The 57349-nt window shown below is 70.6% G+C and carries 54 protein-coding genes (2 of these 54 running past the window's edge); 15 read left to right on the forward strand and 39 right to left on the reverse strand.

Features of this window, described 5'->3' with window-relative positions; translation table 11 throughout:
• The 8 genes in view from NAG42_RS08090 to ssd are tightly spaced (at most 58 nt apart) and all read right to left on the reverse strand, a layout consistent with a single transcriptional unit that may run on beyond the window.
• On the reverse strand, positions 1-88 hold the 5' portion of the coding sequence (locus tag NAG42_RS08090) for an Rv3654c family TadE-like protein (RefSeq protein ID WP_250029180.1). 266 nt of this gene lie to the left of the window's left edge; only the first 88 of its 354 coding nucleotides appear in the window; the start codon lies at positions 86-88; its stop codon lies beyond the left edge, outside the window.
• Positions 85-444, reverse strand: a complete 360-nt coding sequence (locus NAG42_RS08095; protein ID WP_250029181.1) for a TadE family type IV pilus minor pilin — start codon at positions 442-444, stop codon at positions 85-87. The genes NAG42_RS08090 and NAG42_RS08095 overlap by 4 nt, the downstream gene beginning before the upstream one ends.
• Positions 441-626 carry a DUF4244 domain-containing protein gene (locus NAG42_RS08100; protein WP_250029182.1) on the reverse strand — a complete coding sequence of 62 codons (186 nt, stop codon included), beginning with the start codon at positions 624-626 and terminating at the stop codon, positions 441-443. Before NAG42_RS08100 ends, NAG42_RS08095 begins: the two co-directional genes overlap by 4 nt.
• Positions 627-684: 58 nt before the next feature.
• Positions 685-1380, reverse strand: coding sequence for a type II secretion system F family protein (locus tag NAG42_RS08105; RefSeq protein WP_438872381.1), 696 nt, complete (start codon positions 1378-1380; stop codon positions 685-687).
• 26 nt (positions 1381-1406) lie between these two features.
• Positions 1407-1565 (reverse strand): hypothetical protein, encoded by a 159-nt coding sequence (locus tag NAG42_RS08110; protein ID WP_250029184.1) that lies wholly within the window; start codon positions 1563-1565, stop codon positions 1407-1409.
• Positions 1562-2269, reverse strand: a complete 708-nt coding sequence (locus tag NAG42_RS08115; protein WP_250029185.1) for a hypothetical protein — start codon at positions 2267-2269, stop codon at positions 1562-1564. The genes NAG42_RS08110 and NAG42_RS08115 overlap by 4 nt, the downstream gene beginning before the upstream one ends.
• Entirely contained in the window at positions 2266-3489 is a 1224-nt protein-coding gene (locus NAG42_RS08120) for a TadA family conjugal transfer-associated ATPase (protein ID WP_438872376.1), read from the reverse strand. The genes NAG42_RS08115 and NAG42_RS08120 overlap by 4 nt, the downstream gene beginning before the upstream one ends.
• Positions 3486-4559: a septum site-determining protein Ssd gene (ssd, locus tag NAG42_RS08125; RefSeq protein ID WP_250029186.1), complete on the reverse strand. Its 1074-nt coding sequence runs from the start codon at positions 4557-4559 to the stop codon at positions 3486-3488. The genes NAG42_RS08120 and ssd overlap by 4 nt, the downstream gene beginning before the upstream one ends.
• 215 nt (positions 4560-4774) lie before the next feature.
• Here ssd and NAG42_RS08130 point away from each other — a divergent pair, with 215 nt between their 5' ends.
• Positions 4775-5137, forward strand: coding sequence for an STAS domain-containing protein (locus tag NAG42_RS08130; RefSeq protein WP_250029187.1), 363 nt, complete (start codon positions 4775-4777; stop codon positions 5135-5137).
• Positions 5138-5486: 349 nt separating this feature from the next.
• Positions 5487-6284 carry an HAD family hydrolase gene (locus NAG42_RS08135; RefSeq protein ID WP_250029188.1) on the forward strand — a complete coding sequence of 266 codons (798 nt, stop codon included), beginning with the start codon at positions 5487-5489 and terminating at the stop codon, positions 6282-6284.
• A gap of 567 nt (positions 6285-6851) precedes the next feature.
• On the opposite strand, the gene NAG42_RS08140 is transcribed toward NAG42_RS08135, so the two are convergent.
• Together NAG42_RS08140 and NAG42_RS08145 are read right to left on the reverse strand one after the other, a co-directional pair.
• On the reverse strand, positions 6852-7328 hold the full coding sequence (locus tag NAG42_RS08140) for a PH domain-containing protein (RefSeq protein WP_250029189.1): 477 nt from the start codon (positions 7326-7328) through the stop codon (positions 6852-6854).
• 67 nt (positions 7329-7395) lie between these two features.
• Entirely contained in the window at positions 7396-8127 is a 732-nt protein-coding gene (locus tag NAG42_RS08145) for a Fic family protein (protein WP_250029190.1), read from the reverse strand.
• Between the two features lie 213 nt (positions 8128-8340).
• Here NAG42_RS08145 and acs point away from each other — a divergent pair, with 213 nt between their 5' ends.
• The 3 genes from acs (at position 8341) to NAG42_RS08160 (ending at position 11943) form a co-directional block, all read left to right on the forward strand.
• Positions 8341-10326, forward strand: coding sequence for an acetate--CoA ligase (acs, locus tag NAG42_RS08150; RefSeq protein ID WP_250029191.1), 1986 nt, complete (start codon positions 8341-8343; stop codon positions 10324-10326).
• A gap of 124 nt (positions 10327-10450) precedes the next feature.
• Positions 10451-10951, forward strand: a complete 501-nt coding sequence (locus NAG42_RS08155) for a hypothetical protein (RefSeq protein WP_250029192.1) — start codon at positions 10451-10453, stop codon at positions 10949-10951.
• A 68-nt stretch (positions 10952-11019) separates the two neighbouring features.
• Entirely contained in the window at positions 11020-11943 is a 924-nt protein-coding gene (locus tag NAG42_RS08160) for an alpha/beta fold hydrolase (RefSeq protein WP_250029193.1), read from the forward strand.
• A 4-nt stretch (positions 11944-11947) separates the two neighbouring features.
• Here the strand turns inward: NAG42_RS08160 and NAG42_RS08165 are convergent, their stop codons facing one another.
• The 4 genes from NAG42_RS08165 to NAG42_RS08180 form a co-directional block, all read right to left on the reverse strand.
• Positions 11948-12313 (reverse strand): UCP033725 family protein, encoded by a 366-nt coding sequence (locus tag NAG42_RS08165; RefSeq protein WP_250029194.1) that lies wholly within the window; start codon positions 12311-12313, stop codon positions 11948-11950.
• The gene (locus NAG42_RS08170; RefSeq protein WP_250029195.1) at positions 12310-15510 is read right to left on the reverse strand and encodes an SseB family protein; all 3201 of its coding nucleotides are present in this window, start codon (positions 15508-15510) and stop codon (positions 12310-12312) included. Before NAG42_RS08170 ends, NAG42_RS08165 begins: the two co-directional genes overlap by 4 nt.
• A 338-nt stretch (positions 15511-15848) precedes the next feature.
• Entirely contained in the window at positions 15849-16145 is a 297-nt protein-coding gene (locus NAG42_RS08175; protein WP_250029196.1) for a WXG100 family type VII secretion target, read from the reverse strand.
• 16 nt (positions 16146-16161) lie between these two features.
• Positions 16162-16524 carry a WXG100 family type VII secretion target gene (locus NAG42_RS08180; protein ID WP_284044956.1) on the reverse strand — a complete coding sequence of 121 codons (363 nt, stop codon included), beginning with the start codon at positions 16522-16524 and terminating at the stop codon, positions 16162-16164.
• A gap of 274 nt (positions 16525-16798) precedes the next feature.
• Here NAG42_RS08180 and eccE point away from each other — a divergent pair, with 274 nt between their 5' ends.
• The 4 genes from eccE (at position 16799) to rarD (ending at position 21205) form a co-directional block, all read left to right on the forward strand.
• Positions 16799-18652: a type VII secretion protein EccE gene (eccE, locus tag NAG42_RS08185; protein ID WP_250029198.1), complete on the forward strand. Its 1854-nt coding sequence runs from the start codon at positions 16799-16801 to the stop codon at positions 18650-18652.
• Between the two features lie 553 nt (positions 18653-19205).
• On the forward strand, positions 19206-19586 hold the full coding sequence (locus NAG42_RS08190) for a phage holin family protein (RefSeq protein ID WP_250029199.1): 381 nt from the start codon (positions 19206-19208) through the stop codon (positions 19584-19586).
• Between the two features lie 176 nt (positions 19587-19762).
• Positions 19763-20212, forward strand: a complete 450-nt coding sequence (locus NAG42_RS08195) for a GNAT family N-acetyltransferase (RefSeq protein WP_250029200.1) — start codon at positions 19763-19765, stop codon at positions 20210-20212.
• 51 nt (positions 20213-20263) lie between these two features.
• A complete protein-coding gene (gene rarD, locus NAG42_RS08200; protein ID WP_250029201.1) occupies positions 20264-21205 on the forward strand; it encodes an EamA family transporter RarD in 942 nt (313 codons plus the stop codon).
• Between the two features lie 15 nt (positions 21206-21220).
• Here the strand turns inward: rarD and NAG42_RS08205 are convergent, their stop codons facing one another.
• The gene (locus NAG42_RS08205; RefSeq protein ID WP_250029202.1) at positions 21221-21952 is read right to left on the reverse strand and encodes an anti-sigma factor family protein; all 732 of its coding nucleotides are present in this window, start codon (positions 21950-21952) and stop codon (positions 21221-21223) included.
• Between the two features lie 159 nt (positions 21953-22111).
• On the reverse strand, positions 22112-22909 hold the full coding sequence (locus NAG42_RS08210; RefSeq protein WP_250029203.1) for an IclR family transcriptional regulator: 798 nt from the start codon (positions 22907-22909) through the stop codon (positions 22112-22114).
• 152 nt (positions 22910-23061) lie between these two features.
• Here NAG42_RS08210 and NAG42_RS08215 point away from each other — a divergent pair, with 152 nt between their 5' ends.
• Together NAG42_RS08215 and NAG42_RS08220 are read left to right on the forward strand one after the other, a co-directional pair.
• Positions 23062-24246 carry an MFS transporter gene (locus NAG42_RS08215; protein WP_250029204.1) on the forward strand — a complete coding sequence of 395 codons (1185 nt, stop codon included), beginning with the start codon at positions 23062-23064 and terminating at the stop codon, positions 24244-24246.
• A 64-nt stretch (positions 24247-24310) separates the two neighbouring features.
• The gene (locus NAG42_RS08220) at positions 24311-25345 is read left to right on the forward strand and encodes a polyprenyl synthetase family protein (RefSeq protein ID WP_250029205.1); all 1035 of its coding nucleotides are present in this window, start codon (positions 24311-24313) and stop codon (positions 25343-25345) included.
• Positions 25346-25528: 183 nt separating this feature from the next.
• Here the strand turns inward: NAG42_RS08220 and nuoN are convergent, their stop codons facing one another.
• From nuoN to mqnC, 18 genes are all read right to left on the reverse strand, one after another.
• On the reverse strand, positions 25529-27061 hold the full coding sequence (nuoN, locus tag NAG42_RS08225; protein ID WP_250029206.1) for an NADH-quinone oxidoreductase subunit NuoN: 1533 nt from the start codon (positions 27059-27061) through the stop codon (positions 25529-25531).
• A gap of 2 nt (positions 27062-27063) precedes the next feature.
• A complete protein-coding gene (locus tag NAG42_RS08230; protein WP_250029207.1) occupies positions 27064-28605 on the reverse strand; it encodes an NADH-quinone oxidoreductase subunit M in 1542 nt (513 codons plus the stop codon).
• On the reverse strand, positions 28602-30527 hold the full coding sequence (gene nuoL / locus NAG42_RS08235) for an NADH-quinone oxidoreductase subunit L (RefSeq protein WP_250029208.1): 1926 nt from the start codon (positions 30525-30527) through the stop codon (positions 28602-28604). Before nuoL ends, NAG42_RS08230 begins: the two co-directional genes overlap by 4 nt.
• Positions 30528-30539: 12 nt before the next feature.
• Positions 30540-30839 carry an NADH-quinone oxidoreductase subunit NuoK gene (nuoK, locus tag NAG42_RS08240; protein ID WP_023357573.1) on the reverse strand — a complete coding sequence of 100 codons (300 nt, stop codon included), beginning with the start codon at positions 30837-30839 and terminating at the stop codon, positions 30540-30542.
• A complete protein-coding gene (locus tag NAG42_RS08245; RefSeq protein WP_250029209.1) occupies positions 30836-31579 on the reverse strand; it encodes an NADH-quinone oxidoreductase subunit J in 744 nt (247 codons plus the stop codon). The genes nuoK and NAG42_RS08245 overlap by 4 nt, the downstream gene beginning before the upstream one ends.
• A complete protein-coding gene (gene nuoI / locus NAG42_RS08250) occupies positions 31579-32226 on the reverse strand; it encodes an NADH-quinone oxidoreductase subunit NuoI (RefSeq protein ID WP_250029210.1) in 648 nt (215 codons plus the stop codon). The genes NAG42_RS08245 and nuoI overlap by 1 nt, the downstream gene beginning before the upstream one ends.
• A gap of 1 nt (position 32227) precedes the next feature.
• Positions 32228-33595, reverse strand: a complete 1368-nt coding sequence (nuoH, locus tag NAG42_RS08255; protein ID WP_250029211.1) for an NADH-quinone oxidoreductase subunit NuoH — start codon at positions 33593-33595, stop codon at positions 32228-32230.
• Positions 33592-36105, reverse strand: a complete 2514-nt coding sequence (locus NAG42_RS08260) for an NADH-quinone oxidoreductase subunit G (protein ID WP_250029212.1) — start codon at positions 36103-36105, stop codon at positions 33592-33594. Before NAG42_RS08260 ends, nuoH begins: the two co-directional genes overlap by 4 nt.
• Entirely contained in the window at positions 36105-37421 is a 1317-nt protein-coding gene (gene nuoF / locus NAG42_RS08265) for an NADH-quinone oxidoreductase subunit NuoF (protein WP_250029213.1), read from the reverse strand. The genes NAG42_RS08260 and nuoF overlap by 1 nt, the downstream gene beginning before the upstream one ends.
• Positions 37418-38587 (reverse strand): NADH-quinone oxidoreductase subunit NuoE, encoded by a 1170-nt coding sequence (gene nuoE / locus NAG42_RS08270; RefSeq protein WP_250029214.1) that lies wholly within the window; start codon positions 38585-38587, stop codon positions 37418-37420. Before nuoE ends, nuoF begins: the two co-directional genes overlap by 4 nt.
• Positions 38587-39912: an NADH-quinone oxidoreductase subunit D gene (locus NAG42_RS08275; RefSeq protein ID WP_250029215.1), complete on the reverse strand. Its 1326-nt coding sequence runs from the start codon at positions 39910-39912 to the stop codon at positions 38587-38589. Before NAG42_RS08275 ends, nuoE begins: the two co-directional genes overlap by 1 nt.
• Positions 39909-40637, reverse strand: coding sequence for an NADH-quinone oxidoreductase subunit C (locus tag NAG42_RS08280; protein WP_250029216.1), 729 nt, complete (start codon positions 40635-40637; stop codon positions 39909-39911). Before NAG42_RS08280 ends, NAG42_RS08275 begins: the two co-directional genes overlap by 4 nt.
• Entirely contained in the window at positions 40634-41305 is a 672-nt protein-coding gene (locus NAG42_RS08285; protein WP_250029217.1) for a NuoB/complex I 20 kDa subunit family protein, read from the reverse strand. Before NAG42_RS08285 ends, NAG42_RS08280 begins: the two co-directional genes overlap by 4 nt.
• Before the next feature lie 38 nt (positions 41306-41343).
• Entirely contained in the window at positions 41344-41709 is a 366-nt protein-coding gene (locus NAG42_RS08290) for an NADH-quinone oxidoreductase subunit A (protein ID WP_221379813.1), read from the reverse strand.
• Positions 41710-41779: 70 nt separating this feature from the next.
• Positions 41780-43075: a geranylgeranyl reductase family protein gene (locus NAG42_RS08295; protein WP_250029218.1), complete on the reverse strand. Its 1296-nt coding sequence runs from the start codon at positions 43073-43075 to the stop codon at positions 41780-41782.
• Positions 43076-43172: 97 nt separating this feature from the next.
• The gene (locus tag NAG42_RS08300) at positions 43173-43442 is read right to left on the reverse strand and encodes a death domain-containing protein (RefSeq protein ID WP_250029219.1); all 270 of its coding nucleotides are present in this window, start codon (positions 43440-43442) and stop codon (positions 43173-43175) included.
• Between the two features lie 109 nt (positions 43443-43551).
• Positions 43552-44247 (reverse strand): demethylmenaquinone methyltransferase, encoded by a 696-nt coding sequence (locus tag NAG42_RS08305; RefSeq protein WP_308201126.1) that lies wholly within the window; start codon positions 44245-44247, stop codon positions 43552-43554.
• 320 nt (positions 44248-44567) lie between these two features.
• Positions 44568-45809: a cyclic dehypoxanthinyl futalosine synthase gene (gene mqnC, locus NAG42_RS08310; protein WP_250029220.1), complete on the reverse strand. Its 1242-nt coding sequence runs from the start codon at positions 45807-45809 to the stop codon at positions 44568-44570.
• A 110-nt stretch (positions 45810-45919) separates the two neighbouring features.
• Between mqnC and NAG42_RS08315 the strand changes: the two genes are divergently transcribed.
• Both NAG42_RS08315 and NAG42_RS08320 read left to right on the forward strand, forming a co-directional pair.
• Entirely contained in the window at positions 45920-49006 is a 3087-nt protein-coding gene (locus NAG42_RS08315) for an SNF2-related protein (protein WP_250029221.1), read from the forward strand.
• A 1-nt stretch (position 49007) separates the two neighbouring features.
• A complete protein-coding gene (locus NAG42_RS08320; RefSeq protein WP_250029222.1) occupies positions 49008-49838 on the forward strand; it encodes an SWIM zinc finger family protein in 831 nt (276 codons plus the stop codon).
• A 36-nt stretch (positions 49839-49874) separates the two neighbouring features.
• On the opposite strand, the gene NAG42_RS08325 is transcribed toward NAG42_RS08320, so the two are convergent.
• Positions 49875-50492 (reverse strand): Type 1 glutamine amidotransferase-like domain-containing protein, encoded by a 618-nt coding sequence (locus NAG42_RS08325; RefSeq protein WP_250029223.1) that lies wholly within the window; start codon positions 50490-50492, stop codon positions 49875-49877.
• 61 nt (positions 50493-50553) lie between these two features.
• A complete protein-coding gene (locus tag NAG42_RS08330; RefSeq protein WP_438872377.1) occupies positions 50554-52143 on the reverse strand; it encodes a beta-1,3-glucanase family protein in 1590 nt (529 codons plus the stop codon).
• A 143-nt stretch (positions 52144-52286) separates the two neighbouring features.
• Between NAG42_RS08330 and NAG42_RS08335 the strand changes: the two genes are divergently transcribed.
• Positions 52287-53243 carry an aldo/keto reductase gene (locus NAG42_RS08335; protein WP_250029224.1) on the forward strand — a complete coding sequence of 319 codons (957 nt, stop codon included), beginning with the start codon at positions 52287-52289 and terminating at the stop codon, positions 53241-53243.
• A 4-nt stretch (positions 53244-53247) separates the two neighbouring features.
• On the forward strand, positions 53248-54138 hold the full coding sequence (locus tag NAG42_RS08340) for an AraC family transcriptional regulator (RefSeq protein ID WP_250029225.1): 891 nt from the start codon (positions 53248-53250) through the stop codon (positions 54136-54138).
• On the opposite strand, the gene NAG42_RS08345 is transcribed toward NAG42_RS08340, so the two are convergent.
• From NAG42_RS08345 to NAG42_RS08355, 3 genes are all read right to left on the reverse strand, one after another.
• A complete protein-coding gene (locus NAG42_RS08345) occupies positions 54127-54942 on the reverse strand; it encodes a class I SAM-dependent methyltransferase (RefSeq protein ID WP_250029226.1) in 816 nt (271 codons plus the stop codon). The two genes, NAG42_RS08340 and NAG42_RS08345, sit on opposite strands and share 12 nt — an antisense overlap.
• 91 nt (positions 54943-55033) lie before the next feature.
• Entirely contained in the window at positions 55034-56503 is a 1470-nt protein-coding gene (locus NAG42_RS08350) for an LPXTG cell wall anchor domain-containing protein (protein ID WP_250029227.1), read from the reverse strand.
• A gap of 64 nt (positions 56504-56567) precedes the next feature.
• On the reverse strand, positions 56568-57349 hold the 3' portion of the coding sequence (locus tag NAG42_RS08355; protein ID WP_250029228.1) for a menaquinone biosynthetic enzyme MqnA/MqnD family protein. The gene runs 70 nt beyond the window's last position; the window shows 782 of its 852 coding nt (coding positions 71-852); its start codon lies beyond the right edge, outside the window; the stop codon is at positions 56568-56570.

Below are 57349 nucleotides of genomic sequence, written 5' to 3' on the forward strand. Positions count from 1 at the left end.
CTCCCACGGCGGCCGCGGCCAGCCCGGCCACGGTCAGCAACAGGCCGAAGGCCAGCACGAGAATGGTGGCCGCGCCCCGATCCCTCACGGCAGGGGCTCGGGTTCCCGGGCTGCCGTCGCGGTGCCCTCGACGGTGATCGCCGGGAGGTTGGCGCCGAGCACCCGCAGGCGGGCGCGGACCCGGGCCGTCACGAGGTCGGCGTCGCCGCCGATGTGCACGTCGGCGCCGGGCTGGGCGACCCGGGCACCGGCCGCCGCGCCCGAGTCGCCGCGGGCCTCGGCCAGGGCGGCCTCGCGGGCGGCGTCCAGGCATTGGCCTTTGGCGGCCACCGCCGTGACCGCGGTCAGGCCGGCCGCCAGCAGCAGCATGAGCGCCGGCAGCCCGGCCGCGAGCTCGGCGGTGAACGCTCCCCGGTCGCGGCCGGGCCACCGGCGCGCTGTCACTTCAGGGCCCGGTCGATGACCGCGTCCAGCGCTCCGGCCACCCCGGTGCTGGTGACGACCTTGTAGAGCACTCCGGCGAACGCGACGGCGGCCAGTGTGCCGACCGCGTACTCGGCTGTGTTCATGCCGGCGTCGGCGGCCTCGGCCCGCAGCCGGGTGAAGTTCGCGATGAGTTTGCGCATGTGGTTCTCCTTCGGTTGGGGTGACGACCGGCCCGCGGCCGGTCCCTGGGTTGTGTGGTCAGAGGACGTCGCCGAGGACGGCGATCACCACCGGGACCAGCCCGGCCAGCAGGAAGGCGGGCAGGAAGCACAGGCCGAGCGGCAGCACGATGAGCACGCCGGCCCGCTGCGCCGCGGCCTCGATCGCGACCGCCCGGTCGGCCCGCAGGTCGTCGGCGAGGCGGCCGAGTGCGCCGGCCAGCGCGCCGCCGCTCGCGCTGGTGCGCACCGCCGCGGCGATCAGCCGGTCGGCTCCGGGGATCTCGGCGAGGTGGGCCCAGGCCTCGGCCGGGGCGGCGCCGAGCGTCAGCGACCGTGCGGTGCGGAGCAGTCGCGTGCCGAGTGGTCCGTCGAGCGCGTCGGCGACGGCGGCCGCCGCACCGTCGACCGGCGCGCCGGCTCGCAGCGCCGCCGCCAGCAGGTCAGCCCCGAGCGGCAGGTCGGCCGCGGCGGCCCGGCGCTCCTGCCGCACGTGGGTGGGCTCCCGACGCCGCAGGAACCGTTCGGCCCCGAGGCCACCGGCCACACCCAGTACGACGCCCCACCAGGTGCCGAAGAACCCGGCCACGGCCAGCCCGGCCCCGACGGCGAGCAGGATCCGGGTCCGTCGGGTGCCTCCCGGGCCGGACCGGGGCGAGACCAGTGCCGCCCGCAACCGAGCCACCCGACGGCGCGCCGCTCGTCCGCCCGCCGCCGGCGCGACGATCAGGGTCATCGCCGCCGCCACGATCAGCAGGGCGGTCACGCCGCAGCCACCCGTTCCGCCTCCACCGGCGGCCGGGGCCGGCGTGGGCAGTTGCGGTTGCCGGCCAGGAGCGCGGCGACACAGCACGACCGCAGCGGAACCCGGCCCGGCCGCCCGGGCCGCAGGAACTCGGCCAGCGCACAGTCCGCACTCATCGCGTCACCCCGCCGACCAGGCGATCGGACCAGAGCAGACCGGCCGCCTGGAGCACCACCGCGACCAGCCCGCAGGCCGCACCGAGCGGCGTCCGCAGCAGGACGTGGAACGGGTTGGCGCCCATCAGCACACCCAGCCCGAGCCCGGCCAGCGGCAGCGCTGCCAGCAACATCGCCGTGGCCTGGGCGCCCGCCGCCTGGGCGGCCGCCGTCGCGCCCGCCCGATCGGTCGCCCGGGCGTCGGCCTCGATCCGCTCGACGAGGTCGGCGGCCGGTGCGCCCGTCCGCTCGGCGAGATGCCACACCGAGGTGGTGAGCCGCCGCAGCCGGTCACCCGAGTCGCCCCGTGTCTGGACCGGCGGCAACCCGGCCCGCAGATCTGCCGCGAGCGCGGCCAGGGCATCGAGTGCCGCGGCCCGGTCGACCGCCGCGCGCTGCCGAGCCGACCGGCGCATCAACGCCCGCCCGGCGAGCACCGCGTAGGCGGCCAGGATCGCCGCCGCCACCGGTCCGCCGACGAGAAGCCCGACCACCGAGATGACCGCGACACCACCAGTCACCGCCCGGCGCGGTGCTTCCGTCGCGACGGCGGTGATCCGCCGGCCGAGCGCCGCCGGCGACACCCTCGGGACCCGCCGGAACGAGCCGCGGGGCAGAACGACCGCCAGTGCCCCAGCCACCAGCAGCAGCGGTCCCCAGGTCACGGCCGCACCACCGGCGGCTGAAGGACCGCGGGCGGGGTCACACCACGGGCGGCCAACATGCGCGCCAGTGCCGCCGCGCCCGGCCCAGCCCCTTGCCGGCGGCGCCAGGCCGGCACCACGGTGGCGAGCCGGGCCTCCCCGGTGGGCAACAGCACGCTGACCGACTCGAGGACGCGCCCCCGATCCGTACGCCGCATCTGAAGCACCACCTGCAGCGCCGCCACCACCTGGGCGTGCAACGCCGCCCGGGGCAGCCCGCCGAGCAGCCCGAGCGCCTCGAGCCGGGCCGGGACGTCGGCCGGAGCGTTCGCGTGCAGCGTCCCCGCCCCGCCGTCGTGCCCGGTGTTCAGCGCACCGAGCAGATCGACGATCTCGGCACCCCGGCACTCCCCCACCACCAGGCGGTCGGGTCGCATCCGTAAGGCTTGCCGCACCAGGTCCGTCAGGCCGATCGCACCCGCCCCTTCGACGTTCGCGGTGCGGGCCTGCAGGGCCACCACGTGCGGGTGCAACGGGCGCAGCTCGGCCGCGTCCTCGACCAGCACGATGCGCTCGGTCGGCGGCACCATCCCGAGCAGCGTGGCCAGCAACGTCGTCTTGCCGCTGCCGGTGCCGCCGGTGACCAGGTAGGCCAATCGGGCCGTGATGATCGCGGCCAGCACCGGGGCGACGGTGGGCGGGACGGTGCCGCGCTCGATCAGGTCGTCGAGGCGGAACGGCCGGTGCCGGAACGTTCGCAGCGACAGATACGGCCCGTCGGTCGCCACCGGCGGCAGCACAGCGTGCAGGCGGGTGCCGTCGGGCAGCCGGGCATCGGCGTAGGGCTGACCGTCGTCGAGCCGGCGCCCGCACGCGGCCGCGAGCCGCTGGGCCAGGCGGCGGACCTCTTCCAGATCGCCCAGCACGACCGGCGCCCGCTGCAGACCGGCGCCGCGATCGACCCAGACCGCGAGACCGTTGACCAGCACGTCGGTCACGTCCGGGTCGGCGAGCAGAGGGGCCAGCGGCCCGGCCCCGACCAGTTGGTCGTGCACCCGGTCGGCGAGTCGCAGCACCGCCGTGTCGCCCAGGACCGCGGCGTCCGGCTCGCCGCGGACGGCCCGCACGACGGCGGCCGGGGTGGCCTGCACACCGTCGACCACGAACCGGTGCCGGACCCGGTCGGCCACCACCGGGGCCGAGGCGGCGAGCCGGCTGCCGAGACCCGGATACGCCGTCACGCCGCCACCGCCGCGGTCGCATCCCGCTGAAGGTCGGCGATCATCCGCCGGCACAGCTCGGCCAGTGGCCCCTTGCCGTCGGCCGCCGGTGGCAGGCCGTGCTCGATCCGCTGCGGGATGGCCGCCTCGGGCCGCAGCGTGCCGATCAGCGGCAGCCCGAGCGCCGACGCGACGTCGCGTGCTCGCAGCCGCCCCGGCGCCGGTCCCCGGACCACGAGGGACAGCTCGCTGCGATGCGCCCGCACCATCGCGACGACCCGGGCCGCGGCCGCCGACGCCCGCACCTCGGCCGGCACGATCAGCACGGCCTGATCGGCGCACTCGAGCGCGAGCACGCCGGCGTCGTCGAGCCGGCGCGGCAGGTCCACCACGATCACGTCGCGAGCGCGGCGGCCGGCGTCGATGGTCGCCGCCATGGCCTCGGGTGGCAGCGACGGCGAGCCCTCGCGATCGAACGACAGCAGCACCAGGTCACCGTCGCGGGGCAGAGCCTGGAGCAGGCTCGGCGGGTCGACCCGCCCACCGGCGTCGGCCAGCGCGGCCCAGCGCAGGCCGTCGCGGCGCTCCCAGCCGAACATCATGTCGAGGCCGCCGCCGAGCGCGTCGCCGTCGATCAGCAGGGTGCGGCGGCTGTCGCGGGCCGCGGTCATCGCCAGCCCCGCGGCCAGGGTGCTCGCTCCGGCTCCCCCGCGCCCGCCGATCACGGCCAGCACCCGGCCCACCGGCTCGTCGAGCTGCTCGGCGAAGCGGTCGACCACCCACGACTCGGCGGTGGGCAGCTCGGCGATGTGCTCGACGCCGTGAGCGTTCGCGGCCCGCCACATCGGCTCGGCGATCTCGCCGTGGCCCACGACGGAGACCCGGGAGCGACGGGGCAGCCGGGCGCGCAGGCAGGCCTCCAACTGATCGGCGCCGATCATCACGAGAGGGGCGGCGCCGTAGCGGGCCCGAGCGGCGGCGGGGTCGGGCGCCACGTCGACCTTGGTGCCGCCGGCGGCGGCCAGGCGAAGCAGATCGTCGAGCAGGTCGGGGTCGGCGGTGACGACGAGGGGCAGACGAGCAGCGGGCATCGGCGGTCTCCAGCTCGGGGCGGAAGCGGGTGAGGCGCCCACCTTCGCCATTCGCGGAACCGGCGGCCAGCGGCGAGGATCCGATCTGTGGACAAGGGAAAGACCTGTGGATATCGCGCGCCTGTCCGATAGATCTGCTACGGGGCCAGGACTCGGGACGAGTGGAGGCGGCGCCGGTTGGGTATGTTGTGGCGACACGAACCAATGGGGTTGGCATGGAAAGTTCGATAACCCGTTCGCTCGACGCCGACGGCTCCGCTGTGGTGTCCGTCAACGGCGAGATCGACTTCTCGAATGCCGACGAGCTGGCCGGCTGTGTCCGCGATGCCGTCGCCGAGTGGGCCCCGCCGGTCGTGCGGGTCGACCTGCACGCCGCGACCTTCATCGACTCCACCGGCCTGGGCGCGCTGATCGAGGGTTATCGCGCCGCGACCGGGATCGAGTCCCATTTCGTGGTGGTCAACCCGACGCCGGCCTTCCGCCGTGTACTCGACGTGACCGGACTCTGCGATTTTTTTGGACTAGGTGAGGCCGTGGAGCCCGTCGCGGCGGAGCCGACGCAGGCCACGGGCGCCTAGTCACCGGCGGCGGAAAGGGAACGACCCCCGTCGGGGGAGACGGGGGCCGTCCGAGGATTCGGCTCCGGGGGGGTCGAGCCGAATCGACTCGGTGATCGCGGGGGGCGCAATCACCGAGGGTTCTTCATCACCGAGGGTTCCGGAAAAGTGGTGGAGCGCGACGGGTCACAACATGAATCCCGATCGCAACAGCACAAGCATGCCTCACTTAGGCAGCACAGTCGAGTACCGATTGTGGCTCGGTGCGATACTGCTACCTGTCTGACCGATTTCACTGGCTGTCACGCTGCGTCGATCCGGCGCGCCGGGGACGACAGCGATGAACCACTTGCGACTACACTTGCCGCCCGTGGGCCCGAGCGCCGCGTTTTTCGACCTGGACAAGACCGTCATCGCCAAATCCAGTGCGTTGGCGTTCGGACGGCCGTTCTACCGTGACGGCCTGATCAGTCGTCGGGACATGGTCCAATCCGCTTACGCACAGCTGATGTTCCGGCTCGGCGGCGGCTCGGACGAGCAGGCCATGGCCCGCACCCGCGACTACCTGGCCGCCCTGTGCAAGGGCTGGCGGGTGGAGCAGGTGCAGCAGATCGTCGCCGAGACCCTGGACGAGCTGATCAACCCGTACGTCTACGCCGAGGCCGCCACCCTGATCGCCGAGCACCAGGCCGCCGGGCGCGACGTCGTGCTGGTCTCCGCCTCGGGCGACGAGATGGTCCGGCCGATCGGCGCCCTGCTCGGCATCACCGACATCATCGCCACCCGGATGAGCATCGTCGACGGCCGCTACAGCGGCGAGGTCGAGTTCTATGCGGCCGGGCCCAGCAAGGTGGTCGGGGTCCGTGAGCTGGCCGCCGAGCGCGGCTACGACCTGGCCGACTGCTATGCCTACTCCGACTCCAGCAGCGACCTTCCCCTGCTCGAGTCGGTCGGTCATCCGAGCGCGGTCAACCCTGATCGGGCACTGCGCCGGGCCGCGGTCGAGAACTCGTGGCCGGTCCTCGAGTTCCGCCACCCCATCCCGCTGGGCCGCCGCCTGCGCGACCGTCCGGCCGTCCCGGTCGCGGCCGCTCTCAGCGTCGGCGTGGGGGCCGCCATCGGCCTGGTCATCTACGCTCGCCACCGCCGCACCCGCACGCCGGCCTGAGCTCGCCACACGGCGGGGCAGAGCCGATGCGTACGGCGAAGCGAAGCCCCCGCACACGGCCGGACAAAGCCGATGCGTACGGCGAACGAAGCCCCCGCACACCGCGGAGCAAAGCCGATGCGTACGGCAAAGCGAGCCCCGGCACACGGCGAGGCACGCCCATGCGTACGGCGGGGAAGGACCCATCCAGCACGGTGCGGCAGATTTGGCGCGCGCGAGCCGACAAGGCCAATGAGCAGCACGAATGGCTTTGGTCTGACTAATGCGGAAAGCGAGATTTGCGTAGCCGAAGCCCTGGCGATCAAGCCGCGACGGGCGTAGAAAGAACTGGCGAGGACCGAACCGAAGAGGTCGGGATTGCCCACCGATTCGGCCGCGATTCTCGTGCACGGCCACCGGGAACCCACGCGCGATCAGCCACGGCAGGCACGTTGCGGCGGGACCTCGACCCCCCAGGCTCCATTTGAGGAGCCGTGAGGTTGTGGACTGCCGACAACGACCCAGGTGCACGCTTGATAACCCGGTTCGGACGCGCAGCAGCCGGCGCCCCTTCGCGGGACGCCGGCTCTAAATTTCCCGGCCCGCGGCCAGATGGCGGGTGCGCAGCTCGTGATAGACGGCGCGAAACAGCTTGGGCCGGGAGTGGAAGTCGACGCCTTGGGCCCACAGTTCCGTGTTGACCGTCGTGCCGTCCTGGCGCTCGATCAGGACCGTCAGGCCGCTCGGGATCTGGAAGGGGCCGATCCGCTGGCTCGCCTCGTGCAGGTGCACGTGGGCGATGTCGCCCCAGGCCATCGTCCGCGAGCGCATCAGACCGTGGATGCGCAGGCCGTGGGCACCGACGTAGGCGCCCATCTGCAGGATGCGGTGGGTTCCAAGCACCCACACGGCGGCCAGGGCACACGCCAGCAGGCGCAGCCCGTGGTCGTTCAACTCGAAGGTCTCGATCGACGTCCAGCCCAGCAGGGCCAGGGCGACAGCTTCCCACCCGATGATCAGCCAGCGTCCGGCGCCGGGCGTGTAGGGGCGCTTCCAGGACTCCACTCCTGGAGTCTAGAAACCACTGATCACCGTGTGTGCTGTTCGCACATACACACAGTTCGACGGCGGATCATACGGATGCCAGTACGTTGTCGCCGATCTCGGTGATCTCGTCGGCCGCGACGGTCACCGCGGCGGCGTAGTGGCGCAGCCAGGACCGGACCCCGTCCGGCGTCCCGGTGGCGTAGGCGCCGGCCGATCCGACGTACTCCGGCTCGCGGGCCCGGTGCCCCACCTCGACGGCGACCAGGCCCCGCGGATCGAAGCCGCGGCTGATCATAGTCAGGCGGGCGGCGGCCCGGGCCACGACACCCGCCGGGCCGGCGAACGGGCGCAACGTGACGAGCTCGGCGTGCACGACCGCGGCGAGCAGGAGCGGAGGCGTACGGTCGTTGCCCGCGACCAGGCCGGCGAGCATGTCGACCCGCTCGGCGGCCCCGGTGAGCCGGCCCAGGTCGGCGGCCGGGACGACGCCCCGGGCGGCGAGGACGTGCAGCTTGGCCAGCACCTGCCGGGGCGCGCGAGGCCAGAGGTCGACGAGCCCGCCGAGCCCCTCGGCGACCCGCAGAGCACCCTGCAGCACCGGATCGGTGACGGTTCCCCCGCGGACGTCATCGAGGTCGTGCACGTTGCCCTCGAGCGCCGCACTGGCCACGGCCGACCGGAGACTCGCCTCGGCCGCGACCTGGCCACCGTGGCGTCGCAGGGCGCGATGCCGCAGGGCGGCGTCGACACGCTCCCGCGCTCCGGTCAGGGCGTCGGCGACATCGGCCAGGTCGAGAAGGGGGGCTAGCGGATCCACCGGAACACCGTAGCCGGAAAACGGGAGGAAACATGGGGTGCGCGAATGGGCTCACAAATGGCAAGATTCGCGCAGGACCAAGCACCTCATGGTCATCCGGCGCGGCCACGAGGCCATCTGGCGCGCTGTTATCCACAGGTGTCGCCGGTACCCACCGGCGCAACTAGTGTGCAACGAAGAAGCCCGGGTCAGCAGTGAAGAGGAGCCGCCCTCATGAGCGAGACATTGGCGAACCTGTCATCGGAGAGCCGGCAGTTTCCGCCGCCCGAAGCACTGGCCGCCGCCGCCAATGTAAAGGCCGACGCCTACGAGGAGGCCGCCTCCGACCGCCTGGCGTTCTGGGCGAAACAGGCAGATCGGCTCACCTGGGCCAAGAAGTGGGATCAGATCCTCGACTGGTCCAACCCGCCGTTCGCGAAGTGGTTCGTCGGCGGCGAGCTCAACATCGCCTACAACTGCGTGGACCGGCACGTCGAGGCCGGCAAGGGTGACAAGGTCGCCATCCACTGGGAGGGCGAGCCCGGCGACACCCGCACCATCACGTACGCCGAGCTGCTCAAGCTGGTCAGCCAGGCCGCCAACACGCTGACCGACCTCGGTGTCGGCGCCGGCGACCGGGTGGCCATCTATCTGCCGATGATCCCGGAGGCCGCGGTCGCGATGCTGGCCTGCGCCCGCATCGGCGCGACCCACAGCGTCGTCTTCGGTGGCTTCTCGGTCGACGCTCTCGCCACCCGCATCGAGGACGCCGATGCCAAGCTGGTCATCACCGCCGACGGCGGATACCGGCGCAGCAAGCCGTCGGCGCTCAAGCCCACCGTCGACGAGGCCGTCGCGAAATCGCCGAGCATCGAGAACGTGCTCGTCGTGCGCCGCACCGGCCAGGATGTCGCGTGGACCGACAAGGACAAGTGGTGGCACGAGACTGTCGAGCAGGCCAGCACGGAGCACGAGGCGCAGCCGTTCGACGCCGAGCACCCGCTGTTCATCCTCTACACCTCGGGCACCACGGGTAAGCCGAAGGGCATCCTGCACACCACCGGCGGCTACCTGACCCAGGTGTCCTACACGCACGACGCCGTCTTCGACCTCAAGGCCGACACCGACGTCTACTGGTGCACCGCCGACATCGGCTGGGTCACCGGGCACTCCTACATCGTCTACGGCCCGCTCTCCAACGGCGCCACCCAGGTGATGTATGAGGGCACGCCGGACACGCCGGGTCGCGACCGGTTCTGGCAGATCGTCGACAAGTACAAGGTCTCGATCCTCTACACCGCACCCACCCTCATTCGCACCATGATGAAGTGGGGCGACGACATCCCGGCCGGCTACGACCTGTCGTCGCTGCGCATCCTCGGCAGCGTCGGCGAGCCGATCAACCCCGAGGCCTGGATGTGGTATCGGAAGAACATCGGGCACGACCGCTGCCCCGTCGTGGACACCTGGTGGCAGACCGAGACCGGCGGCATCATGATCTCGCCGCTGCCCGGTGTGACGGCGACCAAGCCCGGCTCGGCGATGACCCCGCTGCCCGGCATCACGGCCGACGTGGTCGACGACCAGGCGCAGTCCGTGCCCAACGGTGGCGGCGGCTTCCTGGTGCTGCGTGACCCGTGGCCGTCGATGCTCCGCACGATCTGGGGCGACGACAAGCGGTTCCTCGACACGTATTGGTCGCGGTTCGGCGCGGGGGCGGGATCCGGGGACGAGTGGATCTACTTCGCCGGTGACGGCTCCAAGAAGGACGACGACGGCGCGCTCTGGCTGCTCGGCCGGGTCGACGACGTCATGCTGGTGTCCGGCCACAACATCTCGACCACCGAGGTCGAGTCGGCACTGGTCTCGCACCCGTCGGTGGCCGAGGCCGCCGTGGTCGGCGCGACCGACCCGACAACCGGCCAGGCGATCGTGGCGTTCGTGATCCCGCGCGGCCACGTCGACACCGAGGGCGACGTGGGCGACCAGCTCAACGCCGAACTGCGCAACCACGTGGCCAAGACGCTGGGCCCGATCGCCAAGCCCCGCCAGATCATGCTCGTGGCCGAGCTGCCGAAGACCCGGTCCGGCAAGATCATGCGGCGGTTGCTCAAGGACGTGGCCGAGCACCGCTCGCTCGGGGACGTCACCACGCTGCAGGATTCCGCGGTGATGGACCTGATCTCGGCCGGCATGAAGACGAGCAAGTCCGAGGACTGACGCCGGTGTCGCGGCGTCCGGAGAAGCTGTCCGGACGCCGCACCCCACGGAGAACCTGAAACCGCTACGCTTTGGCGCCGCGGTCCCGCACGACCGCGAGGCTCGGTCACGGGGGTGCATGGTCATGCTCAGGTCCATCGCGGGGACGACGGCGGCGCTGTCACTGGTGCTGCTGGCCGGAGGCTGCTCGCGCGACGACGAGAAAGAGCCCGCCGCCGCTCCGGCACCGGTCACCTCCGCCGGCGCCTCGGCTGTCGCGTCCGGCGCCGCCGTGGTGCCCGCTGCCCCCGACGCGTCCGAGCCAGCCCCCACCGACAGCCGCGGGTTGCCGCTCAGCAGCGACGGTTCGCCCCCGCCACCGCCCAGCCGTCCGGCCGGCCACAAATTCCCCGACGCCGGCACGCTGCGCGTCGGCTGGATCGACGCGACCGTGACCAGCGGCGGCGGCACCTGTTACAGCCTCAAGGACGCCGACGGCGAGATGTGGGCCGTCTATTCGAAGAAGGCTGTCCCGCTCGACGACGGTGACAAGGTGCGGGCCCGGATCACCCCCGGTAAGACGCCGGTCGACTGCGGCAGCGGTAAGCCCGCGACCCTCGTACGGCTGCTCATCAGCCCGAAGTAGAGCCGAGCCGGAGCCCCGCCGGGCCGCCGCGGTCGTCCCCGCGGGACGCCAACGCCTACGCTGGGGGTATGGGCGGTCGGGTTGACGAGTCGTGTGTGCTGGTGGACGGGCCCTGGACCCATCGTTTTGTCGGCGCCAACGGCAGTCGCTTCCACGTCGTCGAGGCCGGCACCGGGCCGCTCGTGCTGTTCCTGCACGGTTTTCCCGAGTTCTGGTGGGCCTGGCACGACATGCTGCCCCGCATCGCCGACGCGGGGTTCCGGGCGGTCGCGATCGACCTCCGCGGTTACGGCGCGAGCGACAAACCGCCGCGCGGCTATGACGGCTACACGATGGCGGCCGATGTCACGGGGCTGATCCGGGCGCTCGGCGAGCGGAACGCGACAATCGTCGGCGCCGGTGCCGGCGGCATGATCGGCTGGGCGGCCGCCAGCTTCCATCCCAAGCTGGTCAACCGATTGGTCGTGCTGGGCGCGGCCCACCCGCTGCGCCTGCGGGCGGCGCTGTTCGCCGACCCGCGCGGTCAGTTCGCGGCCTCGGCCAGTGCGCTGCGTTTCCAGGTGCCACGGTACGAGCACGTGCTCACCCGGGACGACGCGGCGCTGGTGGGCGAGATGATGACCCGCTGGACAAGTCCGCAGTGGAGAGAGACGCCGGAGTTCGCCGACTACGTCGCCCGCTGCCGCGAAGCCATGCAGATCCCGCAGGCCGCGTTCTGCGCGCTGGAGGCGTACCGCTGGGTGTTCCGCAGTGCGATCCGGCTGCAGGGATACCGGTTTGTGAAGCTGATGCAGCGCCCGCTGGTGACGCCCACCCTGCAACTGCACGGTGAACTCGACACCGCCACGCTGCCGCGGACGGCGCAGGGCTCGGGGCGGTACGTGCTCGCGCCGTACGAGTGGCGGCTGCTCCCCGATGTCGGGCATTTCCTGCACCAGGAGGCCACCGACGTCGTGACCGGCGAAGTGCTCCGCTGGCTCAAGACGAACTAGCGCCTCAGATGCGCTGCTCGTTGAGGTCGGAGATCTCGTGCAGGGGCGCCCAGCCCTGATAGACGCCGAAGTCGAACTCCTCGAGGCCCAACTGGCGAGCGACCGGGGCACGGCCACCCGCATACTCGACCCGCAGCCACGAATTCGCCTCGGCCAGCACGATGAACGGGGCACCACGCCACGTGCACGTGGTCCGCACATAGATCAGCTCGTCGTATTCCGGAGGGGTCAGCACCCGGACGTAGCGGCCGGGACGCACCTCGTCGAAGCCGTCGGCCGGATCCGTCCGGTAGATGCGCACGTTGTCACCGTCGGGCGCGGCGTCGTACTCGTGCCCCTGCCAAGCCACCACGTAGCCGTCGCGCATCACTGCTCACCCACCCGGCGCCACACAGGACCGTCGTTGTCGAAGATGGCCACCATGCGCTCGGTGCCGTCGATGTCGATGCGCCACAGCTGGGCACCATGCGGCAGCCGCACACTGTCCACCTTGAACTCGGCGACGACGTCGCGACCCTCACCGGGGGCGAAACCGTTGCCCCGGAAAGGCGGACGCTCGATGACCCAGCCGTCCATGGCCTTCAGAGCCTGCTCGTTCTGCCCGCCGTAGGGGATGCGGTAGAGGCTCGGACGATACGCCGGCCAGCGCAGGACGTACGCCTCCTTGACGTCCGCCTGATGCGGCGAGCCGTCGTAGCTCAGTCCGAGCGCGCCGAAGAGCTCGGCCGGCGTCCGCAGGTGCTCCACCTCGGTCGCGCGGTGCACGAAGCCGGCCACCCGGTCGTACCCACGCTCCAGGTAGTAGTCGACCTGGTCGGGCGGGATCGTCTTCTGCATGACGGTGGCGTGCTGGGCGTCGTCGTTCGCGGGCTCGGGCGGCGGCACCGGCGCGGCATCCTCGACCGGGCTGTCCGGGTCGAGGCCCAGACCGGACTCCGCGGCCCAGCTGGCCAGCGCGATGACCTGAGGACCGGGGTACTTGGCACCGATCGGGCCGGTCGGGTTCACCGCGAACGACCAGGCCGGGTCGGGCCAGTTGCGGATCAGCTCGTAGAACCGGACACCCACCGTGCGGGTGGGCTCCGCGAAGTGCTCGGCCAGCCGGTCTTTGCTGGTGAAGACGATCAGGAAGGTCTCGCCGTCGACCTGCTCAGTGCGGAACGCGAAGCCGGACTCGCCGGGTGAGCTGCCCGGGCGCGAGTGGTTGGCCACCGGGACCAGCACGGTCGCGAGCAGCAGAGTGGAGAGGAACGCGTCGGTGCTGTGGCCGCCGGCGGCGTCGAAGAGATCACGCTCGACGTCGTTGGCCGGCACGAACGCCTCGGCGACGGGGGCCGGCGGGGCTGCCCTCGGCGGCTCGGCCGTCTCGAACGCGGGCTGAGCGCCGAGGCGGGCCGGGCGGTCGCTGCCGGGAGTTCCCGGGATGACCGGCGGGGCGACCGACGGCGACGGGGCCTCGGACTTGGTCTGGAACGCCGGGAACGACGTGAGACCGGGACGCTCGGACGGCGAGGTCGCCTGACGGCGCGGCAGCGGAGTGCCGAAACCGGGGCTGGGCTGGGCCTGCATGGGGGGCGCCGGCGACGGGGCGGCGGACGGTGCCGCAGCCGCTGCGGGTGGGGCCGGGGGCGCTGAGATCGGCGCCATCGCGGCCGGGCGCTGGGCCGCGGCCGCCTGCGGAGAGGCCGGACCCTGCGGGAAGCCGGCGTCGGACTGCTGGCGACGAGGCAGGGCGCCGAGGGCTCCGGACGGCGCGCCGGTCGCGCCCGACCAGGCCGGGTCGAACGGAGTCTCGTCCGGGTTGTGCGGCGTGATGTGCTCGGGCACCGGCGGGGTCTGGGCCATCGGGGTGCGGACCGGCAGGGGGGCGCCGAGATCCTGCAGGGGGCCGCGCGGATCGTCGCCGCGACCCGTCGGCGCCGGGACCGGCGGGGCCGACACGGGTGGCGCGAAAACGGGTGGCACAGGTGGTGACTGGTAGGCCGAGGGGACCGCGGTGGGCGCGGCCGGCGACGGCGACGCCGGGCTCGCGCCCGGGCTGCGAACTGGCAGGCCGTTGGGTAGGACGGTTCCCGGCGTACGGATCGGCAGGCCGGCGGGACCGGTCGGCTCCGGCCTCGAACCGACTGCCTCGCGAGCAGCCGGCTGACCGAAGCCATCCGGACGCGCCGGGGCGTTCCCCGCCGGACTGGTGGGCTGACCGTAAGCGGGCGGAGCGCTCGCGGGTCGCCCGTACGTGGGCGGTGCGGCGGCCGGTTGACCGTAAGCCGGCGGGACAGCCGCAGGCTGACCGTAAGCCGGCGGGACGGCCGCGGGCTGACCGTAAGCCGGCGGGACGGCCGCGGGCTGACCGTAAGCCGGCGGGACGGCCGCGGGCTGACCGTAGGCGGGAGGGGCACTCGCAGGACGGCCGAATGTCTCCGGCGGGCCGCTCGTGGGCCGGTTCGTGGCCGGCGGCGCACTCGCGGGCGGCGCACTGGCCGGCGCGGTGGCCCCGGGCCGGCCGTAGGCGGATGGCGTGCGGGTCGGCAGACTGTCCGCGGCCGAAGGCGTACGGGAGGGCAGGCCGTTCGTGGCCGGCGGGGTGCGCAGCGGCAGGCTGCCGGCGATCGACGGCGTGCGGGGCGGCTGACCATCGGCGGGCGCACGAGTGGGCAAGCTGTCGTCGGCGGACGGCGTCCGGTTCGGCAGGCCCTCGCCGGCCGCCGGTGTCCGCGCGGGCAGGGTGTCGGCCGGTGGCTGACCGGGCTGCTGAGCGTAGGCGCCGCCATATGTATTGGCGGCGGCCTGACCGTACGCGGGCGGTGCACCCGCGGTCTGCGGGTTGTAAGCGGCCGGAGCCTGCGCGTTATAAGCGGCTGGGGCCTGCTGGCCGTACGCAGCCGGCGCGCCAGACGTCTGCTGGCCATACGCGGCCGGCGCGCCCGACGTCTGCTGGCCATACGCGGCGGGCGTGGCGGCCGGGGTCTGGGACTGCTGGCCGTACGTGCCCGAGGGGTAGTGCGGGTAGGAGCCGGTCGCCGCCGTGAGCGGGGTGCCCTCGTGAGTGGGGCCGCCGGGACGGCCGGCCTCCTCCTCCTGGCGAGCGGTGGCGGCGTTGGCCGCCACGGCCGCGGAGTGCAGATCCTGGATCTTGCCGGCACCGGCCTTGGAGTCGGCGCGCCCCGGACCGCGGGTCGGCAGTCTCAGGTCGCCGCGGGACAGCTGGGCCACGAACCAGGCGGGCAGATAGCCCTCGATCGGCAGGCCGGGGTTGACCGCCAGCCACCACTCGAGGTTGGGCCAGGTGTTGGCCAGCTCCGCATACGGCACCCGCCGGGCCGAACCGGTGTAATCCGCCAGGCACGACTGCAGGGCCGCCGTCGACGTGAAGGCCAGCACATGGGTCCGGCCGCCGGTGCTCCAGGTGCCCCAGCCGAGCGGGGCCAGGCCCGCCAGCGCATCGGCGGAGACCGGTAGGAGCAGGTCAACGCCGGAGAGAATGCGGAAATAGGATTCCTGGTCGTCGGTGCGCAACGCATCGCGCATCGCCACCTCGGCGTCCGTAGCCGGTTCCCACTCGGACACGTCCACCTCTCCCCACCGCGCGACGAGGCCATCTCAACGCGTACAACCTACAAGGTCAGCCCGCGATCACAATGGGCGGCGGTAGGCAGACGTGTAAGTCGTAGGCGATCGAGCCCTCGTACGCGCCCGGAAGCTCTCCGGAGCGCCTCATAAATCGCCTCAAGCGATCAAACAACAACCGATCGTAGCGATATCGGCCAGGTAGACCAGTACGCGTTCGAGCGACAACAAGCTTCGCAACAACGGACCAAACGGGTGAACGGCTCGAAGTGCAACAACGAAACGGCCGGTCAGTCCGGGGACTGGTCCGGCCGTTCACGGTGCGGCGGGGCCGCGCGTCACTGGAAGCGCGCGGTCGCCTGCTTCTCGGTGCTGACGTAGTCGTCGACCGACTGGTCGACCGCACCCTTGATGTTCTGCAGGATGCTGGTCAGATCGCGCGATGCCGCGCGCCAGGTCGCCTGGCGCTGCTGATAAGCCTGCTGCGCCTCACCGTCCCAGGTGTCGACCAGCGGGGCGGCGTCACGCTCGAGCTGGTCGAGCTGTGACTGCAGCGTGTTGATCGCCTTCTGGATGTCGGCCCCCGCCTGCTGCAGGGCGCCGAAATTGACGAGCAGTACTCCATCACTAGGCATGTCTTGTCCCCCCGAGTCAGAGCGGCAGTGAGAAGGTGCCGCCGGTGCCGGACACCCGGCTGGCCGCCTCGGTGTCGGTCGCGTCGTAGCTGGTGCCGGACTGCTTGATCGAGTCGGCGGTCTGGGCGAGAGCCGAGTTGAGGCTCTTCAGGTCCTGCGCATACTGGACCTTGACCTGCTCGAACGCCGCGGCGCCGAGCCCTTTCCACGTGCCGCTCAGCGCGGACAGCTCGTTCATGAGCGTGCTCAGCATCGTCTGCAGCTGGTCGTTGACCTGATCGAACTTGACGGCGGTCCCCGCCATCACCTGGGATTCAGCTTGCGTTCCGGCCACCCGGATGTCACCCCGCTCCCTCGCTTGGGTCGCCGACGATGTCATGATCCGTTGTGGACGGACGGTGATCAACCGCCCTCGACATATCGACGTTGGCCACCAGGCTAACCCCTGTCCACAAGCCGTAGGGGGCGTGCCGTGAGCGACCGATTACTCTTCCATGACGTTGCCGACCGTAGCGAAAGACGTCAAGCGGCGGTAGCTCGAAAATCGGAGGCTGTGGATAACTCCGGGTTGTCCACAGGGCATCCCGCGGCGTGACCGGAGCCCATACGATGGGCCCGCACAAGGACAGACGCGTTCTGAAGGGCGGTGTGTCGTGACGGTTGACGTGGCTCGTGACCGGGATTACCGCGACCTGTCCGGTCCGGCCAAGCCGTCACCCAAGGTCAGCACCGGCCCGCTCCGACGTGGACGACTGTTCGGCCTGCGCGCCTCTCAGCTGGTCGCCACCCAGGTCGCCGCGGTGGCGGTGGCGCTGGGCGCGATCAACGGTCCGATCGGTCTCGTCGCCGGCGGTGCGCTCGCCCTGGCGATCCTGGCCCTCACCTGGCTGCGACTGCGGGGCCGCTGGGCGTTCGAGTGGCTGGGGGTCGGCCTGCGATTCGGCGGCCGGCGCCATGCCGCTCCGGTCGGCGGCGACCCGACGGCGCTGCTGCGGTTCCTGGCCCCCGGCGCGCGCGTCGAGCAGACCGACCTGGCCGGCGATCCGGCCGCGGTCGTCGTCGACGGTCACGGCCTCACCGCGGTGCTCGAGCTGGGTGACCCGGCGGGCCTGCTGGCCGAGGACACCCCGGCCCTTCCCGCGCCGGCGAGCCTGCTGCCGTCGGCCGAGGCCGAGGTGCCCCCGGTGCTGATCCAGTTGTTGCTGACCGGAGCGCCGGCTCCAGCGTTGCGGGCCGGGGCCGGCACCCCGGCCAACTCCTACCGTCAGCTCACCGAGGGCCGCCTGCTCGGGCACAGCCGCGCACTGCTCGCGGTGCGGGTGCTGCGGGCCGAGGGCTGGTCCGAGCAGGAGCTGCAGCGCGCGCTGTCCGGCCTGGTGCGAAAGCTGGTGCGCCGGCTGTCCGCCGTGCCGGCCCGGCCGCTGGGCGAGGCGGCTGCGCTGCGGGTCATCGCCGAGCTGGCGCACGACGACGGCGTCGGCTCGGCCCAGGAGTCCTGGCCCGGGGTCCGGGTCGGGGGCTTGGCGCAGACCACGTTCCGGCTGCGGCGCCCGCCCGACCTACAGGTCGAGACGTCCCGGCGACTGGTGTCCCGCATGCTGACGCTCCCGGCCGCCGCGACAACGGTGTCGCTGACCGCGGGCCCGCAGGCGGCGCACGGGCCCACGCCGATGGATGTCACCGTCCGCCTGGCCGCGCCCGACCCTGGCACCCTGGGCGTCGCCTCGCAGGCGCTACGAAAGCTGCTGGCCGGCGAGCACGCCGGGGCCCAACGTCTCGACGGCGAGCATGTCCAGGGGCTGTTCGCGACGCTTCCGCTGGGTGGACGGCCTTCGGCCATCCCTGGGCTGGCTCTCGACGGCGTTCAACCGGCCGAGCAGTTGGAGGGCTTGCACCTTCAGGTCGGCACGTCCGGCCTGATGCTGGGACGCAACCGCCACGGCAGCCCCGTGGTGACCCGGTTGTTCCGGCCGGAGCAGACCCGGGCTCTCGTGGTGGGCGGCGTCCGCTGCGCGCAGCTCGTCGCGTTGCGGGCCATGGCCCTAGGGGCGCGAGTGGTCGTGCAGACGGCGCGGCCCCGGGCGTGGGAGCCGTTCGTCCGCGGAGCGGCCGTTCCCGGCGAGTCGATCGCCGTGGTGCCGCCGGGCCGGCCCATCGAGATAGCCCCCGGCTCGGCCCTGCACCCCCTGTTGATCGTGGTCGACATCGGCCCGGTGGGTGCCGACAACCGTCCCGGAGACGGCTGGCAGGCGACGCTGGTGGTTCGCGACGAGTTCGCCGCGGTCGACGTCGACGTGGCATCCCGCGCCGATCTGCTCATCCTCCAGCCCCTGCGCCCCGAGGAGGCCACCCTCATCGGCGGCGCTCTCGGCCTGGGTGAGGTGGCTCAGTGGATGACCAAAATCCGCCCCGACATGGTGGGAGTGGTCAACCGTCGCGCGGTCCGCTGGGCGGCCCTGGCGCACACCCCGATCGAGACTCAGCTGATCGGCCCACCCGGCCGCTGACGGCGCCGGCCAGCACACGGGCAAACCCGGCGATCGCACCCGGGCGGGGTTGCGCAGCACCCGGGCGAGGCTGGGCAGCGAAGGGGCGGGATTGGGCAGCACGCGGGCGGGATTGCGCGGCGCAGCGGCGGGGTTAGGCAGCGCAAGGGCGGGATTGGGCAGCACGCGAGCGGGATTGCGCGGCGCAGCGGCGGGGTTAGGAAGCACACGCGGGCGGGGTTGGCAGCACGCGGGCGGGGTTGGCAGCACGCGGGCGGGGTCGCGCGGCGCAGCGGCGGCGTTAGGCAGCGCACGCGGGCGCGTTAGGCAGTGCACGCGGGCGGCGTTGGCCAGCGCAGGGGCGGGGTTAGGCAGCACACCCGGGCGGGGTTGGACAACGCCGGGGCGAGGTTTGGCAGCACGCAGGGCGGCACCGGCCAGCGCATGGGCGTGGGAAGACGGAGCGGGCGCCGGCGGGCCCGGCTGGGCATCGCGGCGGCTTCCGGCAACGACATTGACAAGATCAGAGAGTGTCGCGGCTGGGAGTTGCGTGATCGTGGCACCATTCGTGGCCATGGGCCTCATCATCCGGCTTCTGATCACCGCGTTCTCGCTGTGGCTGGCCACCGTGCTGATCGACGGGATCGAGCTGACCACCGACTCCGTGTCGGAGCAGATCATCACCCTGCTGATCGTCGCGGTGATCTTCGGCGTGATCAATGCGATTCTGCGACCGATCATCAAGGTTGTGGGGTGCGGGTTCTACGTGCTCACGCTCGGCTTGATCGCGCTCGTCGTCAACGGCGCCCTCTTCCTGCTCACCAGCTGGGTGGCCGGCAAGTTCGACTTGCCATTCCACGTCGACGACTTCTGGCCCAGCGCGGTGCTCGGTGCCCTGCTCGTCGGCGTCGTCAGCTGGGTGCTCAACATGCTCGTCCCCGACGGCGACGACTGATTCAGGTACTACCTGACCCGCTGCACACGACCCGCGGCCCGGCACATTGAACTGCCGCGCCCGACCCGCGGCCCGGGACATAGTGCCGCCGCGCGCGACACGCGGATCGCGGGCTTTGCGGGGGCGGATTGGGAAAGGGCTGGCGGCGGGGGGATCTTGGGGTTTGACTCGGCGGCGTGGTGAACGACGACGGGTACACGCTGAGCTCCGACCGGGAGCGGATCGACCTTGAGCGGGTGCATCGGTGGCTGTCGACCGATGCCTACTGGGCCATGGGGCGGCCCCTCGAGCAGATGCGGGCCGCGCTGGCTGGGTCGGAGCCGTTCGGCGTTTATGACCGGGCCGGGGAGCAGGTGGCGATCGCTCGCGTCGTCACCGATGGGGCGGTCTTCGCCTATCTCTGCGACGTCTATGTCGATCCGGCGCACCGCGGCCGCGGTCTTGGCAGCCGGCTTGTGCAGCACCTTCGCGAACACTACGCCGCCCGCGGGCTGAATCGCTTCGTCCTGGTCACCCGGGACGCCCAAGCCGTGTACGCCCGGCACGGCTTCACCGAGGTCGAGCCCGGCCGATGGATGGAGTGCGACCTGCGTGCCGTCCGGGCCGGCGTTGAAGCAGCGCCGTGAAGTGAGCCATAGGCAAGGACCGGATCAGCCCGTGGCCCTTACGGTGGGGGCATGAGCGACGAACGACGCGGATACTTGTACGGCCTCGCGGCGTACGTGTTGTGGGGTTTCTTCCCGATCTATTTCAAGCACCTGCAGCCCGCGTCGCCGTTCGAGATCCTCGCCCACCGGGTCGTCTGGTCGGTCGTATTCGTCAGCCTGCTGCTCGCCGGGATGCGCAACTGGGCCTTCCTCAAACGTCTGGCCCGCCGGCCCAAGCTGCTCGCCGGCATCTCGCTGGCGGCGGTGCTCATCGCGGTCAACTGGGGCACGTACATCTACGGCGTCAACTCGTCGCGGGTGGTCGAGACGGCGCTGGGCTACTTCATCACGCCGCTCGTGCTCGTGCTGCTCGGCGTGACCGTGCAGCGGGAGCACCTCCGCGTCCTGCAGTGGGTCGCCGTCGGTGTCGGCACCATCGCGGTGGTTGTGCTGACCATCGACTACGGCCACCTGCCGTACATCGCTCTGTTGCTGGCCGCCAGCTTCGGCTCCTACAGCCTCGTGAAGAAGCGCATGTCGCTGCCACCGGCCGAGGGTCTCTTCGTCGAGTCGGCCGTGCTGGCGCTGCCCGCTCTGATCTTCGTCGGCTGGCTCACCACGTCCGGCGACGCCAAGTTCGGGAATGTCTCGGCGACCCACACCGTGCTCATGATCTTTTCGGGGCTGGCCACGGCACTGCCGCTGCTGCTGTTCGCCTCCGCGGCCAACCGCGTGCCCATGGTCGGCATCGGCATCCTGCAGTACGTCGCCCCGATCCTGCAGCTTGCGGTCGGCCTGCTGATCTATCACGAGCCGATGCCGCCGGCCCGGCTGGCCGGTTTCGCCCTCGTGTGGGTCGCGCTGATCATCTTTACGGTCGACGCGCTGCGCCGGCGTCCGCGCCGGGAGAAGACGGCAGCCGGCCCGACGGCCGCCACCGTCGAACCGGCCACCACCCTGCCACCCCGCTGACCCGGAATCAGAGGATCAGGGGACGTCGTAGGCGAGAAGCACCTTCCCGTCGAACTGCACCAGCTCGAGCCGGGACAGGCTGTCTCCGCCGAAGTGGGTGACGCCGGGCATCGTGAACTCCGCACCGGGCGTCGCCTGCCACGAGCCGAGCTGTTCCTGCTGCTCGTCGGGACCGTAGGCGATCAACCGGAACGTGTAGGGACGCGTCGCCGCCTTGCTGTAGGAGCAGACCAGGTCGATTTTGGTGCCGCCCGGGGTGCTGGTCAGTCGCACCGAGGCCGAGACCGGGGACACGTTCTGCACCGCGGTCATCGCGATCGCGGGGCCGGCCGGCGGGGCAGCCGGGGCGGCGTTGTCGCGAGTCCAGGCGAACAATCCCACGCCGATGATGGCCACGAGCACGGCGGCGGCGGCGGTGCTCATGACCCGTACGCTGAAGGCGCTCTTTTTCCGGACCCCCGCCTTGCGCCGTTTGGCGTCGGGCGCGAGCGTGGCCCACTCGCTGGTCGCCCAGTCCCGCAGCGAGGCCCCGGGGTGGCTCTGCCCACCGGTCAGGGTGGGGTCGAGGAGCTTGGCGAACTCCTTGGCGTCGAGCCGGGACAGCACGTCGGGCAGGGCCGAGATGTCGGCGACCGCCTCCCGGCAGAACGAGCAGGTCGCCAGGTGACTTTCGTAGGCCGCCCGCTCGGCCGGCGACAAGGCGCCCAGCACATAGGCACCGTCGTCGTGCTCGTGCTCGCAGTGCACCCGTCACCACCCTCCGCTGATCTCCCGCTGCACCCTGTCTTACGGGAGACAGGAACGAGAGGTTCAACGGAGTCTTAGGTGCCCTTGTCAGACCGCCCCGGAAAGCAGGCAGCCACCGAAAGCAGGCAGCCACCGAAGGAGGCGGCCGCTGAAAGGCGATCAGGCCGTCGCGGCCGACTCGCCGGCCGACAGCGCCTCGGCGACATTGCGGGCGGCGGCGGTGAGTTTGGCCCGCACGACCCGGGCCGACGTGAGCATCTCGGCGGCGGGCAGCGCGCACGCCAGCACCAGCCGCCGCTCGATGTCGCGGTCGGCGATGACGAGCACCGAAGCGCACGCCAGCCCCTGCCGGAACTGGCCCATCTCGAGCTGCATGCCGCGCCGCTCCCCGGCCGCGAGGTCGGCCTCGAGCGTCTCGGGGGTGGTCAGCGTGGCCGGCGTGAACTGGCGCATGCCGTAGTCGCGCAGGTAACGCGCCCGCTGGTCGGGCGTGAGGGTCGCCAGCAGGCCTTTGCCGAGCGCGGTGGCATGACCGCCCTCGTCGAAGCCGGGCGACATGTCGTCGATGAACGGTGAGCGGGCTCCCTCGGCCGAAGCCGTCACCGCTATCCGGCCACCGACAAAACGGCCGAGGTAGTGGCTGTATCCGCTGTCGAGGGCGGCTCGCCGCAACGCCTCACCGACCGCGGGCGGGCCACGGAAGGCCGAGACCAGTTCCCGGTAGCGGTCCGCGATCTCCAGACCCACGATGTACGTCCCGTCCTCACGGCGGATCACGTAGCCCTCGTAGGCCAGGGTGCGCACAAGGTGATAGGTCGTCGCGACGGTCAACTCGCACCGTCGCGCTATCTGCTTCACGGTGAGTCCGCGGGGCGCGCGGCCGACCGACTCGAGCACGCGCAGGGCGCGTGACACGCTCCGAATCAGGTCGGACGGCTCCGCCAGGGGGTCGCGCACAGCTACCTCCGACGCCAGGGACTTACACCATATGAATAATCTTCCTCCGAGGGAATGCCAAAAGCGTGTGGATCACGGTCGATTTACACGAGCCGTGTGGTCATTAGCACTCAGCGCGCTCGGATGCATTCTGTCCGCCTAGTCTGCGGGTGATGGCCAAGCGCAAGATCCTTTCGGGACGGAGCGCGTCCACCAGCCCGTTCCAGGCGTCGGTGGGCGCGCTGACGACGACGATCGCGGTCAGCGTCCCGGTCTTCCTCGTCGGCGGGCTCGCCGTGCAGATCGGCGACGAGCTCGACTTTTCGCCGGCCGGCCTCGGGCTCGCGGTGTCGGCCTACTTCGGCGCCAGCGCGCTCGCCTCGCTCCCGGCCGGCTATCTGGTCGAACGCTTCGGGGCCACCCGGGTGTCCCGCGCCGGGATCATCCTGTCCGTGGCTTCGTTGCTCGGCGTAGCCGCGTTCGCCAATACACTGTGGAGTCTCATTCTGATTCTGGCGCTCGGCGCCGGGGCCAACGCGATGGGTCAGCTGGCGAGCAACACGGCCCTGTCCCGGCACGTACCGCCACGGCGACAGGGACTGTCGTTCGGCATCAAGCAGGCGGCCATCCCGGTCGCGACGCTGCTCTCCGGAGCCGCCGTTCCGGTGGTCGCGCTGACCTTGGGCTGGCGGTGGGCCTTCGTCTTCATGGCCGGACTGGCGGCGGGCGCGCTCCTGCTGGTGCCGGACGAACGCGAGACCGCCGCGAAACGGGCGAAGAGCACGGCGAAGCGGGCAACCGGGGCGCTGATCGTCATCGGCGTGGGCGCCACTCTCGCCTCCGGGTCGGCCAACGCGCTCGGCACTTTCCTCGTCGACTCAGCGGTAGCTCGCGGTATTTCGCCGGGTCCGGCCGGTCTGTCCCTTACGTTGGGTAGCGCGGTCTGTGTGACTTCCCGCGTGCTCGGCGGCTGGCTCGCCGACCGGTGGCCGGACCGCTCGATCACGATGATCTCGGGTCTGCTGCTGGCCGGAGCGCTCGGGCTGGGGCTGCTGGCCGCGCCCGGTAGCCTGCCGCTCGTCGCCGGGGTGGTGCTCGGCTTCGGGTTCGGCTGGGCCTGGCCCGGCCTGATGAACTTCGCGGTCGTCCGGCTGCACCCGCAGGCACCGGCGGCGGCCACCTCTATCACCCAGACCGGCGTGTATGCGGGGGGCTGCCTGGGCCCGCTCGGGCTGGGCACGCTGGCCACGACGACGAGCTACCCGACCATGTGGGTGGTCGCGGCGATCGCCATGCTGGGGGCCGCGGTGGCCATGCTGGCCGGGAGCCATCTCCTGCGGCGGCACGCCGGCTCGTGAGCTTGTGCCAGATCAAGATTTTGATCTTGTCGGCGATACCCCTGGGGCCGTGCTCGTCCGACCCATGTGGCATCGTGAAAGCGTGGTGAGCACCGGTGACCTGACGCTGTCGTCGCTCGGCCTCGACATCGATCCCGCGGTCGATGCGTCGGTGTCGGCGACGCTGACCGCCGTGGAGGAGTCGCTGCGGGCCAACGTGGCCAGCGCCGACCCCCTCGTGGCCGAGGCCGCACGCCATCTCGCCGACGCGGGCGGCAAGCGGTTCCGGCCGATGCTGGTGGCGCTCGGCGCCCAGTTCGGCGACCCGACCGCGCCCGAGATCATCGCCGCGGCCAATGTCGTCGAGCTGACCCATCTGGCGACGCTCTATCACGACGACGTCATGGACGAGGCACCCGTGCGTCGTGGCGCACCCAGCGCCAATGCCCGCTGGGGCAATTCGGTGGCGATCCTGGTCGGCGACTATCTGTTCGCCCAGGCCGCCGATCTGGCCGCTTCCCTGGGGCCCGAGGCGGTCCACCTGCAGGCGCGCACGTTCGCGCGGCTGGTGCACGGCCAGATCGCCGAGACGGTGGGCCCGCGCGGCACCGATCCGATCGAGCACTACCTGCACGTCATCACGGAGAAGACGGCGTCGCTGATCGCCACGTCGGCGCGCTTCGGCGGTCTGTTCTCGGGGGCTCCGGCCGAGGTCGTCGAGGCCCTGGCCGCCTATGGCGAGACGATCGGCATCGCCTTCCAGCTCTCCGACGACCTGCTCGACATCGCCTCCGAGTCGGTGCAATCGGGCAAGACTCCCGGCACCGACCTGCGCGAGGGTGTGCCGACGCTGCCCGTGCTCTACGCGCTGGCCGGTGACGACACCGACGCTTCGGCGGTGCGGCTGCGCGAGCTGCTGGCCGCCGGCCCGATCACCGATGACGACCGGCACGCCGAGGCGCTGACGCTGCTGCGCGAGTCGGCCGCGATGAAAAAGGCGCGGGAGACCGTGCGCACCTACGCCGAGGAGGCGCGTGCCGCCCTGCGGCCACTGCCGACGGGCGATGCCCGGCGCGCGCTCGAGGACCTCTGCGACTTCATCGCCGACCGCACCAGCTGAGCCAGCCGGCCGCACCCGCTGAGCCAGCCGGCCGCACCCGCTGAGCCAGCCGGCCGCACCCGCTGAGCCAGCCGGCCGCACCCGCTGAGCCAGCCGGCCGCACGCGCTGAGTCAGCGGCGCCGGCTGAGCCGATTGCAACAAAAAAGCCCCGGGCATCACTGCCCGGGGCTTTCCCTGTGAACTCAGCGGACGAACTGCGCGGCGTCCCGGGTCAGGTCGATCAGCGGAGCCGGCACGACACCCAGGGCGAACGTCGCGACCACCCCGATGACCAGCGCGGCCGACGTCAGGAAGCCCGGGATCGACACCGTCGGCGTCGACTCGTTGGGCTCGGACAGCCACAGCAGCACGACCACCCGCAGGTACGGGAAGGCCAGCAGCATGCTGGTGACCACGCCGAACACGACCAGCCAGGTCTGACCACCCTCGATGGCCGCCCCGAAGACCGCGAACTTCGCCGTGAACCCACTGGTCAGCGGGATGCCCGCGAAGGCCAGCAGGATGAACGTGAAGGCGGCCGCGACCAGCGGGCTCTTGCGCCCCAGACCGGCCCAGCGGGCGAGGTGGGTGGCCTCCCCGTCCGCGTCCCGCACCAGGGTCACGATGCCGAAGGCGGCGAGGACCGAGAACCCGTACGCCACCAGGTAGAACATCGTGCTGCTGAGCCCCTCCTCGTTGAGCGCGAGGACACCGACCAGCAGGTAGCCGGCGTTGGCGATCGAGGAGTAGGCCAGCAGGCGCTTCATGTCGGTCTGGGTGATCGCCAGGACCGCGCCGACGAGCATGGTGAGCACCGCGATCGTGCCCAGCACCGGCTGGAAGTCCCACTGCACACCGTCGAACGCCACGTAGAGAATCCGCAGCAGGGCGCCGAACGCGGCGACCTTTGTGCAGGCCGCCATCAGCGCCGTGATCGGCGTCGGGGCACCCTGGTAGACGTCCGGCGTCCACACGTGGAACGGGGCCAGCGCCGCCTTGAACAGCAGGCCGATCGCGATCAGGGCCAGGCCGCCGTAGAGCAGCACCTGGCTGCGCTGCGGGTCGGCCACCGCGGCGTGCACCTGGGAGAGCGCGATGCCGCCCGAGAAGCCGTAGATCAGGGCCACGCCGAACAGGAAGAACGCCGAGGCGTACGAGCCGAGCAGGAAGTACTTGAGGGCGGCCTCCTGGCTGAGCAGGCGCCGACGGCGGGCCAGCGCGCACAGCAGGTAGAGCGGCAGCGAGAAGACCTCGAGCGCGACGAACATGGTGAGCAGGTCGTTCGCGGCGACGAAGAGCAGCATGCCGCCGAGTGCGAAGAGGGTCAGCGGGTAGACCTCGGTGGCACCGGGCTGGTCGCCGGCCTGCTTGAGGTCCTTCTGCGAGCCGACGGTGATCGCCGCCTGCGAGACGAACGGGCCGCCCCGCTCGATCGAGCGCTCACCGATCAGCATCAGCGACACCGCGCCGAGGGCGAGGATCGAGCCCTGCAGAAAGAGCGTCGGGCCGTCGACGGCGACCGCACCGCCGATCGTGATCTTGCGGGTGTTGTGCTGGGCCACCACCGCGACGAACGACGCCGCCACGGCCAGGAACGCGAAGCTCAGCTGGATCACATTGCGCGACCGGCGAGGCGCGAACACCTCGATCAGGATGCCGACACACGCCGCCCCGAAGAGGATCAGCATCGGCAACAGCGCGCCGTAGTCGATGCCGGGCAGTTTCAGGTCTCCCATGGCTAGCGCGCCACCCTTTCATTAGCGACGACCGCTGTCGGCCCCGGATCCTGGACGCCGACGTCCTGCATGGTCGCCTCCACCGCCGGGTTGATCACATCGGTGACCGGCTTGGGATAGAAGCCGAGCAGGATGATCAGCAGAACCAGCGGGGCCACCACGACCTTTTCGCGGAGCGTGATGTCCTTGCGCATCTCCGGCACCTCGGTGAGGGCCGGGTTGAGCTCGCCCTGCGTGGTGCGTTGCACCATCCAGAGCACGTAGGCGGCGGCCAGGATGATGCCGGCCGTCGCCACCACGGCGTACGCCGGGTGCACGGTGAAGGTGCCGATCAGCACCAGGAACTCGCTGATGAACGGCGCCGTGCCGGGCAGCGCGAGCGAGGCCAGACCGGCGGAGAAGAACACCCCGGCGAGAACCGGCACGAGCTTGCCGGCGCCGCCGAAGTCGCTGATCAAACTGGAGCCGCGGCGGGCGATGAACATGCCGACCACGATGAACAGCAGGCCGGTCGCGAGACCGTGGTTCACCATGTAGAGCACCGCGCCCGTGCCGGCCTGGGTGGTGAAGGCGAAGATGCCGATGCCGATGAAGCCGAAGTGCGCGATCGACGTGTACGACACCAGCCGCTTCAGGTCGTTCTGGCCGACCGCGAGCAGGGCGGCGTAGATGATGCCGATGACGCCGAGCACCAGGGCCGCCGGAGCGAACCAGCGCGACGCCTCCGGGAACAGCGAGAGGCAGTAGCGCAGGATCCCGAAGGTGCCGACCTTGTCCATCACGCCGACGAGCAGGGCCGCCGCGCCGGCCGGGGCCGCACCACCGGCATCCGGCAGCCAGGTGTGGAACGGAAAGAACGGGGCCTTGATGGCGAACGCGACGAAGAAGCCGAGGAACAGCCAGCGGGCCGTGTTCTGGTCGATCGAGCCGGCCGCCTGAGCCAGGTTGCCGAAGTCGAACGTTTTGCCACCGACCACCCACAGCCCGATCACCGCGGCCAGCATGAACAGACCGCCGACCAGGCTGTAGAGGAAGAACTTGACCGCCGCGTACTGGCGTCGGGGCCCGCCGAACGACCCGATGATGAAGTACATCGGGATCAGCATGATCTCGAAGAACACGTAGAACAGGAAGACGTCGGCGGCCGCGAAGACGCCGATCATCGTGAACTCGAAGGCCAGCAGCAGCGAGAAGTAGATCGGGGCGGAGCGGTTGCTCTTCTCGACGTCATGCCAGGACGCCAGGATCACGACCGGGAAGAGGATCGCGATCAGCATCAGCATGACGAGCGCGATGCCGTCGGCCGCGAACGTGAACCGGGCGTCCCACGAGGGGATCCAGGCGTACGACTCACGGAACTGGAAGCGGTCGCCGCCCGCCTGGAAGGCGATCCACATGACGATGCTGAGCACGAGCACGACCAGCGACCACCCGAACGCGATGGTCTTGGCCAGCTCGGCCTTCTGCTTCGGGATGAGCGCCACGACAACGGCGCCCACCAAGGGCAGCAATGTCAGGATGGACAGGAACGGAAAGTCGGTCACGCCAACCACCCAAGCTGGATCGCGAGGAAGGCGCCGACGACAAGAACGGCACCGGTGAGCATCGAGAGGGCGTACGAGCGGACGAAGCCGGTCTGCAGCCGGCGGAGCCGGCCGGACGTGCCGCCGATGCCGGCCGCGATGCCGTTGACCAGACCGTCGATGCCCTTGTTGTCGAGGAAGACCAGCGCCCGGGTGAGATAGATGCCGGGCCGCTCGAACACCGCCTCGTTGATCGCGTCGGTGTAGAGGTTGCGGCGGGCCGCGGTGACCACGACCCCGGCCGGCTGGGGCTCGAGCGCGGTCCCCCGGCGGAACATGGCCCAGGCCAGACCCGCCCCGAGCACCGTCACCACCAGGCTGAGGATGGTGATCAGCGTGTGCGACAGGACCGCCTCGTGCGGGGCCTCCTCCGCGCCGAAGACCGGCTCCAGCCAGTCGGGCACCGAGGTCGACATCAGCCAGCCGGCCCCGATCGAGCCGAGAGCCAGCAGCATCAGCGGCACGGTCATGATGAACGGCGACTCGTGCGGGTGCTGGTTGTCCTCGGTGTACCGCTCGGGCCCGTGGAACGTGAGCACGAACAGCCGGGTCATGTAGAACGCGGTCAGACCCGCGCCGAGCAGTGCCGCCATGCCGTACAACCAGGACGTCCAGTCACCGCGCTCGAACGCCGCGGCGATGATCGGCTCCTTGGAGAAGTAACCGGACAAAGGCGGGATACCGATGATCGCGAGCCAGCCCATCATGAAGGTGAGCCAGGTCCACCTCATGTATTTGCGCAGGCCGCCGAAGCGCCGGATGTCGACCTGGTCGTGCATGCCGTGCATGACCGAGCCGGCCCCGAGGAACATGTTGGCCTTGAAGAAGCCGTGCGCCAGCAGGTGGATGATCGCCAGGGCGTACGCCCCGCCGCCGAGCCCGACGCCGAGGAACATGTAGCCGATCTGGCTCACCGTCGACCAGGCCAGCACCCGCTTGATGTCGTCCTTGGCCGCGCCGATGATGCAGCCCATCAGCAGCGTGAGCGCGCCCACGCTGACCACGACCGTCTGCAGCACGGTGTTCGCGGTGAAGATGGCGTGCGAGCGGGCGATCAGGTAGACGCCCGCGGTGACCATCGTCGCCGCGTGGATCAGGGCCGAGACCGGAGTCGGGCCCTCCATCGCGTCCGGCAACCAGGCCTGGAGCGGGAACTGACCGGACTTGCCGGCCGCGCCGAGCAGCAGCAGAAGGCCGAGGACCAGCACCGTCGTCGAGCTCAGCGCGCTGACGTTGCCGAAGACCTCGTCGTACTGGGTCGTGCCGAGCGTGGCGAACATCAGGAAGATGCCGATGGCCAGGCCGGCGTCGCCGACCCGGTTCATCAGGAACGCCTTCTTGCCCGCGGTGGCCGCGGACGGGCGGGTGTACCAGAACGAGATCAGCAGGTAGGACGCGAGACCGACGCCCTCCCAGCCGAAGTAGAGCATCACGTAGTTGTTGCCCAGGACGAGCAGCAACATCGCCGCGACGAAGAGGTTGAAGTAGCCGAAGAAGCGGCGGCGGCCCGGGTCGTGCTCCATGTAGCCGACCGCGTACAGGTGGATCAGCGAGCCGACGCCGGTGATCAGCAGAACGAAGACGCCGGCCAGCGGGTCGAACAGCAACCCGAAGTCGACGTGCAGGTTCCCGACCGCCATGAAGTCCCACAGGCTGATCTGCGCCGAGCGCCGTTCCGCGTCCAGCCCGCTCAGGTTGAGGAAGAAGACCAGCCCGAGCACGAAGGTGGCGGCCACCGAAAGCACACCGAGCCAGTGCCCCCACTTGTCGGCCCGCTTGCCGAGCAGCAACAGGATGGCGGCGCTGGCCAGCGGAATGGCCACGAGCAGCCAGATCCCGCTCAGCACCCCCGACGCGGGGGCGAACTCCACTGTCTGTTCCACGTGAAGGCCCCTTTAGTACTTCAGAAGGTTCGCGTCGTCGACGCTCGCCGAGCGCCGCGTACGGAAGATCGACATGATGATGGCCAGGCCCACCACGACCTCGGCAGCCGCGACGACCATCACGAAGAACGAGATGATCTGGCCGTCCAGGGTGCCGTTGATGCGGCTGAACGTGACCAGCGCGAGGTTCGCGGCGTTGAGCATGAGCTCGATGCACATGAACAGCACGATCGCGTTGCGGCGGACGAGCACCCCGGCGGCGCCGATCGTGAACAGGATCGCCGCGAGCACGAGGTAGTAGTCGGGGGTCATTTCTCCGTTCCCTTCGGAGCTGCCTCATCGGCGGTGAGCTCCCGGAGCGGGAGGATCTGGGAGATGCTGCGCTCGGCGCCGTTGCCGTCGGGGAGCTTGGCCGGCGCGGCGACCGACATCGTGTTGGCGTAGACGCCGGGGCCGGGCTTGGGACCGGGGTAGTTGCCCGGCCGGAACCGCAGCTTCATCCGGGTCGCCTGGTTGACGACGTCGGCCTTGTTGCGCTCGACGTGGGCCATGATCATCGCACCGACGGCCGCGGTGATCAGCAGCGCCGAGGTCACCTCGAAGGCGAACACGTAACGGGTGAACAGCAGCGAGGCCAGCCCCTGCACGTTCCCGTCGGCGTTGGCGTCGGTCAGCCCGACGGCCGTGGTGCCGCCCAGCGAGCGGGCCAGTCCGGTCGCGACCAGCGCGGCGAAGCCGGCGCCGAGCAGGATCGCGGCGACCCGCTGGCCGCGCAGCGTCTCGATCAGCGAGTCCGAGGCGTCCCGGCCGACCAGCATGATCACGAACAGGAACAGCATCATGATCGCGCCGGTGTAGACGATGATCTGCACCGCGCCCAGGAACGGCGCCGAGTTGACCACGTAGAGGAAGCCCAGGCAGAGCATCGTCACCACGAGCCACAGGGCGGAGTGGACCGCGTTGCGGGCCAGCACCATGCCGAGCGCGCCGATGACGGCGAGCGAGCCGAGGATCCAGAAGGCGACGGCCTCGCCGGTGGAGACGTGGTCCATCACACCGCCTCCTTCGTCGATTGGCCGGGACGGCGCAGCGTGCCCGCCGTCTCGGGCCGGGAGTCGACGTCGATGGCCGTCGCCGCGTCGTCGGTGCCCGACTCCGACCAGGGCGCCCGCTCGGCACCGACCGAGGTGCCCGGGTTGGTCAGCGCGCCGAGGTAGTAGTCCTTGTCGGTCTCGCCCAGGCGCATCGGGTGCGGCGGCTGCTCCATGCCGGGCAGCAGCGGGGCCAGCAGTTCCTTCTTCGTGAAGATCAGGTCCTGGCGGCTGTCGCGGGCCAGCTCGTACTCGTTGCTCATGGTGAGCGAGCGGGTCGGGCAGGCCTCGATGCAGAGCCCGCAGAAGATGCAGCGGGCGTAGTTGATCTGGTAGATCCCGGCGTAGCGCTCCCCCGGCGAGTAACGCTCCTCGTCGGTGTTGTTGGCGCCCTCGACATAGATGGCGTCGGCCGGGCAGGCCCAGGCGCACAGCTCGCAGCCGATGCATTTCTCCAGGCCGTCCGGGTGCCGGTTGAGGATGTGCCGGCCGTGGTAACGCGGCGCCGGCGTCGGCGGTGTGAACGGGTAGTCGGTCGTGATGACCTTGCGGAACATGTGCGCGAAGGTCACCCCGAAGCCCTTGAACGAGCCGGTGAACGTACCCACGTCACACCTCCTTGTTTTCGTCAGGAGACCCGACTGCGGCCGGAGTGCGTTCGGCCACCGCCCGCCGGGCCCGTGGACTGGGGGGAACCTGGAGATCCATCGGTGGCACCGGGAAGCTTCCCGGTGGTCGCGCGGCCAGCTCTTCCTCGATCGAGAGCTGGCGTGGCTTACGGGCGGCCGGCCAGAGCATGGCGACCAGCAGGATCACGATCACGATGCCGACGATCGAGAACCACTTGGCCTGCTGCGAGAACTCGTTGTTGGCGACCTTGATGTAGCTCAGGAAGAGGATCCACACCAGGTTGACCGGGATGAGGACCTTCCAGCCGAAGCGCATGAACTGGTCGTAGCGCATCCGGGGCAGGGTCGCCCGCAGCCAGATGAAGCCGAAGAGCAGGATCAGCACCTTGACGAAGAACCAGATCAGCGCGAAGTAACCGGAGTTCGCGCCCTCCCAGAACCACGTGATCGGCCACGGAGCCCGCCAGCCGCCGAGGAACAGCGTGGTCGCGAAAGCCGAGACGGTGATCATGTTGATGTACTCGGCCAGGAAGAACAGCGCGAACTTGAACGACGAGTACTCGGTGTGGAAACCACCGACCAGCTCGGACTCGGCCTCGGGCAGGTCGAACGGGGCCCGGTTGGTCTCACCGACGGCCGCGATGCAATAGATGATGAAGCTCGGCAGCAGCAGTACGGCGTACCAACTCGGCGTCGTCACCTCCCAGCCGAAGATGTTGACCGGGTTGCCGTGCGCCTGCGCGGCCACGATCTGTGAAGTGCTCATCGAGCCGGCCGTCATGAAGACCGCCACGATCGACAGACCCATCGCGACCTCGTACGAGATCATCTGAGCACTCGACCGCAGACCACCCAGCAGCGGGTAGGTCGAGCCCGACGCCCAGCCCGCGAGCACCACGCCGTAGACGGCCATCGACGAGCAGGCCAGCAGCACCAGCACCGAGACCGGCACGTCGGTGAGCTGGAGCGCGGTCTGCTGACCGAACATGTTGACCACGCCGCCGAACGGGATCACCGAGAAGGCGGTGAAGGCCACCGTCGCCGAGATCACCGGGGCGATGAAGTAGACGACCTTGTCGGCCGTCTTGGGGATGATCTCCTCCTTGAACGGCAGCTTCACGCCGTCCGTGAGACTCTGCAGCCAGCCCTTGGGACCGACCTGGTTGGGGCCGGGCCGGACGGCCATCCGGGCCACGACCTTGCGCTCGTAGACGATCGTGAAGAGCGTCAGCAGAAGCAGCAGGACGAAGACGCCCAGCAGCTTGATGAGCGAGATCCACCAGATGTCGTTCTCGAACGTCTGCAGCGTCGGATCCACGGCGTGGGCCGCGAGAGTCGACGTGTTCATGAGTTGACCTCCGACGCGAGGACCGGGCCGGGCCGGCCGGCGGAGAGCCGGACGGTCGCACCCGCGGTGACGCCGAGGCTGCGGCGCAGGGCCGACCCGGGCGAGTTGGTGGGCAGCCACACCACGCGCGGCGCCAGATCGGTGATGGCAGCCGGCAGGGTGATCGCACCCCGGTCGGTGCCGACGGTGATCGCATCGCCGTCGATGACACCGAGCGTGGCGGCCAGCTCGCGGCCGATCCGGGCGACCGGCGGCCGCGCGGTGCCCGCGAGCACCGCATCGCCCTCGGTCATCGAGCCCAGGTCGATCAGCTGGTGCCAGGTGGCCAGCACGGCTTCCTGCTCGCCGGGCTCGGGCCGCGGGCCCGCGGCGACCGCGGGGGCCACCGGACGGACCGCCTTGCTGACCGGCATGGCGCCCAGTTCCCGGCGGATCGTCATCACGTCGCCGGTACCGAGCGTCACCTCCATCAGCGCGCCGATCGCCTCGAGCACCCGGCCGTCGGTCATCGCCGTGCTCGGCAGGACCGTGCCGAACGAGCGCAGCCGGCCCTCCCAGTCGAGGAAGGTGCCGGACTTCTCGGCCGCCGGGGCGACCGGGAAGACGACGTCGGCGCGGCGGGTGACCGCGCTGTGCCGCAGTTCGAGGCTGACCACGAAGCCGGCGTTGTCGAGGGCCTGCTCGGCCAGCCGCGGGTCGGCCAGGTCACCCGGGTCGACCCCGGCGACCAGCAGGCCGCCGAGCTGACCGGCCGCGGCCGCCGCGACGATCGCGTCGGTGTCGCGACCCGTCGTGCTGGGCAGCGCGCCCGCCTCGACCTTCCAGGCGATCGACATCTCGGCGCGGGCCGCCGGGTCGCTCACCGGGCGGCCGCCCGGCAGCAGGTTGGGCAGGCAACCGGCGTCGATCGCGCCGCGGTCACCGGCCCGGCGGGGCACCCACGCGAGGCGGGCACCGGTGCGGGCGGCGAGTGCGGCGGCGGCCGAGAGACCGCCGGGCACGGTGGCCAGACGCTCGCCCACGAACAGCAGAGCACCTGGCACGGACAGCGCGGCGGCGATCGCCGGGTCCTCGGCCAGCAGCCGTGCCTCGTCGCCGGGCACCGCCGCGACCAGGGCCGCACCGAGCTTCTCGAAACCTCGGGAGAGATACGGGGCAACGGCGGTGACCTGCAGCTTCTTGCGGTTGTGACCCTTGCGCATCCGCAGGAACAGGATCGGGCACTCTTCCTCGGGCTCGAGCCCGACGATGACCGCGGACGGCGCGTCCTCGACGTCCTCGTAGGTGACGTCGGCGACCCCGGCGACCGAGGAGGCGAGGAAGTCGGCCTCCTCGGCGCTGAGCGGGCGCGACCGGAAGTCGACGTCGTTCGTGCCGAGCGCGACCCGGGCGAACTTCGCGTACGCGTACGCGTCCTCGACCGTGAGCCGGCCACCGGTCAGCACCCCGACGCCGGCGCCCTTGGCCGCCTTGAGGCCCTCGGCCGCCGCCAGCAGCGCCTCGCTCCAGGAGACCTCGCGCAGCTCACCGGTCCGGGCGTCACGCAGCAACGGCGTCGTGATCCGGTCGGTCGCCACCTGGTACTGGAAGCCCCAGCGGCCCTTGTCGCAGTTCCACTCCTCGTTGACCGCCGGGTCGTCGCCCGCCAGCCGGCGCAGCACCTTGCCGCGGCGGTGGTCGGCGCGCATCGAGCAGCCGGCCGCGCAGTGCTCACAGGCCGTCGTGGTCGAGACCAGGTCGAACGGGCGGGCCCGGAACCGGTACTGCTCGCCGGTGAGCGCACCGACCGGGCAGATCTGGATCGTGTTGCCCGAGAAGTAGGAGTTGAAGGGGACGTCGCCCTCGCCGTCGCCGGCCTGGCCGTCGCCCGTGCCCTCGCCGCCGAAGAAGTCGTCCCGGTAGACGTTGATCTGCTCGCCGGACGAGCGGTCCATCAGGTCGATGAACTTGTCGCCGGCGATCTCCTCGGAGAACCGGGTGCAGCGCTGGCAGAGGATGCAGCGCTCACGGTCGAGCAGCACCTGGCTGGAGATGTGGATCGGCTTCTCGTACTCGCGCTTGTGCTCCTTGAAGCGCGAGTCGGCCCGCCCGTTGGTCATCGCCTGGTTCTGCAGCGGGCACTCGCCGCCCTTGTCGCAGGTCGGGCAGTCCAGCGGGTGGTTGGCCAGGAGCAGCTCCATCACGCCGCCCTGCGCCTTGGCCGCGACCTCGGACGTGAGCTGGGTCTTGACCACCATGCCCTCGGCCACCGTCTGGGTGCACGAGGCGACCGGCTTGCGCTGGCCCTCGATGTCGACCAGGCACTGGCGGCAGGCGCCGGCCGGGGCCAGCAGCGGGTGGTCGCAGAACCGGGGGATCGCGATGCCCATCCGCTCGGCGACCCGGATGACCAGCTCGCCCTTCTCGGCGGTGACCTGGATGCCGTCGATCGTGAGAGTGACCGAATTAGTATCTTTCGGTTTTCCGCCGCGGTTGGGATCAGCGTCGGTCTTCTTGGCAACGTCCGTCATCAGTGAGCTCCAACCAGAGCCTTGGCGGACAGCCGCGGAGCGGTCCGGCCCTCGATGTAGTCCAGGTAGTCCTGGCGGAAGAACTTCAGGGTCGACATGACCGGCGTCGCGGCGCCGTCGCCCAGGCCGCAGAACGACCGGCCGAAGATGTTGTCGGCGGTGTCCTGCAGGGTGTCGAGGTCCTGGTGGGTGCCCTCACCGGAGAGGATCCGGCGGTAGGTCCGCACCATCCAGTAGTTGCCCTCGCGGCACGGGGTGCACTTGCCGCACGACTCGTGGTGATAGAACTCGAGCCACCGCCAGGTCGCATAGACCGGGCAGTCCTGGTCGCTGAAGATCTGCATCGCCGTGGTGCCCAGGATCGACCCGGCCGCCGCGACGCCCTCGAAGTCCATCGCGGTGTCGATGTGCTCGGCCGTGAGCAGCGGGGTCGACGAGCCGCCGGGGGTCCAGAACTTCAGGTTGTGGCCGGGCTGCATGCCGCCGGCCAGCTCGATGAGCTCCCGCAGCGTGATGCCGAGACCGCACTCGTACTGGCCGGGGTTGGCGATCCGGCCGGAGAGCGAATAGATCATCGGGCCGGACGACTTCTCGGTGCCCATGCTCTTCCACCACTCGGGACCGCCGAGCACGATGTACGGCACCGAGGCGATGGTGCCGACGTTGTTGACCACCGTGGGGCTGGCGTAGAGGCCGGCGATCGCCGGGAAGGGCGGACGCAGCCGGGGCTGGCCGCGGAAGCCCTCGAGCGAGTCGAGCAGTGCCGTCTCCTCGCCGCAGATGTAGGCGCCGGCGCCGCTGTGCACCACCAGTTCGAGGTCGAAGCCCGAGCCCAGGATGTTGGTGCCGAGGTAGCCCTTGGCCTTGGCCTCGGCCACGGCGTGGCGCAGCCGGCGGGCCGCGTGCACGGCCTCACCGCGGATGTAGATGAAGGCCCGGTTGGCCCGGATCGCGTAGGCCGCGATGATCGCCCCTTCGACCAGCGAGTGCGGGTCGTAGGTCATCAGCGGCAGGTCCTTGCAGGTGCCCGGCTCGCCCTCGTCGGCGTTGATGACGAGGTAGTGCGGCTTGCCGTCCCCCTGCGGGATGAAGCCCCACTTCAGACCGGTCGGGAATCCCGCGCCGCCACGGCCGCGCAGACCCGAGTCCTTGATCAGCTGGATCAGGTCGTCGGGGTGGACGTCGAGGGCCTTGCGGAGCGCCGCGTAGCCGTCGAGTCGCTCGTAGACCTCCATCTTCCAGGCGTCCGGCGACAGCCAGCGCTTGGTCAGGACGGGGGTCAGCTTCTGGAGAATCTCACGCCGGGGCTGAGTCACTTCTCCTCCTTCTCGCCGCGGGGCACGTTCTGCCATCCCGGGTTGGGGTCCGTGCCGCCGGACTTCCGGTCGGCTGCCTCGCGGCTGACGATGCTTTCGCCGCGCTCGGTGTCGCCGGCCGGCTTGCCGTCGCCGGCAGTCTCGTTGGCGGCGGCACCGGCTGCCTCGGCCGGGTTGGTGGCCACCGGCTTCTTCTCGTCGGTCGTCCCCGTGCGGTCCGGGGTGCTCGCGTCGGGGTTGCGCGTCTCCGCCGTACGGGTCTCAGGGTCCTTGACGTCGCCGGTGGTGACCGGTTGGCCGGCGTTGTCGGTGGCCTGCTTGGCCGAACGGCGCTCGACGACCTCCTCGACCTTGCCGGCCGCCGCCTTGACCGCGCTCGCGGCCTTGTCGACAACCGTCGCGACCTTGCCCCGGTTCTCCGTGCGGGCTTCCTCGCGCGGAGAAGGCTTGGTCTTGGTGATCGGGGTGTCGGGGTTGAAGTCGGCCACCGCCACACCGTGCTCCTGGGCCAGCGTCACCCCGCGCAGCGTGGGCGCCCCGGCCGGGCCGTCGGCCACCGCGCCCTCGCGGAGGTCGTCGAAACCGGCCAGCTGGGTCTGCATCTCCTTGAGCGAGCAGATGCGCGCGCCCCGGGTGGGCGTCGGCCGCTCACCGGAGCGCAGCTTGTCGACCAGGCCGACCGCCGTCTCGGGCGTGGCCTGGTCGACCGCGAAGTCGTAGTTGACCGTCACCACCGGCGCGTAGTCGCAGGCGGCCAGGCACTCGGCGTGCTCCAGCGTGATGCGGCCGTCGGCCGTGGTCTCGTCGTGCCCGACACCGAGGTGCTCGGACAACTGGTCGTAGACCTCCTGGCCGCCCAGCACGTTGCACAGGGTGTTGGTGCAGACGCTGACCAGGTATTCGCCGGTGGGCCGGCGCTTGTACATCGTGTAGAACGTGGCGACCGCGCCGACCTGGGCCTTGTTGATGCCCAGCACCTCGGCGCAGAAGGCCACGCCGTTGGGGCTGACGTGCCCCTCCTCGGTCTGCACCAGGTGCAGCAGCGGGAGCAGCGCCGAGCGGCTGCGGCCCTCGGGGTAGCGCGCGATGATCTCGAGCGCCGCCGGCAGCAGGCGCTCAGCCAGGGGGGACGCGGCGGGGGAGAATTCGAGCTTGGTGTCGGTCATCAGCGGTCACAACCACCCATCACGGGGTCCAGGGACGCACCGCCGGCGATCACGTCGGCCAGCAGGGCGCCTTCGGCCATCGCGGGGATGGCCTGGAGATTCACGAAGCTCGGGTCCCGCATGTGGACCCGGTAGGGATGGGTGCCGCCGTCCGAGACAGCGTGCACACCCAGCTCGCCCCGCGGGTGCTCGATCGAGACGTAGACCTGCCCCGCCGGCACCCGGAAGCCCTCGGTGACGAGCTTGAAGTGGTGGATGAGCGACTCCATCGACTGGCCCATGATCTTGGCCACGTGCTCGAGCGAGTTGCCCATGCCGTCGAGACCGACGGCCAGCTGCGCGGGCCAGGCGATCTTCTTGTCGGCCACGAAGATCGGGCCGGGCCGCAGCTTGTCGAGCGCCTGCTCCACGATCTTGAGCGACTCCCGGATCTCGGCCAGGCGCACCTGGTACCGGCCCCAGACGTCGGCCGTCGTCGCGGTCGGCACGTCGAACTCGTACTCCTCGTAACCGCAGTACGGCATCGTCTTGCGCTGGTCCCAGGCCAGGCCCGAGGCCCGCAGCACCGGGCCGGTCACGCCGAGCGCGATGCAGCCGGTGACGTCGAGGATGGCCACGCCCTGGGTGCGCTGCTGCCAGATGACCTGGCCGGAGAGCATGTCCTCGTACTCCTTGAGCTTCTTGGGCAGGTAGACCAGGAAGTCGCGGATCTTTTTGATCGCCGAGTCGGGGATGTCCTGCGCGACGCCGCCCGGGCGGAAGTACGCGTGGTTCATCCGCAGGCCGGTGGTCTCCTCGAAGATGTCGAGGATGTACTCCCGCTCGCGGAAGCCGTACAGCATCATCGAGATGGCGCCGAGCTCCATGCCCGTGGTGGCCAGCCAGACCAGGTGCGACGAGATCCGGTTGAGCTCCATGAAGAGCACCCGGATCGTGTTGGCCCGCTCGGTGATCTGATCGGTGATGCCCAGCAGCTTCTCGACCGCGAGGCAGTAGCCGGCCTCGTTGAACAGCGGCGCCAGATAGTCGGCGCGGGTCACGAAGGTCGTGCCCTGCGTCCAGTTGCGGTATTCGAGGTTCTTCTCGATGCCGGTGTGCAGGTAACCGACGACCGGCCGGACCTCCTGGACCGTCTCGCCCTCGAGCTCGAGGACGAGCCGCAGCACACCGTGGGTCGACGGGTGCTGCGGACCCATGTTGACGACGATCTTCTCGTTGCTCAGCGGGTCGACACTGCCGGTGACGGTGTCCCAGTCGCCACCGGTGACCGTGAAGACGCGGCCCTCGGTGGTCTCTCGCTCGCTCGCGTATCCGGACTGTGTCATTGGTAGACCCTCCGCTGGTCAGGAGGCGGAATCTCGGCGCCCTTGTACTCGACGGGCACGCCGCCGAGCGGATAGTCCTTGCGCTGCGGGTGGCCCTCCCAGTCGTCCGGCATGAGAACCCGCGTCAGGTTCGGGTGACCCGTGAAGATCACTCCGAACATGTCGTACGTCTCCCGCTCCTGCCAGTCGGCGGTCGGGTAGATGGAGGTGACGCTCGGGACCGAACCACCGGCCGGGACGGCGACCTCGAGGCGCACGCGCCGGCGGTAGGTCATCGACGCCAGGTGGTAGGTCACGTGCAGGCGGCGCGCGTCGCTGTTCAGGTAGTCCACGCCGGACACCGACGAGCACAGCTCGAAGCGCAGCGACTCGTCGTCCCGCATGATCTGCGCGACCTCGGCGATGCGCTCGGGCTTGATGTGCAGGGTCAGCTCGTCCCGGTCGACGACCACCTTCTCGATGGCGTCGGCGAAGCCCGGGTACGCCTCCTCGAGCGCGTCGGTGACCTCGTCGAAGTACCCGCCGTAGGGCTTCGGGGTGCCGACCACCTCGGCGTGCCGGCGGACCAGGCCGCCGAAACCGGAGACGTCACCGGTGCCGGTGATCCCGAACATGCCCTTGCGCGGGCTCGACGGCACCTGGGCCGGCGCGTCGAAGTCGGCGCCGACCGGGTCGGCGCTGACCGGCACACCACCGGTGCTGGTCTCGTTGGGTTCGATCGTCACTTGCCCTCCTCCCGGAGGTGGGGCTGAAGCTTCATCCAGTTCTCGATGCGCAGCTGCTCCTCGCGGCCTTCCTTGACCGCCTGGGTCCACTCCGCACGCCGGACCTTGTCGACCCGGTACGACGACGGCATCGCGCCCGCGGCGACGATCGGCATCTTGCCCTCGGCCTTGCGGGCCTCCAGCATCTTCTTGCCGTTCGGGCCGAGCGGGGCGGCCATGACCTTCTCGCGCATCTTGAGGATGGCGTCGATCAGCATCTCGGGCCGGGGCGGGCAGCCGGGCAGGTAGATGTCGACCGGCACGATGTGGTCGACGCCCTGCACGATCGCGTAGTTGTTGAACATGCCGCCGGACGAGGCGCACACGCCCATCGAGATGACCGAGCGCGGCTCGGGCATCTGGTCGTAGATCTGGCGGACGACCGGCGCCATCTTCTGGCTCACCCGGCCGGCCACGATCATCAGGTCGGCCTGGCGGGGCGAGGCCCGGAAGACCTCCATGCCCCAGCGGCCGAGGTCGTAGTGCGGTCCGCCGGCGGCCATCATCTCGATGGCGCAGCAGGCCAGACCGAAGGTCGCGCCCCAGAACGAGGACTTACGAGCCCAGTTCGAGAGCTTCTCGACGGAGGTGAGCAGGATTCCCGCAGGAAGTTTCTCTTCGATACCCATGACACTGTGCCTTTTCGCTTAAGCCCAATGGAACAGGGTCAGTCCCAGTTGAGTCCGCCACGTCGCCACACGTACGTGTAGGCGATGAAGACGGTGACGATGAAGAGGACCATCTCGACGAATCCGAACAGGCCCAGCGCTCCGAAGCTGACGGCCCACGGATACAGGAAGATGGTCTCGATGTCGAAGATGATGAAGAGCATCGCGGTCAGGTAGAACTTCACCGGGAACCGGCCGCCGCCGACCGGCTGCGGAGCCGGTTCGATGCCACACTCGTACGCGTCGAGTTTGGCGCGGTTGTAGCGGTGCGGGCCGACGATCGGCGCGATCGACACCGAGAACAACGCGAAGAGCGCGCCGAGGATCAGTAACCCGACGATCGGGACGTAGGGATTGACCGTCATCGTTTCTCCTGCTCGACTATTAGCCGGTTAACACTATTAGTCCGTTTTGACCTATATGCGGGCGGGGTGCTCATACGGCCGGAGCAACCTTGGTGAGGCCGTTGATCACCCGGTCCATCGCGTCGCCGCCGCGCGGGTCGGTGAGGTTGGCCAGCAGTTTCAGAACGAACCGCATCAGCATGGGGTGCGGCATGCCGTGTTTGGTGGCGATCCGCATGATCTGCGGGTTGCCGATCAACTTCACGAAGACGCCACCGAGCCGGTAATAGCCGCCGAACCGCAGGCTGAGCTCCGCCGGATAGGCCCGCAACGCCCGCTCACGATCCGCCCCGGCAGGACGGGCGAGCGCCTGGACGGCGACCTCGGCCGCCAGTTCGCCGCTCTCCATGGCGTAGGCGATGCCCTCGCCGTTCATCGGGTTGACCATGCCGCCCGAGTCGCCGACCAGCATCAGGCCCCGGGTGTAATGCGGAACCCGGTTGAAGCCCATCGGCAGCGCGGCGCCCAGGATCGGCCCGTCCGCGTTCGACTCGTCGCGCATGCCCCAGTCGGCCGGCGTCCCGGCCAGCCAGTCGGTGAGCATCGCGCGGTAATTGGTCTTACCGAACGCGCTGGAGCTGTTGAGGATGCCGAGACCCACATTCACCCGGCCGTCGCCCAGGCCGAAGATCCAGCCATACCCGGGAAGCAGGCGGTTGCGGTCGGACGCACTGCGCAGCTCGAGCCAGGACTCGAGGTAGTCGTCGTCGGCGCGGACCGGCGAGTGGTAATAGCGCCGGACGGCCACGCCCAGCGGGCGGTCGTCGCGCTTGGTCAGGCCCATCGCGATCGGCAGCTTGCCCGAGACGCCGTCCGCGGCGATCACCAGCGGGGCTCGGAACTCCACGGGCTCCTTCTCGGGGCCGACCTTGGCCTGCACCCCGATCGCCCGGCCGTCGTCGTCGAGCACCGGGCCGGTCACGTTTACACCGGTCCGCAGCATGACGCCTGCCTCGACGGCCCGGCGCGCGAGCAGGTCGTCGAAGTCGAGGCGCGTGCGGACCAGGCCGTAGTTGGGGAAGCTGGCGAGATCGGGCCAGTCGAGCTCGAGGCGGACGCCGCCACCGATCACCCGCAGGCCCTTGTTCTGCAGCCAGCCGGCCTTCTCCGAGGTGTCGATGCCCATCCGCACCAACTGACGGACGGCACGCGGGGTCAGCCCGTCGCCGCAGACCTTCTCCCGCGGGAATTCGGTCTTTTCCAGCAGCAGGACGCGAAGTCCGTGCCGCGCCATGTGATAGGCCGCCGCTGAGCCACCTGGACCGGCCCCGACGACGATGACATCAGCCTCGTCGGCGATGAGTCCGGATGGTACTTGGTTGCGCACACCACACCTCCGTCTCCCAACGGCTCGTGAAACAGTTCACAAGCGCGCCAAGTCGGAGTCTAGGACGGCCATCGAAGGTCGTTCCGGTAAGGGAACCCTAACTGTTTCCGCCGGGTGACGCGTTGTCCGCGAGCACCCGGTCGGCGGCCTCCCGGGCCTCTCCGTCGAGGTACTCGCGGAAGTTGCCGTCCAGGGCCTTGTCCAGCGCCACGATCAGGCTGTCGACCAGTTCCTGGGCCAGCTCGGGGTCCTGCGCGGCGACCAGGCGGAGGCGGGTGGCGAGCTCCATGCCGCGGCGCTCACCGGCGTCGCTCTCGTCGATCGCGATGTCGATGTCGGTGTCTTCGAGGTGCCCGATCGTCGTCATGAATCGAGCCAAGCACCGCCCGGCGCGTTTTGGGGCCGAAGCGCGCTTTTACCCTCTTTCGGCCCCCAAGGCCGCACCGGGCAGATCCGGCCCGGCCCGGAGCCGGGGCTCAGGCCTTGGTCGCCCGGTGCAGAGCCACGATGCCGCCGCTCAGGTTCCGCCAGCCCACGCGGCTCCACGGCCCCGCCCCGGCCACCCGCGCGGCCAGTCCCCGCTGGTCGGGCCAGGCGCGGATCGATTCGGCGAGATAGACGTACGCGTCGGGGTTGCTCGACACGCTGCGGGCCACCGCCGGCAGCGAGCGCATGACGTACTGCATGTAGACGGTGTGGAAGGGCGCGAAGGTCGGGTGGCTGAACTCGCAGACGACCAGCCGCCCACCGGGCCGGGTGACCCGGCCGAGCTCCCGCAGCGCGCCCTCGACGTCGACGACGTTGCGCAGGGCGAAGGAGATCGTGACCGCGTCGAAGGTCTCGTCGGCGAACGGCAGCCGTAGCGCGTCCCCGGCGACCAGCGGCACCTCCGGCCGCGCCCGGCGCCCGGCGCGCAACATGCCGGTGGACAGGTCGGCCCCCACCGCGAACGCGCCCGAGCGCCCCAGTTCCTCGGTCGAGATGCCGGTGCCCGCACCCACATCCAGCACGCGCTCGCCCGGCCGCAGCCCCAGCGCGGCCCGGGTGGCCCGCCGCCATCCCCGGTCCTGCCCGAAGGCCAGCACCGTGTTGGTCAGGTCGTACCGCTCGGCCACGCCGTCGAACATCTCGGCGACCTCGTGCGGCTGCTTGTCCAGGTCTGCGCGCGTCACACAGTCAACTCTCTCACCTCCATCCGACCACCCCACCCGCCGCCCTGAAACGGACTGAAGGCCGCACATACAGAACGGGCGGGATGGTGACCCATCCCGCCCGTTCCTTGTGCGTTATATATACGACCGCCATCGGTCGGGTCCGCGACCATCACCGGGTTGATCAGATCCCGGGGATGAAGTTTTCGGTGGTACGCAGGCACCGTAACCAGGCCTGCAACACCGGCAACAGAGGTTCACGTCCCTCGTTACGAAGGAGCAACCCACCCTCCCCGGTTCGGCGAGGGGGACCTGACCGAACGGTCAACCGCGACTGGACGTCAGGACGCCTCGACCAGCGGAAGCTCCCGGCGGCCGGCGCCGCCACCGGGCATCGCGATCGATGAGAAGTGCGAGACCACGCGGTCGTCGGTCGGGTCGTCGGCCGGCGTGTGGTGCACGGCCAGGTGGCGGTAGAGCGTGTCGCGCTGGGCCGGGATGCGGTCGCCGGTGCGGATCATCCAGATCAGCTCGTGCAGGTTGGACCGGTGCCGGGCGCCGGCCGAGGAGATCACGTTCTCCTCCAGCATGATCGAGCCGAGGTCGTCGACACCGAGGTGCAGCGACAGCTGGCCGACGTCCTTGCCGGTGGTCAGCCAGGACGCCTGCAGGTGCGAGACATTGTCGAAGAACAGCCGCGACATGGCCAGGAACCGCAGGTATTCCATCGTGGTGGCCTGGGTCCGGCCCTTGAGGTGGTTGTTCTCCGGCTGGTAGGTCCACGGGATGAAAGCCCGGAACCCGCCCACCTCGTGCGAGGTCTCGACGGCGTCGTCGCGGTAGCCGTTGGCCACGGCCAGATCCTGCACGTCGCGAATCATGCGGATGTGCTCGATGCGCTCGGTGTGGGTCTCGCCGGTGCCCATCATCATCGTGGCCGTCGACGAGAGCCCGTTGCGGTGGGCCACCGCCATCACCTCGAGCCAGCGGGCGCCGCTCTCCTTGAGCGGGGCGATCGCCTGGCGCGGGCGGTCGGGCAGCATCTCGGCGCCGGCCCCGGCGATCGAGTCGAGCCCGGCCGCCTTGATCCGCACGACCGCGTCCTCGATCGAGACCCCGGAGACCTTGGCCATGTGCAGGATCTCGCTCGGGCCGATCGAGTGGATCGCCAGCTGCGGATAGGCCTGCTTGACCGACGAGAAGAGCTCCTCGTAATACTCCACCCCGAACTCGGGGTGGTGGCCGCCCTGCAACATCACCTGGGTCGCGCCGAGGTCGATCGCCTCGCCACAGCGGCGCAGGATCTCCGCCATCGGGTGGACCCAGCCCTCGTTGTGCTTGGGCGCGCGGAAGAAGGCGCAGAACTTGCAGGCCGTCACGCAGACATTCGTGTAGTTGATGTTGCGGTCGATCAGGTAGGTGACGACGCCCTCGGGGTGACGCCGCCGCCGGACGGCATCGGCGGCCTCGCCCAGCGCGTGGAACGGGGCGTCCGTGTAGATGAGCAGCGCCTCCTCGGGGGTGATCCGCCCGCCGTCGGCGGCTCGCTGCAGAATGCTGTCGATCTCCGGGTTCGCCGTCACGCTGTCGAGGTTACGTCCCCTCCGGCCCGGACGTCAGTGTGCCGGTCGCGTGGCAATGAGCACTTCGGGTGCCGCCTCGTTACTCTCGATGGGTTCTCCAGGGGGTGGAAGTGCTCGTCGTGCATGGCGGCTGGGTGCCGGGCGCGGACCGGCCGGGTCAGCTCGCGCTCTGGGCCGAGGACCCGGCCCTTCCCCTGACCACCGGCTCCCGGGCCCAGCAGCGGCCACATCCCTTCGCCGTCGCCGCCGAGGCGCTGCTCACGACCCTCAGCGAGTCGTCCGGGGACCTCGGCGACGCGCTCGCCCCGGCCACGGCCGGCTCGCAGGTCCTTCAGCTGCCCGGCACGGCCCGTGGCCCACTGCCCTCCCCCGACACCGGTGCCGAGCCCGCCACCCGCGGTGTCCGCCTCGCCCCGTGGGGCGTGCCGGTCCTGCTGGTCCCGGGCGACGCCGCGCTGACCGCGCTGAGTTCGCTCGCCGACCCCGATCCCGGCGGTTCCTGGCTGGCCTCCTCGTCGCTGCGCTATCTCTGCGTGCTGGCCGGTCACGCCTGCGACCTGGCCCGTCGTGGCCGGCTGCTGCCGCAGCTGGTGACCGAGGCCGGCGTGCCCGCCGCCCGGTGGCGCCCGGTCGTCACCGGCGCCGACGCCGCGACCTACCGCGACTTCGCCACCGCCATGCCGGCCGTCGTCCGGGCGGCCGGCGGCGGCGTGGCCGGGACGCTCCGGGACGCGCTGGCCGCGCTGGTCGACGGGGCCGCGCGAACGCTCATGCCCGAGCGGATCCTGATCGGGCACCGGGCCGGCCCCAAGGCACCGCTGCCCGACCGGTGGATAGCCGCGCTGACCGCCGACGACCCGGCCCTGCCCGGCGCCCGGCCGGCCGAGGAGCGCGACCTGCGGTCCGCGCTCGACGAGTGGCTGCGAGCGGCGCACGAGGCCAACGGGCCGATCCGGGTCAGCTTCCGGCTGCGCGAGCCGGCGCCGGAGACCGATCTGTGGGGCCTCGAGTTCGCTCTGCAGTCGGCCGAGGATCCCAGCCTCTATCTCCCGGCCGAGGACGTGTGGGCCGGCGGCCGCTTCCCCGGCTTGCCGCCGCGGCCCGACGAGACGTTGCTGGCCGGGCTCGGCCGGGCGGTGCGACTGTTCCGGCTGCTGCACGTCGCCCTGCAGGATCAGGAACCCGCGGCGATGGAGCTCGACACCTCCGAGGCGCACGAGTTCCTTCAGCAGGCGGCGCCGCTGCTGCAGGCGGCCGGGTTCGGCGTGCAGCTGCCGGCCTGGGCGGGCCGCAAGGCGGTCGGGCTCAAGCTGACCACCCGGTCCAAGTCGCGCGGCAGCGGGGCCAAGGCGATGGCCGATTCCGGCTTCGGGCTCGACGAGCTGGTCGACTTCCGGCTCGACCTGGTCATCGGTGAGGCCGCGGTCACCGCCGAGGAGCTGGCCGAGCTGGCCCGGCTCAAGGTGCCGCTCGTGCGGGTGCGCGGGCAGTGGGTCGAGCTCGACGACCGCCAGCTGCGGGCCGCCCTCAAGGCCGTCGGCCGGCGGCGCGAGGGCGAGCTGACCGCCGGTGAGGTGCTGCAGCAGGTCGTCGACGGGGGCGACGAGGACCTGCCACTGGTCGAGGTCGACGCCGACGGCATGCTGGGCGACCTGCTCTCCGGGCAGGCGGCCGAGCGGCTGACCCCGGTCCCGACGCCGCCCACCTTCCAGGGCAGCCTGCGCCCCTACCAGGAACGCGGCCTCTCCTGGCTGCACTTCCTGTCCCGGCTGGGCCTGGGCGGCATCCTGGCCGACGACATGGGCCTGGGCAAGACGGCCCAGACCCTGTCCCTGCTGCTGGCCGAGCGGGCCGAGACCCAGCCCGCGCCGGCCGCCGCCCCGGGTTCGTTAGCGGCCGCCTTCGTCGACGCGTCGATCGTGGCCCCGACCCTGCTCATCTGTCCTATGTCTCTGGTCAGCAACTGGCAGAAGGAGGCCGCGCGGTTCGCGCCCAGCCTCCGGGTCTATGTGCATCACGGCTCGACCCGGCAGCGCGGGGCCGACTTCGAGGCCGCGGTCGGCCACGCCGACCTCGTCCTGACCACGTACGGCACGGCCGTGCGCGATCTGGAAGCACTCAAGAGCGTCCACTGGGGACGCGTGGCTTGTGACGAGGCGCAAGCCATCAAGAACAGCGGGACGCGCCAGGCCCAAGCTGTCCGCGCCGTGCCCGCCCGCACCCGGCTCGCCCTCACCGGCACGCCGGTCGAGAACCACCTGGCCGAGTTGTGGTCCATCATGGACTTCTGCAATCCCGGTCTGCTCGGACCGGCCAAGCGGTTCCGGCGCCGCTTCCAGGAGCCGATCGAGGTGCGTCAGGACGAGGATGCCGCCGCCGCGCTCAAGCGGGCCACCGGCCCGTTCGTCCTGCGCCGCCTCAAGACCGACAAGACGATCATCTCGGATCTGCCCGAGAAGAACGAGATGAAGGTGTGGTGCACGCTCACCCCCGAGCAGGCCACGCTCTATCAAGCCGTCGTCGAGGACATGATGGAGGCGATCTCGGGCAGCGAGGGCATCCAGCGCCGGGGCAACGTGCTGGCCGCGATGACCAAGCTCAAGCAGGTCTGCAACCACCCCGCCCACCTGCTCAAGGACGGCTCGCGCCTGCCCGCCCGATCGGGCAAGCTGGCCCGCCTCGAGGAACTCGCCGAGGAGATCATCGAGGACGGCGACAAGGCGCTGGTCTTCACCCAGTACGCGGAATGGGGCTCGCTGCTCCAGCCCTATCTCGCGGCGCATCTGGACCGCCCGGTCCTTTGGCTCCACGGTGGACTGTCGAAGGCGAAACGCGACGATCTGGTCGAGCGGTTCCAGACCGACGACGAGCCGATGCTGTTCCTGCTCTCCCTCAAGGCGGCCGGCACCGGTCTCAACCTGACCGCGGCCAACCACGTCGTCCACTTCGACCGGTGGTGGAATCCGGCCGTCGAGAACCAGGCGACCGATCGGGCGTTCCGCATCGGACAGTCGCGCAACGTGCAGGTCCGCAAGTTCATCTGCACCGGGACGCTGGAGGAGAAGATCGACGCCATGATCGAGCGGAAGAAGGCGCTCGCCTCGTCGGTCGTCGGCACCGGCGAGGACTGGATCACCGACCTGAACACCGACCAGTTGCGCGAGCTGTTCGCGCTCGACCCGGCGGCGGTGCGCTGACATGCCGATCGATCGTGACGGCCGTTTCTTCGAGGGCGGCCGGGCCATCGAGGTCGAGGGCGGCATCGCCGTCCGGGCCAAGCGCGGCAAGATCGGCGAGCAGTGGTGGTCGCGCCGGTTCGTCGACGTGCTCGAGCAGATCTGCGACGGCGGCCGCCTGGCCCGCGGCCGGGCCTATGCCCGCAAGGGCCAGGTGATGGATTTCGCGCTCGCTCCCGGCCGGGTCACCGCGCGGGTGCAGGGCTCACGCCCCCAGCCGTACGAGGTCACGATCGAGATCGCCGCGTTCGATGAGACACAGTGGACGGAGCTGACGGAGGCCCTGGGCTCGCAGGCGCTCTATCGCGCGGCCCTGCTCGCGGGCGAGATGCCGCACGAGATCGTCGACCTGTTCACCGCGCACGAGGCACCGCTTTTCCCCGAGCGCCTGGACATCCGGTGCAGCTGTCCTGATTGGAGCGTGCCCTGCAAGCACGGTTCGGCCGTTCTCTACGTGCTGGCCGAGGCCTTCGACGACGACCCGTTCCTGGTGCTGGCCTGGCGCGGCCGCCCGCGGGAGGCTTTGCTCGACGCCCTGCGCGGCACCCCCGAGCCCACCCCGCCGGTGGATCCCCTGGCTGTCGACGAGTCCGCATTGGACGATCACCTCACCGACTTCTACACCCCCGCGATCAGCCTGAGCCGCCTGCGCGAACGCCCGGCCCGCGTCACCGCCCCACCCGAGCTTCTGCTCCGCGCCCTGGACGCTCCGCCGGTGCGTGTCCGCCACATCCCGCTGACCGACCTGCTCCGCCCCGCCTACCGCGATCTGGCCGCCCCACCCGACGCGTGACAGTCAGGCCGCGCCGAAAGGCTGGGCGCGTCGGGATCAGCACGTGCCCAGCGTAAAGGTGGCACCGGCGGCGTAGGGGGTCACCGCGTCCGGCGTGATGACGTGAACGGGAGAGGGACCGGCGTTGCGGGCCCGTGCGCCGTCGACGACGACACCGGCCGTCTCCGGGATCGCCAGCACGGTCGCGTTCTGCGCCCGGGCAACGGATTCCTGGTCGGCGGTGTAGTGCGGAAGGACCACGCAACCCGAGAGCAGGCCGGCGCCCCTGGTGTCGGTCAGGCCGATGTTGTCGGGGTCGAGGAGGCCGGCGATCGCTATGTCGGCGCCCAGCACGATGGCGCCCGCGCTTCCGCCGTAGACGTGCCCGCCGCGCCGGACGAAAGCCTGAAGATCGGTCAGCCTGTCCCGCACGGCGTGGAGCAGATCAAAGGTGTTCCCGCCGGGGATGACGACCACCTCCGCATCGGCCCAGGCGTCGACAAAAGTGAACCAGCCGCGGGGCTCCAGAGCCGCCTCGAACCACCGCCGCGTGTCCGGCCACTGTGGACGCGGCATGGCCTCGGGCCAGACAGCGAGGCGGACGCCGGGAAGAAAGACCTCGTCCCACAACGCGGACTCGTCGTGCTCGCTGCCGCCACCGCCGAGGTAGATCACTCCGACACGGTAGTTCTCCGCCGCGGACCGGCCCCAACCGGTCCGCGGCGGAGACGCGGGGTCAGCCCTTGCGCCACTTCTGGTTCGAGGCGCCGACGCAGTCCCACAGGTGCAGCCGGGCGCCGTCGTTCGGGTTCACTTCCTTGATGTCGACGCACCGGTTGGCCTGGGGGTTGACCAGGTCACCGGCGCCGTTCAGCACGAACTGCTGGGCCGCGGAGCCGTTGCAGGTGTAAAGCTGGATCGCCGTGCCGTTGGCCGTGCCCGCCGCCTGCACGTCCATGCACTTGCCGCCGGCCTGCAGCGTGCCGCCGGTGAAGGTCCACTTCTGCGCGCCACTGTTGTTGCAGGTCCACATCTGCAGCGGCGCACTGTCGACGAAGTTGCCGCTGGGCACGTCGATGCACTTGTTGTTGAGCGAGCTGATCACGGGCACGCCGGTCGGCTGCGGGGTCGAGCCGCCCCCGCCGGTGAAGGCGGTCAGGTGGATGCCGGCCGATCGCGGGTCCCCGTCGTGCACCAGCGACTCGAACGCGCCGACGTCGTCGAACGCGAACGCGTAGGCCTTGCCGTCCTGCATGTTCGCGTGGATGGCCTTGGCGTAGACGTTGGTCGGGTTGTTCTTGTAGAAGTCGGCCGCGTTGGTGCTGGGCTGGGTGTCGATCGTGCCCAGCGTGCCCCGGTTGAGCGCGGCGCACAACGTACGGGAAATCGGTCCGACGACCTGGTCGTTGGGGGCCGGCAGATCACCGTCGCAGCCCCACACCGAGGCCGATGACGGCCGGTTGAACTGCGCGACCTGCGCGCCCGCCGCATTGGTGAAGCGCATGACGTTGCCCGAGGTGCGGCCGGAGTAGCGGGTGTTGGGCTGGTCGCCGAACGGCACGACAGTCAGCGTCTTGCCCGTGTAGGCGTTCCAGGCCGAGGCGATGTAGGGGTCCAGGTAGGTCGTGCTGAAGAGCCCAGCACCCGCGGCCTTGCCTGGCGCGAGCACCCGCAGCACCGTTCCGTCCGAACGAGTACGGACCGTGTCGGCCCATCCCGACGTCCCGCGCAGCGTGTTGATGATGTTGTCCCGGCCGTTCGCGACCAGGTCACCCGTACGCCTGGACGCGCCCGACGCCCCGGTCACCGACACCGCGTGCGGCACCGCGAACATGTCGACCTGCGAGCTGTTGAGCCACAGACCGGCGTCGTTGTAGGTGAACTCGCTCCAGTCGAACAGGATGTTGGCGTTGGCGTCGCCGCCCGCCCACGGGGCCGGCTGCACCAGGCCGTCGGGGGTGAGGAAGAACTTGAGCTTCTCCCCGAGCGAGAAATAGACCCGGCCCGAGAAGCCACGCGGGAAGTTGATCGTGGTGCTTCCGCCGTTGCCGGCGCCGGGGATGGAGACGTCGGGCGCGGGCGCCGGGGGCAGCGCCCCGCCGGTCCACGGCGAGAAGGTGCCGCCCTGGTTGACGTAGCCGAGGCGGCCCGACGACAGCTGGACGCCGATGACGTAGAGGTGGACCGCCTCGCCGCGGCCGGAGTTGTTGGAGACGGTGACGGGCAGCAGGTTCGGTCCGATGGCCTGGGCCGCAGGTGGGGATATCGCGGCCACGACCGGAACGGTCATGGCCAGCGCGGCCAAGGCTCGCAAAAGGGTACGCACGGGGACACCTTCCGCAGAGGCGGGATGGGGGAGAGCGCTCTCAGAAAAGAGTCCTTTTTGTTTCGGAGGTGTGTCAATAGACGTAGACCTATGTCGTGGCGTCCCGGGCAAACGTCGGCACATTCGGGCATAGGGTTTGGTTCATGAGTGAGATGAGCTACCGCCGGTTGGGCTCCTCGGGCCTGGTCGTCTCCGTCGTCGGCATCGGATGCAACAACTTCGGCCGCAAGCTGGACGCCGACGGCACCCGCGAGGTCGTCGACGCCGCCTTCGACGCCGGGATCACGCTGTTCGACACGGCCGACGTCTACGGCACCCCGCACGGCGCCTCCGAGCAATGCCTGGGCGCGGCGCTCAAGGGCCGTCGGGACGAGGTCGTGGTGGCGACCAAGTTCGGGCTCGACATGGAGGGGCTCAACGGCAACGACTTCGGCGCCCGCGGTTCGCGCCGCTATCTCGTGCGGGCGGTCGAGACGTCGCTGCGCCGGCTCGAGACCGACTACATCGACCTCTATCAGCTGCACACCCCCGACCCGCAGACGCCGATCGAGGAGACGCTGGCCGCCCTCGACGATCTGGTCCGGTCGGGCAAGGTGCGCTATCTGGGCAACTCCAACTTCGCCGGCTGGCAGATCGCCGACGCCGACTGGACGGCGCGGGCCGGCAACCTGACCCCGTTCATCAGCGCGCAGAATCAATACAGCCTGCTGCACCGCGACGTCGAGACCGAGGTCGTGCCGGCCTGTGAGCAGTTCGGGCTGGGCCTGCTGCCGTTCTTCCCGCTCGACTCGGGCCTGCTGACCGGCAAATACAGCCGCGATCAGAAGCCCGCCGCCGGCACCCGGCTGTCGCTCCCGCGATACCAGCGCTGGGTCGACGGCGCCGACTGGGACACCATCGAGGCGCTCAAGGGGTTCGGCGCCGACCGGGGTCACAACCTGCTCGAGGTGGCGATCGCCGGGCTTGCCTCGCGGCCCGCCGTGAGCAGCGTCATCGCCGGTGCCACGACCGCCGAGCAGGTCCACGCCAACGCCCGGGCTGCCTCCTGGCAGCTGACCGTCGAGGACGTCGCCGCCCTCGACGAGCTGCTCCAGCGCTGACGCCGTGCCGCTCGACGACCTGTGCACTCTGCTGGATCGCCATGCCCGCCCGGACGGGCTGACGGGGATCGACGGCGTCCTGATCGGGCGGGCGACCCGCGCGTTCGAGTCGTCGGTCTCGATGTCCGGCACCGTGCTCGCCCTCATCGCCCGGGGCGCCAAGACGCTCGCACTCGGCGATCGCGTCTACGAGTACCGCGCCGGTCAATACCTGGTGGCGTCGATCGACCTGCCGGTGACCGGCCACTACACCGAGGCGCCGGCCCTCGGCTTCGGGCTGGTGCTCGATCCGGCCGAGATCGCCGAATTGCTGCTGCAGGCCCCGCCGGGCTCGCTGCCCGAGCCCGGCGGGCCCACGTCGGCGATTGCCGTGAGTGACGCCCCGCCCGAGCTGGTCGACGCCGCCGTACGGATGGTGCGGCTCCTGGAGACCCCGCGCGACATCCCGGTGATGGCGCCGATGATCCGCCGCGAGATCCTGTGGCGCCTGGTCACCGGTGAGCAGGGAGCCGTCGTACGCCAACTGGGGCCGGCCGGCAGCAGCGTGAGCCAGGTCGTCCAGGCGGTGCGCTGGATCCGCGAGAACTACCGGGAGTCGTTCCGCATCGAAGAGGTGGCACGCCGATCCGGCCTGAGCGTGTCCGCGTTCCACCGGCACTTCCAGGCGGTCACCGCGATGAGCCCGATCCAGTTCCAGAAACACATCCGCCTGCAGGAGGCGCGGTTGATGCTGGCCGCGCGGCCCCACGACGTCACCGGCGTCAGCCACCGGGTCGGCTACGACAGCCCGTCCCAGTTCAGCCGCGAATACCGGCGCCAGTTCGGCGAGCCGCCGAGCCGGGACGCCGCCCGCCTGCGCGGCGAGGCGGCCGGCGAGGCGATGTCAGTGCCGTAGGCCGGCCGCCAGCAGGGCCGAGGCGGGCAGGCCGAGCAGCCCACCGGCACCTCGGAAGGGGGCTGTGACCTCGTCGAACGCGGCGCGGATCTCGGCCACCACGGTCGGCGGCTGGTGGTCGAGGATCAACCCGGCCGTCGACAGGCCCGCGGCCGGGCCGGCCCACCAGTCCTCCGGGTCGATGCGCAGCGTCCACGACACGGTGGTGCAGGTGACCTCGGTCAGGCCGGCGTTCTCGAGCAGGGTCGTGACCCCGGCTTCCGTACGCGGGAAGTCGTTCGCCGGGTCGAGGCGGGGCAGCGCCGAGGGCCGCTCGGCGCCCGCCGCGTCGAAGATGTCGCCCCACAGGCGCTGGGCCGTGGGCGGTGGCGAGGGCCAGACGGTCAGCGCGACCCGCCCGCCGGGCCGGGTCACCCGCGCCATCTCGGCGACGGCCGAGGCCGGCTTGCCCACATGGTTGATCACGAAGTTGCCGACAGTCGCGTCGAAGACCCGGGGCGGGAAGGGCAGGACCGGCAGGTTCCCGAGCACGGTGGCGCCGGTCGGCAAGCGGGTCGCCGCCACGTCCAGCATGGAGGGCTCGGCGTCGACGGCCACGACGGTCGCGCCCCACGAGTGGGCCAGGGCAGCCACCGTGCCGGTGCCGGTGCCGACGTCGAGCAGGTGGCGCCCTTTGTCCACGCCGGCCGCGTCGAGCAGGGCGGTGGCCGGGTGGGCACAGAGACGGGCGAAGCTACGGTCGTAGGCGGCCGCGCGGCCGGCCCAGCGAGCACGCTCATGCCCGTCGAACTCGGGACTCTTCATGATCCGTCGGATGCTAGTAACCGCGGTCAACGCGGCCCGGAAACGGCTCAGGACCGCCCGGGTCCACCCCGGACGGTCCTGACGCGAACGATCAGAGAGTGGTGACGATCCGGCGGCGACGGAAGAGGTACGCCGCCGCGCCGCCCGCGAGCAGCAGCAATGCGCCGCCGAGCGCGACCCAGCCGGTCGGTGCCCCGGTGACCGGCAGGCCGCCGCCCTCGCCACCCTGGTCGGTGAGGGCGACCGTGATCGCGGCCTTGTCGTTCTTGTGGTTGTTGTCCTGCGCGCCACCGTCGACGACGACCGATCCGGCCGCGGACTCGTCACCGGTCAGCTTGCCGGTGAAGGCGAAGGTCGCGAGCTTCCCGGCGCCGAGGCCGAGATCGGCGACACAGACGTATTTGTGACCGTCGATCGTGCCCGGCTTCGAGAAGTCGCCGTCCGAGTCGGGCATGCAGAACGGGTCGACCTCGGTGAGCTCGACGCCGGCCGGGATGGTGACCCGGACCGACGGGAACCACTCGAAGTCCTCGGAGACCGGGATGACCGAGGTCGGGCCGAGGTTGCGCACGCCCACCTTGATGGTCTTGGTGTCACCGCCGGCCCCCGAGAAGGTGGCGCCGACCGCGGCGCTGTCGGCCACCGACTTGCCGACCGACACGCCGAACAGGGCGATGTTGTCCTCGAGGTTGAGGTCGTCGGGCTCCTCGTCGAGGAAACCGGAGGCCTTGCTGACCGCGTCGAGCGAGAGCGTCTTGCCGGACTTCTGCCGGGCCAGCAGCGCGGCGTCCTCGTCGTTCAGGCCGATGGCGACGGCGGCCGCCACGTAGGTGAACGGCCCGCCCGCGTCCTTGTTCACCCGGATCTTGATCGGGCTGTCGGCCGGGAGCCGGAAGGTCGCGCCGGGCGCGAACTCCTCGTCGAAGAGGCAGACGAGGCCGGACAGGTCCGCGTCCTGCTCGACCTCGTCGAGCGGCAGGCAATTGCGGTAGTCGCCGAGCGGGGTGAGACTGGGCTCGCTCATGACCACCATGCCCACCGTGCCGACGGTCTCGCTGCCCGCGTTGTGCACGGTGATCGGGACGGCGGCCGACTGGCCCCGGCCGATCTTCAGGTCGTCGATGGGCTCCAGCTCGAGGTCGATGCCGCCCTCGGAGCGCACGACGCTCACCTCGGACGTGAACGCGCCGACCCCGACCTCGAAGGCGGACACGAGCTTGTCGCCGGGCGACCCGATGGTGAAGGACAGGATCTTGCGGCCGTCGGCGGCGATGTCCCCGACCGGGCACGACGTCGCGTCGCAACCGGCGGGCAGGGCCAGCTTCAGGGCCGGGTCGACGTTCGCGAAGCTCACGACGACGTCCTTGACCGCCTCGGGGCCGAAGTTGACCACCTCGGCCCTGACGGTCTTGGTCTGACCGGCGATGACGGCGATCTGCTCCGGCACGATCACACCGACCATCGGCTCCTCGTCCTCGGGAGCGGCCTGCGCCGGGGCGGCGAGAACGCCGAGGGCCAGGGCGGCCAGGGCCGCCGGCAGTGCTATCGGGCGCAGGCGCATCAAATGTCCGTTCCTATGAACCAGCTGAGAGGTTCGCGGACCGTAGCGCCTGCGGAGATGAAGATCAAACTTCGGCGAAAAGAGGTCCTTCCCCGGGCAACGGGGGCACCTCACCGCGAGCCGCCGCACGCCGGGCGAACTCCCGAATCCCGGCGATCTGGCGCTCACCGAGCGAGAAATCCAGGACCCGGAAGTAGTTGGCCAGGGTCGCCGCGTCGAACGGCTCCCAGCGGGCGGCGGCGGTGGCGACCGCGTCGAGCTCGGTCAGGCTGAGGTCGCGCGAGCGCTGGAACGCCTCGTGCACATCCTTGACCACGCCGGGGTGGGCGGCCGCGAAGTCCTTGCGGACGGCCCAGACGGCGAAGACCATCGGCAGGCCGGTCCACTCCTTCCAGGCCTCGCCCAGGTCGGTGACCCGCAGACCGAGGCGCGGAGCCTCATACATCGCGCGCAGCGCCGGGTCGCCGATCAGCACGCCGGCGTCCGCCTCGATCAGCATCTGGGTGAGCTCGGGCGGGCAGCGGAAGTATTCCGGCTCGGCGCCGTACCGCTCGGCCAGCAGCATCTGGGCCAGCAGCACACCCGTCCGCGAGGTGGAGCCGAGCGCGACCGGGCGGCCGTTCAGCTCACCCAGCGGGCGGGTGGAGATCAGGTTGACGCTCAGCACGGGACCGTCGCTGCCCACCGCGAGATTGGGCAGGAGCAGCAGCTCGTCGGCGTGCCGCAGGTATTCGACGAGAGTGATCGGGCCGATGTCGAGGTGGCCGGCGACCAGGTCGGCACTCAGCCGGTCGGGCGTGTCCTTGTGCAGGTCGACGTCGAGCAGAGCGCCGGACCGCATGAGAC

Origin of the sequence: Paractinoplanes maris, assembly GCF_023544465.1 — a bacterium.
Lineage (GTDB): Bacteria > Actinomycetota > Actinomycetes > Mycobacteriales > Micromonosporaceae > Actinoplanes > Actinoplanes maris.

Bases quoted from the DNA above. Each gene is read 5' to 3' on its own strand.
- NAG42_RS08275 (WP_250029215.1), bottom strand. From the start codon at position 39,912: ATGACACAGTCCGGATACGCGAGCGAGCGAGAGACCACCGAGGGCCGC.
- NAG42_RS08220 (WP_250029205.1), top strand. From the start codon at position 24,311: ATGTGGCATCGTGAAAGCGTGGTGAGCACCGGTGACCTGACGCTGTCG.
- NAG42_RS08345 (WP_250029226.1), bottom strand. From the start codon at position 54,942: ATGAAGAGTCCCGAGTTCGACGGGCATGAGCGTGCTCGCTGGGCCGGC.
- NAG42_RS08260 (WP_250029212.1), bottom strand. From the start codon at position 36,105: ATGACGGACGTTGCCAAGAAGACCGACGCTGATCCCAACCGCGGCGGA.
- acs (WP_250029191.1), top strand. From the start codon at position 8,341: ATGAGCGAGACATTGGCGAACCTGTCATCGGAGAGCCGGCAGTTTCCG.
- NAG42_RS08175 (WP_250029196.1), bottom strand. From the start codon at position 16,145: ATGCCTAGTGATGGAGTACTGCTCGTCAATTTCGGCGCCCTGCAGCAG.
- NAG42_RS08215 (WP_250029204.1), top strand. From the start codon at position 23,062: ATGGCCAAGCGCAAGATCCTTTCGGGACGGAGCGCGTCCACCAGCCCG.
- nuoK (WP_023357573.1), bottom strand. From the start codon at position 30,839: ATGACCCCCGACTACTACCTCGTGCTCGCGGCGATCCTGTTCACGATC.
- NAG42_RS08100 (WP_250029182.1), bottom strand. From the start codon at position 626: ATGCGCAAACTCATCGCGAACTTCACCCGGCTGCGGGCCGAGGCCGCC.
- NAG42_RS08160 (WP_250029193.1), top strand. From the start codon at position 11,020: ATGGGCGGTCGGGTTGACGAGTCGTGTGTGCTGGTGGACGGGCCCTGG.
- NAG42_RS08350 (WP_250029227.1), bottom strand. From the start codon at position 56,503: ATGCGCCTGCGCCCGATAGCACTGCCGGCGGCCCTGGCCGCCCTGGCC.
- NAG42_RS08285 (WP_250029217.1), bottom strand. From the start codon at position 41,305: ATGGGTATCGAAGAGAAACTTCCTGCGGGAATCCTGCTCACCTCCGTC.
- NAG42_RS08300 (WP_250029219.1), bottom strand. From the start codon at position 43,442: ATGACGACGATCGGGCACCTCGAAGACACCGACATCGACATCGCGATC.
- NAG42_RS08290 (WP_221379813.1), bottom strand. From the start codon at position 41,709: ATGACGGTCAATCCCTACGTCCCGATCGTCGGGTTACTGATCCTCGGC.
- NAG42_RS08245 (WP_250029209.1), bottom strand. From the start codon at position 31,579: ATGGACCACGTCTCCACCGGCGAGGCCGTCGCCTTCTGGATCCTCGGC.
- NAG42_RS08335 (WP_250029224.1), top strand. From the start codon at position 52,287: ATGAGTGAGATGAGCTACCGCCGGTTGGGCTCCTCGGGCCTGGTCGTC.
- NAG42_RS08105 (WP_438872381.1), bottom strand. From the start codon at position 1,380: ATGACCCTGATCGTCGCGCCGGCGGCGGGCGGACGAGCGGCGCGCCGT.
- NAG42_RS08190 (WP_250029199.1), top strand. From the start codon at position 19,206: ATGGGCCTCATCATCCGGCTTCTGATCACCGCGTTCTCGCTGTGGCTG.
- nuoN (WP_250029206.1), bottom strand. From the start codon at position 27,061: ATGGGAGACCTGAAACTGCCCGGCATCGACTACGGCGCGCTGTTGCCG.
- NAG42_RS08110 (WP_250029184.1), bottom strand. From the start codon at position 1,565: ATGAGTGCGGACTGTGCGCTGGCCGAGTTCCTGCGGCCCGGGCGGCCG.
- ssd (WP_250029186.1), bottom strand. From the start codon at position 4,559: ATGCCCGCTGCTCGTCTGCCCCTCGTCGTCACCGCCGACCCCGACCTG.
- NAG42_RS08130 (WP_250029187.1), top strand. From the start codon at position 4,775: ATGGAAAGTTCGATAACCCGTTCGCTCGACGCCGACGGCTCCGCTGTG.
- NAG42_RS08320 (WP_250029222.1), top strand. From the start codon at position 49,008: ATGCCGATCGATCGTGACGGCCGTTTCTTCGAGGGCGGCCGGGCCATC.
- NAG42_RS08180 (WP_284044956.1), bottom strand. From the start codon at position 16,524: ATGACATCGTCGGCGACCCAAGCGAGGGAGCGGGGTGACATCCGGGTG.
- nuoE (WP_250029214.1), bottom strand. From the start codon at position 38,587: ATGACCGACACCAAGCTCGAATTCTCCCCCGCCGCGTCCCCCCTGGCT.
- nuoH (WP_250029211.1), bottom strand. From the start codon at position 33,595: ATGAACACGTCGACTCTCGCGGCCCACGCCGTGGATCCGACGCTGCAG.
- NAG42_RS08155 (WP_250029192.1), top strand. From the start codon at position 10,451: ATGCTCAGGTCCATCGCGGGGACGACGGCGGCGCTGTCACTGGTGCTG.
- rarD (WP_250029201.1), top strand. From the start codon at position 20,264: ATGAGCGACGAACGACGCGGATACTTGTACGGCCTCGCGGCGTACGTG.